This window comes from Ruminiclostridium sufflavum DSM 19573 (genome assembly GCF_003208175.1).
GTDB lineage: Bacteria > Bacillota > Clostridia > Acetivibrionales > DSM-1351 > Ruminiclostridium > Ruminiclostridium sufflavum.
Genome location: NZ_QKMR01000013.1, coordinates 57,672 through 115,342, shown reverse-complemented (window position 1 = coordinate 115,342; position 57,671 = coordinate 57,672). Strand labels below are relative to the sequence as shown.

General features: G+C 35.5%; 55 protein-coding genes and 2 tRNA genes (2 of these 57 cut by a window edge). 11 read left to right on the top strand and 46 right to left on the bottom strand.

What is annotated here, in order from left to right; translation table 11 throughout:
* Positions 1–12: the 5' portion of a hypothetical protein gene (locus tag LY28_RS11695; protein ID WP_133250194.1), read on the bottom strand. 216 nt of this gene lie to the left of the window's left edge; the window shows 12 of its 228 coding nt (coding positions 1–12); its start codon is at positions 10–12; its stop codon lies beyond the left edge, outside the window.
* 422 nt (positions 13–434) lie between these two features.
* On the opposite strand from LY28_RS11695, the gene LY28_RS11690 reads away from it, so the two are divergent.
* From LY28_RS11690 to LY28_RS19125, 4 genes are all read left to right on the top strand, one after another.
* Entirely contained in the window at positions 435–785 is a 351-nt protein-coding gene (locus tag LY28_RS11690) for a P-II family nitrogen regulator (RefSeq protein ID WP_110462376.1), read from the top strand.
* 248 nt (positions 786–1,033) lie between these two features.
* Positions 1,034–2,113 carry a DUF4474 domain-containing protein gene (locus LY28_RS11685; RefSeq protein ID WP_110462375.1) on the top strand — a complete coding sequence of 360 codons (1,080 nt, stop codon included), beginning with the start codon at positions 1,034–1,036 and terminating at the stop codon, positions 2,111–2,113.
* Position 2,114: 1 nt separating this feature from the next.
* Positions 2,115–3,026, top strand: a complete 912-nt coding sequence (locus tag LY28_RS11680; protein ID WP_110462374.1) for a metallophosphoesterase — start codon at positions 2,115–2,117, stop codon at positions 3,024–3,026.
* A 51-nt stretch (positions 3,027–3,077) separates the two neighbouring features.
* Positions 3,078–3,230, top strand: a complete 153-nt coding sequence (locus LY28_RS19125) for a hypothetical protein (RefSeq protein ID WP_165835554.1) — start codon at positions 3,078–3,080, stop codon at positions 3,228–3,230.
* A 190-nt stretch (positions 3,231–3,420) separates the two neighbouring features.
* Here LY28_RS19125 and LY28_RS11675 read toward each other — a convergent pair whose 3' ends face one another.
* The 3 genes from LY28_RS11675 to LY28_RS11665 all read right to left on the bottom strand — a co-directional run bounded on the left by LY28_RS11675 (position 3,421) and on the right by LY28_RS11665 (position 7,236).
* Positions 3,421–5,988, bottom strand: a complete 2,568-nt coding sequence (locus LY28_RS11675; RefSeq protein ID WP_110462373.1) for a phosphoenolpyruvate synthase — start codon at positions 5,986–5,988, stop codon at positions 3,421–3,423.
* A gap of 280 nt (positions 5,989–6,268) precedes the next feature.
* Entirely contained in the window at positions 6,269–6,463 is a 195-nt protein-coding gene (locus LY28_RS11670; RefSeq protein WP_133250193.1) for a hypothetical protein, read from the bottom strand.
* 419 nt (positions 6,464–6,882) lie between these two features.
* A complete protein-coding gene (locus LY28_RS11665) occupies positions 6,883–7,236 on the bottom strand; it encodes a putative phage tail protein (RefSeq protein ID WP_110462371.1) in 354 nt (117 codons plus the stop codon).
* 185 nt (positions 7,237–7,421) lie between these two features.
* Between LY28_RS11665 and LY28_RS11660 the strand changes: the two genes are divergently transcribed.
* Both LY28_RS11660 and LY28_RS11655 read left to right on the top strand, forming a co-directional pair.
* Positions 7,422–7,778 carry a helix-turn-helix domain-containing protein gene (locus LY28_RS11660; protein ID WP_110462370.1) on the top strand — a complete coding sequence of 119 codons (357 nt, stop codon included), beginning with the start codon at positions 7,422–7,424 and terminating at the stop codon, positions 7,776–7,778.
* Between the two features lie 152 nt (positions 7,779–7,930).
* Entirely contained in the window at positions 7,931–9,667 is a 1,737-nt protein-coding gene (locus tag LY28_RS11655; RefSeq protein WP_110462369.1) for an ABC transporter ATP-binding protein, read from the top strand.
* Positions 9,668–9,795: 128 nt separating this feature from the next.
* On the opposite strand, the gene LY28_RS11650 is transcribed toward LY28_RS11655, so the two are convergent.
* The 8 genes from LY28_RS11650 to yyaC form a co-directional block, all read right to left on the bottom strand.
* The gene (locus LY28_RS11650) at positions 9,796–10,089 is read right to left on the bottom strand and encodes a hypothetical protein (RefSeq protein WP_110462368.1); all 294 of its coding nucleotides are present in this window, start codon (positions 10,087–10,089) and stop codon (positions 9,796–9,798) included.
* 265 nt (positions 10,090–10,354) lie between these two features.
* Positions 10,355–10,558: a DUF951 domain-containing protein gene (locus LY28_RS11645; RefSeq protein WP_110462367.1), complete on the bottom strand. Its 204-nt coding sequence runs from the start codon at positions 10,556–10,558 to the stop codon at positions 10,355–10,357.
* Positions 10,559–10,611: 53 nt separating this feature from the next.
* Positions 10,612–11,448: a mechanosensitive ion channel family protein gene (locus LY28_RS11640; protein ID WP_110462366.1), complete on the bottom strand. Its 837-nt coding sequence runs from the start codon at positions 11,446–11,448 to the stop codon at positions 10,612–10,614.
* Between the two features lie 101 nt (positions 11,449–11,549).
* Entirely contained in the window at positions 11,550–12,266 is a 717-nt protein-coding gene (locus tag LY28_RS11635) for a gamma-glutamyl-gamma-aminobutyrate hydrolase family protein (protein ID WP_110462365.1), read from the bottom strand.
* Positions 12,267–12,404: 138 nt separating this feature from the next.
* Positions 12,405–12,563, bottom strand: coding sequence for a rubredoxin (rd, locus tag LY28_RS11630; RefSeq protein ID WP_110462364.1), 159 nt, complete (start codon positions 12,561–12,563; stop codon positions 12,405–12,407).
* A gap of 80 nt (positions 12,564–12,643) precedes the next feature.
* On the bottom strand, positions 12,644–12,859 hold the full coding sequence (locus tag LY28_RS11625; RefSeq protein WP_110462363.1) for a hypothetical protein: 216 nt from the start codon (positions 12,857–12,859) through the stop codon (positions 12,644–12,646).
* Positions 12,860–13,042: 183 nt separating this feature from the next.
* Complete coding sequence (locus tag LY28_RS11620) at positions 13,043–13,558, bottom strand: LiaF transmembrane domain-containing protein (RefSeq protein WP_110462362.1); 516 nt, start codon at positions 13,556–13,558, stop codon at positions 13,043–13,045.
* A gap of 261 nt (positions 13,559–13,819) precedes the next feature.
* A complete protein-coding gene (gene yyaC, locus LY28_RS11615) occupies positions 13,820–14,428 on the bottom strand; it encodes a spore protease YyaC (RefSeq protein WP_110462361.1) in 609 nt (202 codons plus the stop codon).
* Positions 14,429–14,638: 210 nt separating this feature from the next.
* Here yyaC and LY28_RS11610 point away from each other — a divergent pair, with 210 nt between their 5' ends.
* Entirely contained in the window at positions 14,639–15,763 is a 1,125-nt protein-coding gene (locus LY28_RS11610; RefSeq protein ID WP_242981248.1) for a SpoIIE family protein phosphatase, read from the top strand.
* A 203-nt stretch (positions 15,764–15,966) separates the two neighbouring features.
* On the top strand, positions 15,967–16,755 hold the full coding sequence (gene map, locus LY28_RS11605) for a type I methionyl aminopeptidase (protein ID WP_207658086.1): 789 nt from the start codon (positions 15,967–15,969) through the stop codon (positions 16,753–16,755).
* Here the strand turns inward: map and hypB are convergent.
* The 8 genes from hypB to LY28_RS11565 form a co-directional block, all read right to left on the bottom strand.
* Complete coding sequence (gene hypB, locus LY28_RS11600) at positions 16,721–17,383, bottom strand: hydrogenase nickel incorporation protein HypB (RefSeq protein WP_110462359.1); 663 nt, start codon at positions 17,381–17,383, stop codon at positions 16,721–16,723. The genes map and hypB overlap by 35 nt on opposite strands.
* Before the next feature lie 168 nt (positions 17,384–17,551).
* Positions 17,552–17,893: a hydrogenase maturation nickel metallochaperone HypA gene (gene hypA, locus LY28_RS11595; protein ID WP_110462358.1), complete on the bottom strand. Its 342-nt coding sequence runs from the start codon at positions 17,891–17,893 to the stop codon at positions 17,552–17,554.
* On the bottom strand, positions 17,886–18,254 hold the full coding sequence (locus tag LY28_RS11590; protein WP_110462357.1) for a 4Fe-4S binding protein: 369 nt from the start codon (positions 18,252–18,254) through the stop codon (positions 17,886–17,888). Before LY28_RS11590 ends, hypA begins: the two co-directional genes overlap by 8 nt.
* Positions 18,255–18,280: 26 nt before the next feature.
* Positions 18,281–19,360 carry a hydrogenase large subunit gene (locus LY28_RS11585; RefSeq protein ID WP_110462356.1) on the bottom strand — a complete coding sequence of 360 codons (1,080 nt, stop codon included), beginning with the start codon at positions 19,358–19,360 and terminating at the stop codon, positions 18,281–18,283.
* A complete protein-coding gene (locus LY28_RS11580; protein WP_110462355.1) occupies positions 19,357–19,740 on the bottom strand; it encodes an NADH-quinone oxidoreductase subunit C in 384 nt (127 codons plus the stop codon). The genes LY28_RS11585 and LY28_RS11580 overlap by 4 nt, the downstream gene beginning before the upstream one ends.
* Before the next feature lie 36 nt (positions 19,741–19,776).
* Positions 19,777–20,226, bottom strand: coding sequence for an NADH-quinone oxidoreductase subunit B family protein (locus LY28_RS11575; protein WP_110462354.1), 450 nt, complete (start codon positions 20,224–20,226; stop codon positions 19,777–19,779).
* A 70-nt stretch (positions 20,227–20,296) separates the two neighbouring features.
* Positions 20,297–21,154, bottom strand: coding sequence for a respiratory chain complex I subunit 1 family protein (locus tag LY28_RS11570; RefSeq protein ID WP_110462353.1), 858 nt, complete (start codon positions 21,152–21,154; stop codon positions 20,297–20,299).
* The gene (locus LY28_RS11565; RefSeq protein WP_110462352.1) at positions 21,151–23,136 is read right to left on the bottom strand and encodes an NADH-quinone oxidoreductase subunit 5 family protein; all 1,986 of its coding nucleotides are present in this window, start codon (positions 23,134–23,136) and stop codon (positions 21,151–21,153) included. Before LY28_RS11565 ends, LY28_RS11570 begins: the two co-directional genes overlap by 4 nt.
* A 594-nt stretch (positions 23,137–23,730) precedes the next feature.
* On the opposite strand from LY28_RS11565, the gene ytvI reads away from it, so the two are divergent.
* On the top strand, positions 23,731–24,792 hold the full coding sequence (gene ytvI / locus LY28_RS11560) for a sporulation integral membrane protein YtvI (protein WP_110462351.1): 1,062 nt from the start codon (positions 23,731–23,733) through the stop codon (positions 24,790–24,792).
* A gap of 17 nt (positions 24,793–24,809) precedes the next feature.
* Here the strand turns inward: ytvI and prmC are convergent, their stop codons facing one another.
* From prmC to LY28_RS11525, 7 genes are all read right to left on the bottom strand, one after another.
* The gene (gene prmC / locus LY28_RS11555) at positions 24,810–25,703 is read right to left on the bottom strand and encodes a peptide chain release factor N(5)-glutamine methyltransferase (RefSeq protein WP_110462350.1); all 894 of its coding nucleotides are present in this window, start codon (positions 25,701–25,703) and stop codon (positions 24,810–24,812) included.
* A gap of 43 nt (positions 25,704–25,746) precedes the next feature.
* Positions 25,747–26,685 carry a DUF1385 domain-containing protein gene (locus LY28_RS11550; RefSeq protein WP_110462349.1) on the bottom strand — a complete coding sequence of 313 codons (939 nt, stop codon included), beginning with the start codon at positions 26,683–26,685 and terminating at the stop codon, positions 25,747–25,749.
* A 186-nt stretch (positions 26,686–26,871) separates the two neighbouring features.
* Positions 26,872–27,081 (bottom strand): 50S ribosomal protein L31, encoded by a 210-nt coding sequence (rpmE, locus tag LY28_RS11545; protein WP_110462348.1) that lies wholly within the window; start codon positions 27,079–27,081, stop codon positions 26,872–26,874.
* A gap of 330 nt (positions 27,082–27,411) precedes the next feature.
* Positions 27,412–29,574: a transcription termination factor Rho gene (gene rho, locus LY28_RS11540; protein ID WP_110462347.1), complete on the bottom strand. Its 2,163-nt coding sequence runs from the start codon at positions 29,572–29,574 to the stop codon at positions 27,412–27,414.
* 249 nt (positions 29,575–29,823) lie between these two features.
* Positions 29,824–30,465 (bottom strand): hypothetical protein, encoded by a 642-nt coding sequence (locus tag LY28_RS11535; RefSeq protein WP_110462346.1) that lies wholly within the window; start codon positions 30,463–30,465, stop codon positions 29,824–29,826.
* 151 nt (positions 30,466–30,616) lie between these two features.
* Positions 30,617–30,692, bottom strand: a tRNA-Thr gene (locus LY28_RS11530).
* A 216-nt stretch (positions 30,693–30,908) separates the two neighbouring features.
* Positions 30,909–30,984, bottom strand: a tRNA-Val gene (locus tag LY28_RS11525).
* Between the two features lie 284 nt (positions 30,985–31,268).
* Here LY28_RS11525 and deoD point away from each other — a divergent pair.
* A complete protein-coding gene (gene deoD, locus LY28_RS11520) occupies positions 31,269–31,985 on the top strand; it encodes a purine-nucleoside phosphorylase (RefSeq protein WP_110462345.1) in 717 nt (238 codons plus the stop codon).
* 488 nt (positions 31,986–32,473) lie between these two features.
* Positions 32,474–34,981: an LTA synthase family protein gene (locus LY28_RS11515; protein ID WP_110462344.1), complete on the top strand. Its 2,508-nt coding sequence runs from the start codon at positions 32,474–32,476 to the stop codon at positions 34,979–34,981.
* Between the two features lie 74 nt (positions 34,982–35,055).
* Here LY28_RS11515 and rlmH read toward each other — a convergent pair whose 3' ends face one another.
* The 19 genes from rlmH to LY28_RS11420 form a co-directional block, all read right to left on the bottom strand.
* On the bottom strand, positions 35,056–35,535 hold the full coding sequence (rlmH, locus tag LY28_RS11510) for a 23S rRNA (pseudouridine(1915)-N(3))-methyltransferase RlmH (protein ID WP_110462343.1): 480 nt from the start codon (positions 35,533–35,535) through the stop codon (positions 35,056–35,058).
* 130 nt (positions 35,536–35,665) lie between these two features.
* Positions 35,666–36,457 carry an MBL fold metallo-hydrolase gene (locus LY28_RS11505; RefSeq protein ID WP_110462342.1) on the bottom strand — a complete coding sequence of 264 codons (792 nt, stop codon included), beginning with the start codon at positions 36,455–36,457 and terminating at the stop codon, positions 35,666–35,668.
* An 83-nt stretch (positions 36,458–36,540) separates the two neighbouring features.
* Complete coding sequence (locus LY28_RS11500) at positions 36,541–37,806, bottom strand: UDP-N-acetylglucosamine 1-carboxyvinyltransferase (RefSeq protein ID WP_110462341.1); 1,266 nt, start codon at positions 37,804–37,806, stop codon at positions 36,541–36,543.
* Between the two features lie 125 nt (positions 37,807–37,931).
* Positions 37,932–38,765, bottom strand: a complete 834-nt coding sequence (yycI, locus tag LY28_RS11495) for a two-component system regulatory protein YycI (RefSeq protein WP_110462340.1) — start codon at positions 38,763–38,765, stop codon at positions 37,932–37,934.
* Positions 38,766–38,787: 22 nt separating this feature from the next.
* The gene (locus tag LY28_RS11490) at positions 38,788–40,281 is read right to left on the bottom strand and encodes a hypothetical protein (RefSeq protein ID WP_110462339.1); all 1,494 of its coding nucleotides are present in this window, start codon (positions 40,279–40,281) and stop codon (positions 38,788–38,790) included.
* The gene (locus LY28_RS11485) at positions 40,281–40,727 is read right to left on the bottom strand and encodes a hypothetical protein (RefSeq protein ID WP_110462338.1); all 447 of its coding nucleotides are present in this window, start codon (positions 40,725–40,727) and stop codon (positions 40,281–40,283) included. Before LY28_RS11485 ends, LY28_RS11490 begins: the two co-directional genes overlap by 1 nt.
* Before the next feature lie 135 nt (positions 40,728–40,862).
* Entirely contained in the window at positions 40,863–42,740 is a 1,878-nt protein-coding gene (locus tag LY28_RS11480; RefSeq protein ID WP_110462337.1) for an ATP-binding protein, read from the bottom strand.
* A gap of 77 nt (positions 42,741–42,817) precedes the next feature.
* A complete protein-coding gene (locus tag LY28_RS11475; protein ID WP_110462336.1) occupies positions 42,818–43,513 on the bottom strand; it encodes a response regulator in 696 nt (231 codons plus the stop codon).
* A 288-nt stretch (positions 43,514–43,801) separates the two neighbouring features.
* Positions 43,802–45,640 (bottom strand): polysaccharide biosynthesis protein, encoded by a 1,839-nt coding sequence (locus tag LY28_RS11470; protein WP_110462335.1) that lies wholly within the window; start codon positions 45,638–45,640, stop codon positions 43,802–43,804.
* A 136-nt stretch (positions 45,641–45,776) separates the two neighbouring features.
* On the bottom strand, positions 45,777–46,793 hold the full coding sequence (locus LY28_RS11465) for a Wzz/FepE/Etk N-terminal domain-containing protein (RefSeq protein WP_110462334.1): 1,017 nt from the start codon (positions 46,791–46,793) through the stop codon (positions 45,777–45,779).
* A gap of 423 nt (positions 46,794–47,216) precedes the next feature.
* Positions 47,217–48,746 (bottom strand): murein biosynthesis integral membrane protein MurJ, encoded by a 1,530-nt coding sequence (murJ, locus tag LY28_RS11460; protein WP_110462333.1) that lies wholly within the window; start codon positions 48,744–48,746, stop codon positions 47,217–47,219.
* Positions 48,743–50,362 carry an asparagine synthase C-terminal domain-containing protein gene (locus tag LY28_RS11455; RefSeq protein WP_165835553.1) on the bottom strand — a complete coding sequence of 540 codons (1,620 nt, stop codon included), beginning with the start codon at positions 50,360–50,362 and terminating at the stop codon, positions 48,743–48,745. Before LY28_RS11455 ends, murJ begins: the two co-directional genes overlap by 4 nt.
* 192 nt (positions 50,363–50,554) lie before the next feature.
* Positions 50,555–51,655, bottom strand: a complete 1,101-nt coding sequence (locus LY28_RS11450) for a glycosyltransferase (RefSeq protein WP_110462331.1) — start codon at positions 51,653–51,655, stop codon at positions 50,555–50,557.
* A 26-nt stretch (positions 51,656–51,681) separates the two neighbouring features.
* Entirely contained in the window at positions 51,682–52,821 is a 1,140-nt protein-coding gene (locus LY28_RS11445; protein ID WP_110462330.1) for a DegT/DnrJ/EryC1/StrS family aminotransferase, read from the bottom strand.
* Positions 52,822–52,910: 89 nt separating this feature from the next.
* The gene (locus LY28_RS11440) at positions 52,911–53,549 is read right to left on the bottom strand and encodes an HAD family hydrolase (RefSeq protein ID WP_110462329.1); all 639 of its coding nucleotides are present in this window, start codon (positions 53,547–53,549) and stop codon (positions 52,911–52,913) included.
* Positions 53,546–54,502, bottom strand: coding sequence for an ATP-grasp domain-containing protein (locus LY28_RS11435; RefSeq protein WP_110462328.1), 957 nt, complete (start codon positions 54,500–54,502; stop codon positions 53,546–53,548). Before LY28_RS11435 ends, LY28_RS11440 begins: the two co-directional genes overlap by 4 nt.
* A 19-nt stretch (positions 54,503–54,521) precedes the next feature.
* Entirely contained in the window at positions 54,522–55,601 is a 1,080-nt protein-coding gene (locus LY28_RS11430; protein WP_110462327.1) for a Gfo/Idh/MocA family protein, read from the bottom strand.
* A gap of 12 nt (positions 55,602–55,613) precedes the next feature.
* Positions 55,614–56,921 (bottom strand): nucleotide sugar dehydrogenase, encoded by a 1,308-nt coding sequence (locus LY28_RS11425; RefSeq protein WP_110462326.1) that lies wholly within the window; start codon positions 56,919–56,921, stop codon positions 55,614–55,616.
* Positions 56,922–57,047: 126 nt separating this feature from the next.
* Positions 57,048–57,671, bottom strand: the final stretch of a protein-coding gene (locus LY28_RS11420) for an O-antigen polymerase (protein WP_133250190.1). Its footprint extends 672 nt past the window's final position; the window shows 624 of its 1,296 coding nt (coding positions 673–1,296); the start codon falls outside the window, past its right edge — the gene reads right to left on this strand; it ends in the stop codon at positions 57,048–57,050.

Genomic DNA, 57,671 nt, shown 5'->3' with positions numbered 1-57,671 from the left:
TAAAAAAAGCAATAAATAAAAACTCCCGAATGTTAAAATGTACCATAAAATATATATTAATATCCTTTTTTTCAATATAATTCTCTACCCTTCAAAAAATATAAATAACATCTTCTATAATGATGTTATCTATTAGCCTACTATAACTTGAAATGACTCGTTCCATGTAGTAGATGAACTTCCACCAAGTCTTACATTCATAGTGCATCCTATAACAGTACTTTTTTAGTTTCATTTAAAACCTGAATCAATTATTTTTACGTTTCTATAATAATACATTTTATTAATGAAGGCAATGCTTTCCCCTTATCTTAATAAAATTTTATTTAAAATAAAAAATTAATTCCATTAAATAGTCTCAAGCATATATATTATAAAAAATTGGCATAGTTTATGAGATGTGGTATAATTGTTAAAAAGCAAGGAGGATATATATGGCTGATAAAATAACAAAGGTTGACATTGTTACATCTCAAAGTAAGCTGGAAGAATTAATGGATGCCCTGAATAAAATCGACATTACAGGTATGACTGTTTCTAATGTCATGGGCTGCGGAGTACAAAAAGGTCATAAGGAATATTACAGGGGAACAGCTGTAGATATTAAGCTGCTGCCTAAAGTAAAAATTGAGATTGTAATTTGTAATGTTCCGCTTGAAACAGTTCTTGAAACCACAAAAAAAGTATTGCACACCGGTCAGATAGGTGACGGCAAGATATTTATTTATGACGTTGCCAATGTTATCAGAGTAAGTGATAATTCTGAAGGAAAAGCTGCCCTCTGATAACAGTATTAAATTAAATACTATTTATAACCAAAACTGCAATTGAGCTTATTGTTCATTTGCAGTTTTTTATCATCCGCCGGCTATATTTTTCTTCAGAAATTATTTAAAATTATTATGTGCAAGGTCTATCCGCCCTTCTCTCAACAAATTATATTTATTGTTTAAGCCTTTCTTCTTTAACATAATAACACCTCTGTGAATATCATAATATAGGTAATATGTTTTGGATGTTTAGGATGTGTATTATGCTGACAATAAATTCACTGACCTTTGGATGGATACATCTAAGTATTTTTATTTTTGCCGTGATTTTTTTTGCTGCTGTAGCTGCTGCTGTCATCTTCTCCCCAAAAATATACAGATTTGTTACCAATCACTTTTTATCTGATGAAAAATCTCGTACAACGATACTTCCGGGTGATAGAAAGCCTAAAAAAGCAAGTAAAGCAAAATTTGACGGTAAAATTAATTTTGATGCGCTGGAAGAAATAATTGATACTGCCGGTTACGCTTACAATCCAGAAAAAGATATATTTTTTTCTACAATGGAAGCATGGCAAAGGAAAATGGGGTACTGCCGGTTGTACGATGAAGCAGCGGCACCATTGGGTATGATTGTCGATTGCGAGCCTATATATTTCACATACAATGGCAAAAGGTGGCTGATAGAACTCTGGAAAGGTCAATACGGCATGACTACAGGCTGTGAAATAGGTATATATACCACAGCCTGGCCAGACTTAAATATTCCTGATGTATTTAACGGAACCTTTTACAGATGCGCAAGCGACAGCGAAAGATTGTATATGCAATTCTCTCTGAAAAAAAACGGTGAAAAGCTCCTTTCGAGAAAACATAAGCATTGGTGGCTGACAGGTTTTAAACTGGGGGAGTTTTCTTATCCTTCCGAGCTTGTATTAGATGTGTATATCACCTTTAAAGACAGAAAAATGCGTAATGCCTTTGTAACCTCGTTACGTGAAATAGGTTATACCGATGAAGAATATGAAATCAGCGGAAGAGATATAGCTATACGCTTTGATAAGCCTCATACCAAGCAGCCGTATTCACGTACACCCCAGACAGATGAGATTGTACTGAAAAGAAACAAAATGTTTTGCGATCAATATAACCTTATAACGAGCAGTTACTCAAATATTGCCGATAAAATCATCGCAGTCAAAGAGCAATCCCCAGAATTATATAAAGAAATCTTAAATATTGGAAAAACCTTATCTATTTTTGATACGTATGCCAAAATAAAACACTATCTTGAGAATAACAGTAATTACAATCTTCCCTCTAGTTTTAACAGCGAGGTCTGAGATGGATAAATTAGATGTAGTAACCAGCATTTTTAATTCTGCAAAACAATTGACCTTCAATAATTACTCAAGAATTATCTTGATGAGTGATTGTCATAGAGGAAACGGAAGCTGGACAGATAATTTTTTAAAAAACAGGAATATTTTTATTGGCGCACTGACCTATTATTATAAAAATAACTATACCTATATTGAACTGGGTGATGGAGATGAATTATGGGAAAATACCCAGCTTTCAGACATTATGAGCGTTCATAAGGATACCTTCAGTCTTTTGTCAAAATTTCATGACAAAGGCAGATTTTATATGCTATACGGTAACCATGATATAGAAAAGAAAGACTTTAACTTTGTTAAAAAAAATTTGGGCAGATTTTTTAATCAGCGGGAAGAAGAATTCTCTTCTATTTTTGAAAGCTTGGAGATTCATGAAGGCCTAGTCCTCAGACATGAAGTAACAAACGATAAAATTTTGTTAATTCACGGCCATCAGGTAAATACGCTTAACAGTGACTTATGGTGGCTGGGAAAATTATTGGTTAAGAATTTATGGAAACCGCTGGAGTCTCTGGGGGTGAATGACCCAACAAGTGCGGCAAAGAATTATCAGGTTAAAATATCTGTTGCAAAGCAGCTTACAGATTGGGTAATAAAAGAAAAGCACATACTTATCGCCGGACACAATCACAAGCCATCATTTCCAGAGGTAGGCCAACCTCCATATTTTAATGACGGAAGCTGTATCCATCCCCGTTGCATAACAGGCATTGAAATCTCAGACGGCAGCATCTGTCTTGTCAAGTGGAGTGTTAAAACCAGAGAAGATGGAACGTTGTATATTGACAGGGATATTCTCGGAGGCCCTAGAAAATTAAATGATTATTTTCTATCTTTAAAAAACATAAATAATTAATCATGCATACTCTTTATCTAAAAATGCAACAATATTGTTGAGGTGAAGAGAATGGCTAAGGCAGGAATGAGAAGACCCGATCCCAAGGATTCTCACGGAACCGAAAGTAACCACAAAAATCATTTTTCAAAAAATGATTTTAAACCTGTTCCTGAGATACAGGGCAAAGCTAAAACGGGTAAAGACAAAGCAAAACCTTCATAGTTAATTACTACCGGCTAAAAAACGATATAAATATCGTTTGGATATAAATATCGTTTGGATATAAATATCATTCCGATATTTTATCATTGCGAAGGGTTAACCCCTAATTGACTTCAATCAAGGCAACAAAAGGAGGCAATAAGCATCTTCTTGCCTCCTTTTGAATGCTTATTAATACAACTTAATTATGTCAATCTAAAATCCAGACATAGCCGCTTGAGCCGTCGACACGGATTCTCTGGCCTGTTTTAATTTTACTTGTTGCATCTACCACCCCTGTAACAGCAGGAATTCCATATTCTCGAGCTACAACCGAACCATGTGTGAGCTTACCGCCAACCTCCGTTACTAATCCAGCAGCATTTATAAAAAGCGGTGTCCAGCCGGGATCTGTGAATGGTGCTACCAATATTTCACCAACCTCCACTCTTGATTCCTTCGGATCAAGTACTACCTTGGCAATGCCCTCTACTGCTCCAAAAGAAACACCTGAGCCTATCATTGTGCCAACAAGCAAATTCTTAGCCTTATAACGTCCAATAATACACTCACCCTCGCTGGTCATCACACGGGGCGGTGTCAGCTTCTGCCAATGCCGCAGTTCTTGTCGCCGCTCATCAGCCAAACCTCTCAAATCACTGCCGTCTTCAATTGCTTCGTATAGTTCCTTGTACTGTAAAAGAAATATATCCTCTGCATTTTTCAGCTGCTCCTTTATTACCATTTCCGTACCCTGCTTGAGCAACGCAATACGGGCGGAATCCATTACACGGATTATAATATATTTCATATGCTCCCTAATCGGAAAAACTTCACGATAAATTTTTATATACCTTGCTATTTTTTTCGATTTGCGCTTGCCTGCCTTATGCTCCACCGCACGAATAAATTCCTGCGCCTTTGCTTTAGCTTTTTTTACAGTTGCCTCATATTCCGTACGGTGACTTCCATACTCCTTGCCTTCTGCCATAGCAACCAGCTGCTTTGCTATCAATGCAGGGTTCTCTCTCCAACGAGAGCATGAAATATCTAATTCACCTGCGCACCGGCATCCGTAAATATCCAGAAACTCAGCCCACTTACCGCTGAAATCATCATTCCGGGCATATATACGTTGGTGCAACGTAATATATTTTGTATTTCGAAATTCGTTTATAACTTCTGCATGCTGATTTGCCAAGTCAGCCAAATCACCTAGCATAAGTCCCATTTCAGTAGTAATATTGCCTTCAAGTCCCATCTCTACATAAGGTGTATAACGTGCCTCACCAAAGATTCTTTTTTCCATCCTTTTCATCTTCACCAGCGCAAGAATGCCCGGGCCAATTAATGGAACAAATGTGCGGATAATTGTATTAATTAAATTAATATTTTCATAGATTGCCTGAATACGCGGCTGTCCTGCAGGGGCTGTCAAAATTGCAAGAGAACGTTTATCAGATATTTCACCTGCCAGCTTATACATATATGAAATCGTACTTGATGTATCTCCCTTAAGAAAGCGGTAGAATATCTTTATTGGCAAGAAGCTTACATCCTTTGGAATATAAAGTTTTTTCTTGTGAAATTTTGTATATTGTGCGAAAACCTCCGAAAGTGCTTCCGCAGTCAGCGGCTCTATTTCAGGCAGAACTTTAAGCGCCAGCTTACGAAGGATACCGTAGTTATATAATGAACTGAGATCACTGAAAAGCCGTCCTCCCGGCAAAAAAATGCGCTCATTTTTATATTCAGTCAAAGGTATATCCTTCATTCGAAAAAGCAATGCGAATGTCTCTCCGCCCATCCGCGAAAAAGCAGCTGTATTCATTTGAATATGTCCTATACAAATTAGAATATGAAAGTCGTTATCCTTTATATCAGGCAATGGATAAAGAGATGTAATGGCCCGGGTCTGTAAAATATAAAGCTTATTATCCTGAATTGCCCATTCAACATCCTGTGGCATTCCGTAATGCTGTTCCAGCTTTTCACCAAATGAGGCTAATTCTTTAATCTGCTCGCCGCTCAATACCTGTTTTGCAGAATTAATTTCCTTTGTTATGGTGCCTCCGTTTATTAAAGGCAGTATGGCAATTTTTTTTAATGAAATTCTTCTTTCAGAAACAGCACCTTTCTTTTTATTATAATAATAATGGTCAGGTGTTACCAATCCTGATACCAGTGCCTCTCCCAGGCCAAACCCGGCATCAATAACTTCTATATGCCTGTTACCGCTTACCGGATCAGCTGTGAACAGGACACCTGCCGCTTCGGAAAAAACCATCTGCTGCACGATAACACACATCAAAGCCTTTTCAATGTTATTTTTTTTTCTGTATTCTACTGCGCGGTCTGTGTAAAGAGAAGCAAAACAATTACGTACAGCATTCTCTATTTCACTTACAGGAACATTGAGATAGGTATCCTGCTGTCCGGCAAAGGAAGCATAGGGCAAATCCTCCGCTGTTGCAGAAGAACGAACTGAAAACAAAGCATCAGGTTTAAACTTTTTCATTGCTTCTCTCAGCATTTCGGGCAAATAGTCCGGAAGGGGCAGAGATTGAAGCTTTTCTCTTATCTGTTCTGCATCAGGCTCAGGCTCTCCAAAAAGGTCAGCATCCTTTACAAAGTCACGGTAAACTTCAGTTGTAATACAAAACCCCTTTGGAACAGGAAATCCTGCCTGTGTCATTTCACCAAGATTTGCTCCTTTCCCTCCTGCTAAAGACCTCATATCTTTATTAATATCTTCGAAAAACAGTAATTTTTCGTTCACTTCAGCACTCTCCCTTAACTGAAAGTCTTAACGCCTCCATAGACCTCTTCAAGCACCGGCAAAATACCGGCAAGTAAATAACCCTTATTATATTCTATATTGTACAAGGTTTATTACTCTTATGCCATAGAGTAATGGTACCAATTTACAACATGCTGTAGGTTTCAGAGTTAAAGCTTGATTTCAGCAAACCCTTCCATCCCGATAGGATTCTCGCGAAGGCTTGGAACTGCAATTGACTTTAGCAAAGCGGAAAGTGCTCTTTTTCAAAGTACATAAATCACCCTTTTTCTGACTTTATTATCTCCATAATATTTATACAAATCCTGGTTAAATTTTTATTATTACTCTTTGTTTCAATTTCTCTGACTACCATATTCCTGAACTTTTCATCATAAATAGCGCAATTCTCTTTAAGAATTTTATATAATTCTGCAATTCCATTCCTAATATTATTATCAATACCACACATCATTACTTACCCCCAAAAGGTACTCTCATTGCTTCAAAGCCAAACTTTTTCAGAACATATGTTCTTTAAATTATTATATTATATTAGCACATTTTAAGCAATATAAATTACAAATTTTATAAAATTATAGGAAATTTAATTTTTTTCAGGCTATTATACTTATTTTTTACATAATTACTTAATTCAGCAACATTACCTACATACCAAGATAAAGCGGATAAAAAGCTGGTTCAACAATAAAAATAAGGTATGGGTTTTAAATAATTCTGTTAAGTAGCGTACATAACATTCTAAAACACAGTAATAGACAATGGATAAGGCTCTCTTCTATATGGGCTGAAAACCATTTTCCCGAATAATAATTTGGATTTTTGAGCTTCCTCTCAACCGTCTGTTTTATATAATCAGTATCCCTCTGAGAGTTAAGCAAGCCATCTTTCAGCTTCCCTATATTTATACGGCAGCTTTTCATTTAATCTGGTCAATATCCTAAATTTTCTATCGTTCAGCGTATCATATACCTTTGGAGTTATTCCCATAACTCTCTCCCAGCTTTCTACACCAATTTCGGTAGAATCATTTATAAAATTATCATTTAATTCACCTTCAATATTTTTAAATATTTTTAAAAGCTCAAATTTTTCTGATTCAGAAAGATTTCTAAGCTTTCTGAATTCCTTGAACTCTTTCAAAAAATCAGGTAAATAATAAAAACCATATTTATTAAAAAACATAATCCTTGAGCTTATAGCATTATCTATTCCTTCTGTTATCATACATACCTCCTCCTTTAGCCGGATATTACATTTTATATTCAAATTTTAGAACATATGTTCGAACAATAAAAATTATAATTCGTTTTATTCGAAATGTCAATAAATTTTTTTCGACCATTTCGGATTTTTTATTTACAAAATAAAAATTAACTGATAATATAGCTATTGTATAGGGGGTATTTAAAATGACTGCACTTGGTGACAGAATCCGGGAATTAAGGAGGACTAAGGGCCTTACACAAAAACAATTGGCAGACTTAATAGGTGCAAAGCATAATTCAATAAGTGACTGGGAAAAAAACAAAAATAAGCCTGATTCCAATACAATCACCCTGTTGATGAAAGCTTTAGATGTGGATGCAAACTCATTACTAGGGTGGGATAACATACAAAATATGAAATCGGATGCAAAAGAATTGGCAGCTGCAATTTTAAATAATCCGAAAATCAATAACATGCTTTCTTTGCTAATTGATATGACAGATGAAGACCTTAGCTTAGTTACTTCTTTTATTGAAAGGTTAAATAAAAATAAGTCTTAAACCAAATCAGCTTTTGCCGGAGACTCAATGTGAAGGTTAGCTTGAAAGAAACAAAATACGGTCGAAAAGTAAATAGCGTACCGCTGAGAAGCAGAGGTTTGCCACAGTTGCTTTCATAATATTTCGTGCCAAAACTTGGCGTGGGGGGTAATATGTCTACTTTAAAAAAATTTATTAAATACTATAAGCCATATAAAAATTTATTTTTTATTGATATGTTTTGTGCTCTTATTGTTTCTGCCATTGATCTTGCCTTTCCTCAAATTCTGAATTTTTTGACAAAGGGTGTTTTTACAGGCAGTTCATCTGAAATAATGAAGTCTCTCTGGATAGTTGGTGCGGGACTCCTTGTGATGTACCTGCTGAGATATGCAGGGCAATACTTCATTACCTCCTGGGGGCATATAATGGGCTCTCGTATGGAAAGTGACATGCGTCAGGATTTATTTGATCATTATCAGACACTTGACTTTTCTTACTATGACAGGAATAACACCGGAGAGATGATGTCAAAGCTCATTTCCGATTTATTTGATATATCTGAGCTGGCACATCACGGTCCGGAAAATATATTTATATCATCAATAAAAATTATAGGTTCCTTTATATTGTTAACAATGATTAACTCTCAAATGACCTTAATTCTTCTTGCAGTAACCGTTGCTATGTTTATTTTTTGCCTGAGAAAAAATATAAAAATGAAATCAGTTTTTATGGACAACCGCAAAAAAATTGCACTTGTTAATTCAAGTGTGCAGGACACTCTTTCCGGTATACGGGTAGTTAAATCCTTTGCAAATGAAGAAATTGAACATAATAAATTTAAGCTTTGCAATTTAAAATTTTTAGCTTCAAAAAACAGCAGTTATCTGATTATGGGAAGTTTCCATGCAGGAACCAGCATATTCCAAGGATTGCTTTATGCCGCAGTATTAATAAGCGGAGGCTACTTTATAGCAAAAGGCAGCTTGAAGCCCACCGATTTGGCAATTTACGCACTTTATATAGGAATTTTTCTTAACCCGATAGAAGTGCTCATTAACTTTACGGAAGCTTTTCAAAAGGGAATGTCGGGATTTAAGCGATTTTTAGAGATTATTGAGACAGAACCGGAAATTACAGACAGAGAGAATGGAAAACAGCTAATAAACCCTTGCGGTAAAATAAGCTATAACAATGTTTCCTTCCATTATGATGATACTTCTGAGGTACTTGACAATGTCAGTATTACAATTGATGCAGGAAAAACCGTAGCTTTTGTAGGTCCGTCAGGAGGAGGAAAAACAACCCTTTGCTCGCTTCTTCCCCGCTTCTATGAAGTAACCGACGGAGAAATTACGATTGATGGTATTGACATACGGGATATAACCCTGAAATCCTTGAGAAAATCCATAGGTATCGTTCAGCAGGATGTTTATATGTTTTCCGGCAGCATTCGTGAAAATATCGCTTACGGAAACCCTGATGCCGGCAAGGATGAAATCATAGAAGCCGCCAAAAATGCTAATATCCATGACTTTATAATGAGTCTGGACAATGGATATGATACCTATGTTGGTGAACGAGGCACACGCCTGTCAGGAGGCCAGAAGCAGCGGATAGCCATTGCCCGTGTATTTCTCAAGAATCCTCCTATTTTAATTCTTGATGAAGCCACCTCCGCATTGGACAATGAAAGTGAGCGCCATATTCAAGAATCTCTGGAACGCCTTTCAAAGAACCGTACCACTATAGTCATTGCCCACAGGCTAAGTACCATACGCAATGCCGATGAAATAATCGTTATAAGTGAAAATGGTATTCAGGAGCGCGGAACGCACAAGACACTTCTGACTAAAAACGGCCTGTATGCTAAATATTATAATATGCAGTTTGAAGGGCTGGATTAAAGGTTATAAAAAAATAAATCACCACTATCTCCTGCTTATATATGCAGGAGTATTAGTGGCGTCCCGTATAAAACCTTTTGTATTCAAGTCTTTTATAACAGATGTAGACGTGCATTATACATGCTTGCCTACAAACGGACTTTTTGCTTAGTTTCGCCTTCTATTTTCCCTATGCCGTAGCCATAGCAAAAGGATTGATACATACTTGTTATAATCAATTGATGCAAACAATTTCTCTCCTCTTCACTCAATCCAAAGTCCATGGTACGCATAAAATTCTTGGTTTTGTCCTTTGCAATAAGTTTGATTGCTTCTCTTGTTCCCACCAAATCATTTTCCAGTTTTTCTTTTCCCTGATGAAGATAATTCTTAATAAGATTTTCAAACTTTTGTGATGGTGATGTCTTTTTAAGCTCTTCCATTTAATCCTCCTAGTAATAATCGAAAATCAATTACTATCAGCTGATAGTCTGGGTTTTGAGGCTAACCTCCGCATCCGGCTTAGCATAATAGAATTATTCTTGCGGAGGTAACATATTTTTTCAGCTGTATCTCACCTTCCCGATATTTATCATATGAAAGCTTGAAGCGTAACTGGCTTTAGTTATATTACTAAGTGTTCCCAAAATAGTATCTATTATACACTTAACTGTAAAATTATACTATAATGAAAGTCATCTTAAAATTTCATTTTTCGTCTATCAAATTGGACTTAATAATTTTTTTAACACTCTTTTCAAATTTAGTTCTGGCAAGCATCACCTGATGCCCGCAGCCAACGCATTTTATTCTGAAATCAGCCCCTGTGCGAATTACTTCCCATTGCCTGCTGCCGCAAGGATGCTGCTTTTTCATCTCTACTATATCTCCCAAAGCATATCTATCAGGCATTTTTCCCTCCTCACCATCTGATGACGGCAATTATTATTAGTAATTTATAATACTCATTGCTGCTTTAATACAGCTGCTTTATCATAAAACTCCAATCTGTTTGTCTCAAACTCCTCTTTTATCTTAATTCTAATACGTCGTTCTACTGCCCATTGTTCGTTTGGAAGAGTTTTTGCTGTTATTCTCAAATTAAAATTATTATTGCCTAAATCCGTAATACCTAAAACTGCAGGCTCCTCAGTAAATACCGAGAATTCGCCTTTTATCTCCTCACATACTCCTTGTGCTATTTCACTTACCTTGGCAATATTACTTGAATAAGCCACCGGAATATCAACAATAACCATTTTGTTATCTCTTGTATGGTTTGTTACTTTTTTTATCTCACCATTAGGAATAATATATAAATCCCCTGTATAGTTTTTCAGTCTGGTGACTCTGAGCTCCATACGTTCAACTGTTCCTGTCATATCGTCAATAGTAATCAAGTCACCTACAGCAAATTGATCCTCAAGAAGTATAAAAAAACCGGATATGGTATCCTTTATAAGGCTTTGAGCCCCTAAGCCTATTGCAACACCTCCCACCCCTGCCGCTGCAAGAACTGCCTTTAAGTCCAGAATATCAGATAAGCTTACGATAACTGCACATATATATACAGCATATTTAAATACGCTAATTAACAAGGTGCACATGGTGTCAAGCCTCTTTTCATCCAGCTTGAATTTAAACTCCTTCTGTTTATCAAAGAACTTTTTAATTAGAAATTTACCGACTTTAATAATAATTCCGGCGATAATAAATGTTAACAAGATTTCAAAAATTCTCATTACCGGGCCGGAGAAAGCACCAAGCGAATCACTCAATACATTTTCAAGCTTATTAAGCATTGTTATACCTCCTGTTTTCGACTGTTACATTTTTAAGCTGCATAAAACATTAAAAAATTATATAAATTTAATTTTATTTTAAGCATGTATTTAAATGTATTTTAGCACACAGAAACGAGCCTTTCAAATAACTTTAAATGTATGCAATCTTTTCTCCACAAATTTTCCGGATGCCACTGAACTCCTAAAGCGAACTTTTTACCTTCATGGCTTATCGCTTCAATAATCCCATCATCTGCATATGCATTAATAGTGAATCCGGGTGCTATTTTGCTGACAGCCTGATGATGAAAGGAATTAACTCTCAAGGCATCTTCTCCAAATACATTGTGCAGGATAGTCCCTCCTAAAATATTAATATTATGTATTTGGAACCATCTCGGCGCCTGTTGACTGTGCTTCAAAAGCTGCTTATCAGCTGCATTTTCTGCGTAGATATCCTGAAAAATTCTGCCGCCTGCTGCAATATTTATTATCTGTATTCCCCTGCAAATGCCTAGAACCGGCTTATCTGCTGCTAAAGCCTGCTTAGCAATAAAAATTTCCATACTGTCACGAACCGGAGATATTTCATTTGCATATGGCATGTTGCCTTTACCGAAATAAACAGCATCAACATCCGGGCCTCCCGAAAATATAATTCCATCGCTTATGTGTAAATATTCAGCCCACACGGCTTTCTCTTCCGTAGCAGGAATCAGTACCGGCACTGCGCCGCATTGTGTTATGGCCTCATAATAATCACCCTTTAACGAGCTGGTATCCTTTTCAAAATCATGGGCTGCTGTAATTCCAATAACAGGCTTTTTTTTAATCATCAAAATTTCACCCCTTCAGCTTGCTGAACCAGCAAATAATATAATTTCCAGTGATATAAGCAATAAAAATTTCCCTCCAGTACCACAAAAAACGGCTTTCCTATAATCAGAAAAACCGTTTTCAGTCGTGTATCAAAACTATTCTTTTTCAAATGAAGATTTGTCAACTCCGCATACCGGACATACCCAATTATCAGGAATATCCTCGAATGCAGTACCCGGCGCTATTCCACTATCAGGATCTCCCTCTGCAGGATCATAAATATAACCGCAAACAGTGCAAACGTATTTATCCATTTTTATTTTCTCCTTGTAAGTTAGTTTATTATAGTGCCGAAATACTATCGACACTTATTTAATATATATATTCCCACTTTTTATCTCAGATAACATCTTCTTCTCAAATTCTTATCATTTTTTTTATATGCCGCTTTATGTTTTGATGGCTTAAATTTCTGAAGTCTGTCATCTAATTCCGTTTTTCTTATTGTGGCGTTAAGTTCCTGATTATCCTGCATCAACCGGTGAATTTCGTCATACATATAGCTTTTAATATCTTCCAGCCTTGTTTTTATATCCTCACTTTTATTCATATACATACACCTCTGCCAAGTCAATTACTGGCGATGAATACCATTATAATCCGGTTAAGGCAATAGCCTGTTGCTGAAGCATTTTATGAATAATACGGAAGGCATCAACCGCAATTGATTTATGAATACTATAATAATATATTCTATGCATCAGAGGCGCAAAAAGGTATTATTTTTTTCAGGCTAAATCCTCCGGTTCCTGACAACTATAAGCAGGCCTCCTAATATCAATATTAACGGAATAAAATATGTTTGTAAAAATGATGCCCTGCCTAACTGCATAAAAAAGAATATCAGAGATAACCCGCTCAAAATAAAAACAGGTATTAACAGACCCTTCTCCCTCGCCCCAAAAATGTACAGCTCAAACAATCCTACAGCCACCGCAAAAATAAACCCGGGCCATAAATATCCCCACAAACCGAATAAGGATGAAAGCTGACAGGTAAGACCACTAACCAAAAGTATTCCTCCCGGAACAAGTACTCCGGCATCATTGGTTTTAGCCGAAAAATATGAATACTGAAAGGTCAATCCCATAATAATAAGAATCATAGGCCAAAAATGAGAAAAAATGAATCCAATATCAAAGATATCAAAATAAATTTCAAAAATACCTGTACTGTCCAGGAAATAAAGAATGCCCAATAAAATAAGCACTAAACCTACAATCATAGTTCCTTTACGTTTAGTATACATAATAACCTCCACGCCAAATTTTTGGCAAATTAATATTAAAAGCATCCGTGGAGGTACGCAATTCTTCTCTCACACCCTCCACACTTTTTACAGCTAACCTCCACGCCAAATCTCAGGCAAAATTAATTAACATTGCAAATATCCCAGCACTTAATGCAGCTGCTTTCCGAGAGCTTGTATAATGCTTCAGAACAATTAGTATTATACTATATTATAAGGCTGATATTTTAAAAAGTCTGAATTTAAAATTAAAGTTTGAAACTAAATTGATTCTACCGAAGAAATACTTCTTTTAATATCATCTCGCTGTATTCTCCAGATGGTATATCTTATACCGCTAGAAATGATATCCGCTATTTTCATAACAGTGCCCAATCTCGTATTCTGGAGAGTTAAAAAGTCCATAAACCCGCTAAAATTAACTATTCCCGTTATATGCATATTGCCTATTGGCTGTAAGTCTTTATTAACTGCCGAACCGGGCTTCAGAGCACCTTTACCAACTGTAATATGACCTACATGCTCCATTTTCCCCAAGGATGCATCTATTGCAATAATAAATGGCATTTCAAACCTTTCCAGAATATAATTTGTCGTTTCGCACAAATTTTTTGCATGAACCGGATTTTCCAAATTCCCAAATACATGTACATTGCAATATTTCATTTCTCTAAGCTTATGTCCTATAATAGGTCCCAGACTGTCACCTGTTGAGCGGTCTGAGCCTATGCACACAAAAACTATGTCACTGTATTTTTCTGTTCTGCAGAAAGTAATAGTCTTATACAGAGCTTCAGAGAACAATGCAAAGGCATTTACGCTCATTGCATCAATATACGTTAAGTTAGAAGCCTTTTCTTCAAAACTCATTCCATTTCACCGCCAATACTTTATTTTTGCTATATTGCTTAAGTTTCACTTTTATAGTATTTACAATTTTTGTATATATTATAATTTTCATTGCAAGTCACTTTTAAATAAAAATAACTATGTTACAATATAGTTAGTCCAGTTATTTTAGTTCTCATTATTATGTATGTTGCAATTTAAAATATATTCATACTGGAAGGGTTGATAATTTTGCCATACAAGCTTAGAAAAAAGATTGGTCCGTCTGCTTGTACCTTTATAGAAGAAGTGATTGACGGAATGCCTGATTGGGTTCGTGTGATAGACAAGCATGATAATATAATTTTCGTAAACAAGTCAATGCGTGATTCGATTGGCATGGATATTGTCGGTCAAAAATGTTATGAGGTTTTAGGCAGAACAGCTCCTTGCTACAATTGTATTTCCAGGAGTAATCTTCCGAATCGGTCCAGACGCAAAGAGGAAGTGATAAACGGACATACCTTTTCTGTGACCAGCTCACCCTTTAAGGGCGTTGATAGTATATCAGAAGATGCTGTTATAGAAGTTCTGCATGATATAACCGAACTAAAAAAAATGAGCCAAAAGATAAAAAGTCAAAATGAAAAATTAAAAGAAGATTTATCAATGGCAAAGAGATTGCAGCTCAGCCTTCTTCCACAAAATACGATTGATTTTGATAATGTTCACTTTAATTACATTTACAGGCCCTGTGAAACACTGGGAGGAGACTTTTTGGATATCTTCAGAATAGATGACAAGCACCTTGGGCTGTACATAGCTGATGTTTCCGGACATGGCGTGGCTGCATCTATGTTAACTATGTTTTTAAACACTGCTCTTGACAGGTCACAATTATCACCTTCTAAAGCTTTAGAGCGGCTGTATGCCAGCTATAACAGCAACAAATTTTTTAGTGAGCTATACATAGCAATTTTTTATATAGTTATAAATACGGAAAAGAATACCATTACTTACTCTAATGCCGGATTGAATGTATGTCCTGTAATCTTTAGAAAATCTGACTTCCAGATACTCAGAGCCTCCGGTATTCCAATCAGTAATTGGGTGGAGAATCCGGATTATTGCGAGCATACTGTCAAGCTTGAGCCTAATGACAGTATATTCCTTTATACTGACGGTATAATAGAAATCAGAGATGCCTATAATCACCAATTTGGTGAAGAGCGATTAGTTAATCATATTATGGACTCAGAGCTTCCTCCGGCACAGAAACTTGCAAAATTAATCGACAGCGCAGTTTCTTTTTCAAACAGCAGTAATCCTAATGATATCAAGGATGATATAACAGTTGCTCTTGTAGAAATAAATTAATTATACATATTACCGGAGATATGCAGCGCATGTTGGCAAGCCGGTACTGCATATACATATATCAGCTATAGCTGATATTGCAATTACTAAGCCTGGGAAAAGTCAATTGCTATCAACTGGACAGAGAAGGCTTGAACCATATTGACTTTAGTAAAAATTTTAACAAGGAAGTGTTTATTGTGTCACAAAATGAAACGGAACAAATGTTACAAGAATTTAAATCCAATGGATATATCATTCCGCATCCATCCTTGCTTAAGACTCCCGAACAAATTGAAGGAATACGTGAGAGCGCAAAAATAACCACTCAAATATTGGATTTAGTTGAAAAGGAAATAAAAGAAGGTATGACAACGGCAGAGGTTGATAAAATTGTATATGATTATACGATTTCCCGCAATGCTATTCCTGCTCCGCTTAATTACATGGGCTTCCCAAAAAGTGTATGCCTCTCGATAAACGAGGTAGTGTGCCACGGCATACCTGATAACAAAACAGTATTAAAGTCCGGAGACATTGTCAATGTTGATGTTTCCACCATACTTAACGGATACTTTTCCGATGCCAGCAGAATGTGCATGATAGGCGATGTTACACCAGCCGCGAAAGCTTTAGTTGAAACAACAAAGGAATGTCTTGATATCGGAACTAAGCAAGTGAAGCCCTTTAAATCCATAAACGAAATCGGGCGTGCAATTGAACCGTTTGCAAACCAGAGAGGCTATACGGTAGTAAGGGATTTGGGAGGGCACGGAGTTGGGCTCAAATTCCATGAAGACCCCCATATAGACCACTTTGCCAAACGTAATAAGGGGGTCCTTATGCTTCCCGGTATGGTATTTACTATTGAGCCCATGATTAATGAAGGAGGGTACTCTGTAAAAGTAGCAAAAGACAATTGGACTGTAACTACAAGAGACGGTTCTCTGTCTGCCCAATGGGAATACACAATAGCCGTTACAAAAAGCGGTTATGAGATACTTGCGTGGTGAGCATCCACTGCGCAAGCCTTTCTATGCCTTCTCCTGTTTTACATGATACTTCAATAATTTCAGCCTTCTCATTTAATGCTTTAACACCCTTGTAAAAGCTGTCTCTGTCAAAATCTATATAAGGCATTAAGTCCATTTTGTTAAGAACCACAATGTCTGCTGCCTCAAACATTGAGGTATACTTGTAAGGTTTATCATGCCCCTCAGGAACACTGGCAATAACCATTTTTATTCCCTCACCCAGGTCAAAGGAGGAAGGGCATACAAGATTCCCCACATTCTCAATAAACAGTATAGCTCCGTCTTTCAGAGCAAGACTTTCGACAGCGCTTTTTATCATATTGGCATCCAGATGACAGCCTCCTCCTGTATTAATCTGAATTACAGGATTACCAAGCTTATCTATTTTTTCCGCATCAATGCTTGAAGCAATATCGCCTTCCACAACTGCCACATGAGCCTTATCGCCAAAAGCATCAATCAATTTCAGAATAGTGCTTGTTTTGCCCGAGCCAGGTGAAGCCATTATATTTACTGCTTTAATACCTTTTGAACGAAAATAGGCTCTGTTCTCTTGGGCAAGCTTTTGATTTGCATGCATTATGTTTTTCATAACTTTAATTTCCATTATTCTACCTCCTGCTTAATCTTATATTCAGCTCCCTGCCTTATGCGGCTTTTACCTAAAGCTAAAACACACTCCCTTCCATCTTAAATCTTGCAAAGCGGACCGGAGTGTGTTCAGAGAATTACAAAATAATACTTATTCTGAAAATCGCTCTGTCATTTTGTTATTCTATTCGATTTCTATGCTTTCAATATAAAATTCTTTTCCAACTCCTGTGGGCGTACCCAATCCACCGCATTTAGGGCAATCAAATCCGACAGGAGGTTTAATAAAGACTTCTCCGCAGCTCTTGCACCTAAATTCAGCCTTCACCCTTTTAAATATCAGCTTGGCACCTTGAGCAATAGTTCCCTCACTGATGATATCGAAATACATTTGTACCGAATCATCTATTATAGTCGATAAATCACCGATAACAAGCCGTATTTCTGATATTTTTGCTGCATTGGCTTTGTTAGCTTCATCCACGACCATCTTTACCATAGACTGAGTCACTGCATACTCATGCATTTTGCTCAGCGCCTTCCACAGGCTTCGAAGCCTGCACAAGTTTCAGCTTATCCTTGAAGGATTGTGCTGATTTATGCTCTGCACTGGAGAAAATACATTTCTTCGGACAAACCTCCACACATGCATTACAAATAACGCACTTGAATTGGTCTATCTCCCATGACTTTTCAGGCTTGCTTACAACAATAGCATTCGCGGGACATTTTCTCTGGCACATACCGCAAAATATGCACACATCTATATCACAACCGGAAATATGCCCCCTTGAGTCCTTAAACGGTTCTCTTTTATCAAAAGGATAGTTCCTTGTTGCAGGCTTTGATACCAAATTCTTTAGTACGTTTTCCACCATCTTAAACATACTTATGACCTCCTATCTACTTTCTTTTACCTCTCAGTACAGGATATACATGGGTCAATCGTTAATATAAGCATTCCTACATCAGAAAGCTCACTGCCGGGCAACATTTTTAATAATGAAGGTATATTGGCAAATGTCGGTGTCCTAAGCCTGAGCCTATCCAAAGTCTTAGTCCCGTTTCCTCTCATGAAGTACAATACTTCTCCCCTTGGCTGCTCAACTCTGGAAATAACATCACCCTTCGGAGGAACTCCCTTCACAGGAATAACATGTTCTCCCTCTGGTATCTTGGCTATTGCCTGCTTGACAAGATCCACCGATTGATAAATCTCATGAAGCCTGACATACGTCCTTGCATAGTTGTCACCGTCGCTATGAATAATCGGCTCAAAGTCCAGCTGTCCATAGGCAGAATACCCAGTGGTTCTTAAATCCATACTTATTCCGCTGGCCCTTGCCATCGGCCCCACTGTACAATATTCAACAGCATCCTCCTTAGTAAGGACTCCTCTTCCGACTAATCTGTGCTTAACAGTATAATTATTTAAAAATACTGATTCAAGCTGTTCCAAATCTTCTTTTATCTCATCAACAATCTGATTAATTTTTACCATTTGCTCCTTTGAGAGGTCACGCCTTGTTCCGCCTATGATATTAGCCGATATAACAACTCTGCTGCCACAGGTTTCTTCCATTATGTCCATAACCTTTTCTCTGTTTCTCCATGCCTGCATGAAAAGGCTCTCAAATCCGAAAGCATCGGCCAAAAGTCCCAGCCACAATAAATGACTGTGCATTCTGTGAAGCTCTGCCCAAATTACACGAAGAAACTTTGCCCTGTCAGGAATAGCTATGTTCATCAATTCCTCCATACCCTGACAATATGCCATAGCGTGCATAACGCTGCATATACCGCACACTCTCTCAACAACAAATGTATTCTGAGTAAATTCTTTTGTCTCAGTGAGCTTTTCAAGCCCTCTATGAACATATCCTATGGCAGGTATTGCTTCAACTATTCTTTCATCTTCCATAACAAGCTTAATATGGAGGGGTTCAGGAAGCACAGGATGCTGCGGTCCAAAAGGTATTACAGTTGAGCTCATACTTGTTTACCCCCTCTTTGTTCAATAGTTATCTGCTGTCTCAGCATCGGAGAGCTTAATTCCTCATCTGACAGCAGCATGTGTCCGCCATAGTCAACAGCGATATCGGTTATATTCAGTCCAAAAAGCTCTTTCATTTCATTCTCCACCAGTATGGCACTGAAAAATATCCTTGAAATACTTGGAATCTCTTCACCCTTTTTAACAGTGATTTTAACATTCCTCATTTCATAATCCTTGTCAAAATGATAATAAACATCTATCGTATCATCACCATTATCTATACAGGTAGAAGTAACAAATCTATAACTCTCATACTTGCTCTTTGAAGTCTCTGCAAGCAATTGGTCACTAGTAATCTCAACTAAATTTTCAATCATTTTACGTACCTCCATAATCCATATAAAACGGCTTTCCTACTTGCTTTCATTCTTCATTAACTCTGCCTTTTCATCCAGCTTGCCTATAGCCTGCACTATTCCATCAATAATAGCCTCTGGCTTTGCACAGCAGCCCGGAACATATACGTCAACAGGTATTACATTTTCTATTCCACCCAATACATTATAGCACTCTCTGAAAATCCCGCCTGTGCAGGCGCAAGCCCCAATTGCCACAACACACTTTGGATCAGGCATTTGATTATATATATTTTTTAAAACCTGTGAATTTCTTTTATTCGCAGACCCAGTAACAAGCAAAATATCTGCGTGCTTAGGATTACCAACATTGACAATACCTAATCTCTCAGCATCATACATTGGAGTCAGACATGCTAAAGTCTCAATATCACATCCATTGCAGCTTGTACAGTCATAATGCATAATCCAGGGTGATTTTTTCCTTGACTTGCTTATTATCCCCATACTAACCTCCACGCCCCATTAGGGCACAAAAATTTGGTTTAATATTTCATATAAATTATTCATCCCAATTTTAAGGAATTAGATACATCCAAACTATATTTACCAAGGCAACTCCTATTCCCGCGACCCATGTGGTTTTAACCATCCACTGCCAGGTCATTCTGGCACTTATGTTATCAATCAGTATCTCTATGAAGTAACAGACTAATGCTATTAAGATACCTACCCATATAGGCTGTGCGAAAAACAAAGAAATTAATCCCATAAACAGAACCAAATCAATCCAGTCTGTCAATTCGATTAAAGCAAGCTGAGTCCCTGAAAACTCAATGGTTAAACCTTTTATAAGCTCCTGATGCCCATGGTGTGACGTAGCGAAGTCAAAAGGAGACTTTCTCAGCTTGATTGTCAAAATAAACAAAAATGATAAAAACACCAATGGGAGACTATATAATAAAGGCTTCTCATGCTCAAATATCCCCGAAATCATAAAACTTCCCGTAGCCTTGTAAACACCTACCACCATAAGTAACAACACCGGCTCATATGCCATCATGGACATAATTTCTCTCTGTGCACCGATTTTACTGTATGGAGAACGGATACTGCTTGCTCCCATAATAAGCGAAATACCTGAGAAAGCAAGAATGAACATAATCATTAATAAGTCCTGTTGTAAAACAAGCATAACTAATGCACCAATTGCAAAAAGCAAATGTCCCAGCACATAAACCATCTGAGTCTGATTAACTGCGATATCCTGCTTACCAATCAGCTTAAAGAAATCATAAAAGGGCTGAAGTATCGGAGGGCCTTGCCTATTTTGCATTCTGGCAGTTATTTTTCTGTCAATGCCGGTCAATAAGCCGCCTAGAAGCGGGGAAACTATTACGGCAATAACAGCTATTAAAAAATTGTTTATGCTCATAATCCAATCACCACCCCTAAAATAATTAAAACTATTGCTCCGGCAATAATATTTGCTCCGGTTGTAAGCTTATCCTCTCCAAAAACATTTTGCATATAATAATTCCTTACCACAACATTCTCTATCTTATCCCCTGGGCTGATAAACTCAAGGCCTCTCATATCATCACTTGCATTGTCGCCGCATAAATATGGAGGTTTCAGTCTTGCCGGCTTGAGTCTGTGGGCAAAAAACGGAATAGCCACCATCAGCAGCAGCACAATAATAAAGAACACAATTGAGGCAAAACCGCCATAAACTGTTTTATCCATATTGCGAAGCCATATTCCCATACCTTCTCCAACAAGTGAGCCTTTATCCTGCATTACAAATGAAACCACCTGAGGCTTAACCAAAGTATTATACAAAGGAACGATACCTATACTTGCAGCCATAACAAATACTATCAGTGTAGTTAAAGCAGCTTCCATTGAAAAGGTCAGCTTTTCTATATGGAACTTAGGCTTATATGACATTGTTAAAATAATTCCAATCCACTTGCCCCAGAACACAACTGTCAATGCACTGCCAAGTATTATAAGCAATAATACCAAGGGCTGATCAACGGCTGTTTCTATAGCCATCCATTTTGTAATAAGCACTCCGAAAGGCGGAAGCATCATTGAAATCATACCTATTACTGTTATTACGGTAGTAAACGGCATTATCTTGAACAACCCTTGCATATCCTCAATATCACGGCTTCCGATTCCCTGTTCAATAGTTCCGACACAAAGAAAGAGTAAGCCCTTTGAAACAGCATGGAAAATCATCAGTAATATTGCCGCTGCTATCGAGGTTCTTGTTCCAATGCCCGCGCAGCAAATTACCAGTCCCAGATTGGCAATTGTAGAATATGCCAGAACCTTCTTTCCATTACTCTGGCTGATAGCTATTGCCGAAGCAATTGCAAAAGTAAAGCCTCCGCTGATAGCAACCAGCTGTCCCAAAATAGTTCCGGAGAACGCCGGTGATATTCTTACTACAAGATATACACCTGCCTTAACCATTGTACTTGAATGCAGCAATGCAGAAACCGGTGTCGGTGCGACCATGGCTCCCAATAGCCAGCTTTGGAACGGAAACTGCGCCGATTTTGTAAATCCGGCTATGCAAAGCAGTCCAAGAGCTATAGGCAATAATCCGGTAAATGCGCCTTCCATCCCTGATTCTGATATGGCCTGTATAGAAAGCGTGCCCAAGCTTGAATTCACCAATATAATTGCAAAAATAAATGCAACTCCTCCAACCGAGTTTATCCACAAAGCTCTTAATCCGTTTTTAATTGCTATTTCTGTTCCGTCATGTGAAATCAACAGGAATGAACATAAAGTTGTTATTTCCCAGAAAAAATACATCCATGACAAATTGTCTGTCATCACCAGCGCATTCATAGCGCCTAAAAACACAAACAGTATCATGAAAAATCTTGGCTGTCTGGACACTGTTAATTTTAAATGATGCTCATGCTCCTTCATATAACCCAGAGCAAAAAATGTGATGATCGGTCCGATTATTGATACAAGCATTATCATAATCAACGATAAATGATCAATTACAAATGCATCTTCCGGCTCAAAAACCTTACCGAAAACACCAAAGACCTCAAATAAAGCCCAGGGTATTACCTGCAAAATACATAGAACAACTACAATTGCCTTTTTATGCTTTATACCAACGTATGCGATATAACTAAATAATACCAGATCCAATCCTTTAATTATCCAGCTAACCACCTCAAGCGTACTTTCATTAAATTGATATACAAGCTTTCCTTCCGGAGCTCTTAATAAAAGCACAATAAACCCGTAAGCAACTGCAAATAGTATTAAGGTTGAAATACTCACTATTGCAATACGCACTTTCTGATTTTTAATTATAAAGCACAGCGCCGCACTAAGTGCAGGCAGCAGAATAGCTGCCAGTAATAAATACCAATCCACAGCTAATTCTCCTTTCAAAATATTATTTTAACCCTATATTTTTTCAGAATTATCATGTAATACTGACAAATCTAAAAATACAAAATGATAGATACGGATAATATTATTCAAGACTATATATCTTAAACAAATTTCCCTTGTCAATAATAATGTGAAAAAGCTCTTTAGTCAATCTCCTTTAACTGTAAAAAATACAATAAAATGCGACTATAATCGACTTCTCTCAATATTAATCACCCGCATATAATTTTACAACACTTTTTTAAAAAATACAATTAAAAAGGCATGATTTAAAGCGTTTGGTAAATTATTTCTGAATATTGTATACATTAACCACTATTTGTTTTCTATTTTTTACTATATTTTGATATATAAGTAATTAGGCCTCTTGCATTGAAGCCGATAAGGACATATAATATAATGAGTATTGAATTTTTCTTTCATTTAAAATTCTGTGCCGCAATTTCGGCGTGGAGGTTAGCTTGAAAGGAACAAAAGGCGGTCGCAAAATAAATAGCGTACCGCTGCTAAGCAGAGGTCTTGCCACAGTTGCTTTACCAAGTTTTTGTGCCCAACCCGGGCGTGGAGGTTAGCATGGAGCTATGGAACAAATATCAAGGTGCCGTTAAAAAACTTTTACTGATTATAGTTATATTTGCAATCATATATGTATCAATAACCTATCTATTTCCGTTTTTTGCCCCCTTCATAATTGCAATAATAGTATCCTACATAAATGAACCGGTAATTCGGCTATTGCAGAAATTTAAAATATCCAGAAAGGTTGCCGCAATCATCTCTTTACTGATCACTATGTCCCTTCTTGTGTCTGTGATAACCCTTGGAATCATTAAAATATATGATGAATTAATCATTCTGCGAAATAATTTAGAGATTTATTCAAATGATATCTCCGCACAAATTAACAGCCTTACAAATAAAATAACCAGCTTATATAATGCATTGCCTGCCGAAGCTACAGATGCAATTACAAAGAACCTCGCATCACTTTCCAACAAGCTTACAAGTATTATAACAGCCATAATTCAGTACACGATAAATACAGCATCCTCAATTCCCAAGCTGGCAGTATTTTTTATAGTAACCATATTATCTACATATTTTATCAGCAGTGATAAAAAAAAGATAACATTGTTTTTTTACAGACAGCTTCCTTTATCGTGGAGAAAGGAAATGCCCAATATAAAAAGAGATACTATTAATGCTCTTTTCGGATACTTCAAAGCGATACTTATTCTAATGGGGTTCACTTTTATTGAGGTCAGCGTAGGACTTTTTGTTCTGAATGTAAAATATGCCTTTGTAATAGCACTAATAGTGGGTATTTCCGAGGCTATACCAATCATTGGCACCGGTACGGTAATGATACCGTGGATTCTGTGGAATATAATTGCCGGTAATATGCCTCTGGCCTTTGGATTAGCAATTTTATATATTTTAGGAGTGCTGATCAGACAAATAATGGAGCCCAAGATAGTGGGAAGTCAAATCGGGCTTCATCCATTAGTAACATTGCTCGCCATGTATGTAGGTCTGGAGTTTTTCGGAGTTTTAGGCATGTTTATCGGCCCTATAAGCCTTATTATTGTAAAGAGCCTTCAGGATTCAGGCATTCTAAGCCTTTGGAACGACTAACCCTGCTTATATATTGCTTACGGTTTAATATATCTGCCGGTCAAAATTCTGTCATTTCCGCTTATATCCTTGCATATTTCTATATCATGAAAATTTTGATTCATGATATTTTTAACGCTTTGCCCTTGATTATAGCCTATCTCCAGTACAAGATATCCTCCGTTTTTTAAGTATGCCGGTGCATTAACTACAATTTGCCTGTAAAAATCAAGCCCATCCTGCCCTCCATCTAAAGCCAGATAAGGCTCATAATTTTTTACTTCCTTTTGAAGCTCCGGTATCACACCGGTTTCAATGTAAGGAGGATTGCTCACAATTATATCAAAAAGCTGTCCGTCATCAAGTGCATTAAATAGATTTCCGCAGCGAAGCCCAACCCTGTTTTCAACACAGTTACGCCTGCAATTCTTTTCAGCTATTTTAAGAGCTTCCTGTGAAATATCACAGGCAACAACCACACTCTCAGGACAATAATGAGCTATACTCACCGCAATGCATCCAGAGCCTGTACACATATCCAAAACCCTTATAGCTCTATTTGCATACTCCTTAGATTTATTTGTTTCAGCCTGCTCAGCAAACAGCTTAACAAGTCTAATACCTTCTTCAATGACACTTTCCGTATCCTGACGCGGTATAAGAACCTCCGGACTCACAGAAAAGGGCAGTCCCATAAATTCCGTTTCACCGATTATATACTGAAGAGGTACATTATTAATCCGCTGCCTGAGCATCTCATCAAGCGCTTCCAGCTCAAGACTGACTAGCACTCTATCATAATGCGTATACAAATATGCTCTGCCGCACTTTAATACACAGCAAAGCATAACCCCGGCATCAAACTCCGGGGTCTCAATATCTGCCTTTCTTAAACTTTCTGCTGCAAACCGAAAGTATTCTTTTATGTTCATATGCACACTCTTCCATCTTCAAAAGCCTATAATTTATAATACTCTAGTCTTTTCCCCATTCATCGCTTCCCTCATCAGAAGGCAAGACCTCCATGAATGCAGCTATTGCCACTTCGATCTGACTGTCATCAGGCTCTCTGGTGGTAAATGACTGGAACATCAGACCGGGTGCCGAAAGAACTTTAAATAACCAGTTCTCATGCTTCACAGCAAACTTTATAAGCTCAAGAGAAACACCTGCAACCAAAGGTACTAAAAGTATTCTTATAATTGCATTCAAAAATACATTATGCCAGCCTGTAAAAGCAAATATCAAAATACTAATAATCATTATTGTAAAAAAGAGCGAAGTTCCGCATCTGGGATGCTTTGTCGTATACTTCCTTACATTTTCAACTGTCATCTCTTCTCCATGCTCATAGCAATGAATTGTCTTATGCTCTGCTCCATGATATTCCCATACTCTTTTCATTTCCTTCATTAAAGAAACAAGTGCAAGATATCCTATGAAAATACCTACTCTGATAGCACCTTCTATAAGATTAAGAATAATAACATTATTCAATTGAACAAAATTTGAAAAAAAGTCGGTTATGAAATTCGGAAGAAGAATAAATAAACCTACGCTTAAACATAGCGACAACACTACTGAAAAATATATGGCAACATCCGCTATTTTGTCTCCAAACTTCCTGTCGAGAAATTGCTCAAATTTGGAGGGTTCATATGGCTTGTCCTCATCTTCTAAATCAACAAATTCCGCCGAATACATAAGTGCTTTTACACCGATAACCATCTGCGTAAATAAATTAACGGCACCTCTTATTATCGGAATCTTCGAAAGCTTTCCCTTAGGTTTCATGGGCTGCTTTTCAATTATTATTTCTCCGTCAGGCTTTCTTACAGCTGTAGCCCTAAATTGAGGTCCAATCATCAAAAGTCCCTCAAGCAACGCTTGCCCACCAATTGTAGTTTTTTTCATTTTCCCTCCCACATCCAAAAATACATCATATTATGTTTAATTATAAAAAATATTACTCTATATCAAATCATACGAAAACTAATTAAAATAGTCAATTATATTTACTGTAATTAATATTAATTTAAACAAAAGGCCGGGAAAAACTCCCCGACCTTTATAATGTCTTAATTCTTATATTGCGCTAAATTATTCATTGTCAACAATACCATATTTCTTCTTAAATCTATCAACACGTCCGCCAGTATCAATGAGTTTTTGCCTTCCAGTAAAGAAAGGATGACACTTTGAACAAATTTCAACGTGAAGATTCTTCTTAGTGGAACCAGTTGTAAAAGTCTCGCCGCATGCACACTTAACTACTGCTTCTGAATAATCTGGATGAATACCTTCTTTCACTGCTTTTCACCTTCTTTCAAACATAATGAGTTGCCCTCAAGTCAATTACTATCAGCCGAAAACGATAGTTTGGATTTGAGACTGAGCCCCCTAAAGTACAACTCTTTAAAATTCAAACTATTGAAACCTAAAACACGTGTCTGGTTATAGGGTCAAGGTTTCAACTATAATTGACTTTATAAACAGCATAATTATTATATATTCAACGTACTAAAAGTACCAAGTTGCTTATTAAAGAGGCAAGTGATATTTTAACACAAAAATGTACATACCGCAAGCCCTATTTTTTTATACAGTTCTTAACAATGCCTAACACAATATCTGAATTTATCAATTATTTTTATCAAGGAAGGATAATTTTATACTGTTGACAAAATCATCATTTGTTCGTGTCTGCATAAGCTTATTAATTAATACCTCTGTTACCTCGGCGGTACCCATATTGCTCATTGCTTTGCGAATCGCCCAAACACTTTCCAGCTCCTTCTGGCTCAGCAGAAGCTCTTCTCTTCGGGTTCCTGACTTATTAATATCAATTGCAGGGAAAATTCTCTTCTCGGAAAGCTTTCTGTCCAAGTGAAGCTCCATGTTACCCGTTCCCTTAAATTCTTCAAAAATGACATCATCCATTCTGCTGCCTGTCTCAATAAGTGCAGTTGCCATAATTGTCAGACTTCCGCCATTTTCTATATTCCTTGCCGCTCCAAAGAATTTTTTAGGCTTATGAAGTGCTCCAGGGTCTAAGCCTCCCGATAATGTCCTTCCGGTTGGAGGAATAGTAAGATTATACGCTCTGGCCAATCTGGTAATACTGTCAAGTAATATTACAACATCCTTTTTCTGCTCAACGAGCCTCTGAGCTCTCTCCAATACCATCTCTGCAACCTTAATATGATGCTCCGGCACCTCATCAAAGGTAGAATATATTACTTCTCCTTTAATAGAACGCTGCATATCTGTAACCTCTTCCGGTCTCTCATCAATAAGTAAGACAATAAGCTCTATTTCCGGGTAATTAACAGTAATAGAATTGGCAATTTTCTTCAGAAGTATCGTTTTACCTGCCTTCGGCGGTGAAACTATCATTCCTCTTTGACCTTTTCCTATAGGAGCAATAAGGTCTATCAACCTTGTAGAAAACTCACGGGGAGTTGTCTCCAAGGTAATTCTGTTATCAGGATAAATAGGAGTCAAATATTCAAATGGTACTCTCTTAGAAGCAATATCCGGGGTATCTCCATTTATTGACTGAACATAGAGTAAGGCCTGAAATTTTTCGCCTTCTTTAGGGATTCTGCCCTTGCCACGAAGCTTATCCCCTGTTTTAAGTCCAAATCTTCTGATTTGAGAAGGAGATACATAAACATCCTTTGGTCCGGACAAATAATTTTCGCTTCTCAAAAATCCATACCCATCCGGCAAAACTTCAAGAACACCTTCCACAGGATCATCACTCTCAAATTTTTCATTGGATTGCTGACCATTCTGCTGAAATGACATTTGCGTTTGCTGTCCATTCTGTTGGGATGGCGTTTGTACCGGCTGTCCATTTTGCTGAGAGGGCGCTTGTGCCGGCTGTCCACTTTGCTGTGGTGGAATCTGTACCGGCTGTCCATTCTGCTGAGAAGGCGCTTGTACTGACTGTCCATTTTGTTGTGGCTGTATTTGCGTTTGCTGCCGCATTTGCTGTGTTCTTCTCATTGGAGGATAAGACTGTTGACCATTTTGCTGTATTTCTGTCTTTGACGGTGCAGAACTAATCTGAGGCTTATTTCCAGCTCTCTGAGGTCTTTCCGCAGAACCTGCCGACGACATCTGAGGCCTTGTAGTCCTTTGAGTATGTACTCTGCTTTGTACCTTAGTGTCCTCTTTTTCAGAAAGCTTTTCTTCTGCATTCTTTGCACCTATGTGCTTTAGTCTTTCAGGCAAACTGCCTGCTTTAGAATTTTGCTGTATATCTGATTTTTTATCTGCTTCTGTATCTGACTCCTTAGATGACTTTTCATCTGTTTCAACTGATATCTTTATATCTTTTTCAATGTCTGTTTTTATATCTGCTTTCTCATCCTTTATGCTACCTGTCTGTTCTGACATATCTTCAGAAGATTTTGTATCTTTAACATCAGAATTTTTTGAAATATCCTCTGCCTTCTTATCTAACTTGGAAGCATTACTAGGCCTTCCTCTTCGGGATTTTCTCAAAATCGGCTCTTTATCTGCCTGTGATTGATTTTCTTTATCACTTTTTGCATTATCCGCATTATTTGAAACCGGATCAGCCTCAATATCACTTTTGGATTCTGATTGTGAACTCTCGTCGGAAATAATCTTTTTACTCTCCTGACCGTCTTCTATCTTGATTTCACCAGAACTTTTGACCAATAAATCAAGAAGCTCATTCTTTTTATATTTAGATATATTCTTTATCCCCATCATCTTTGCAATATATCGCAAATCTTCAAGAGTTTTTGACTGTAAATTAATCTGGTCCATAGTTCACCACCTTATAAAAAATCTTCTGACGTCTTTAACTTAAATTTAGGAAAATTTTTCGAAAATTCATTTTTTTAGAAAAACTAATTAATCTTTTTCTAGAGGAGAGTTTCTGAACATTCCACAGACGCTATTATATCAAAAGAGTAAATACATGTCAATCTAAGTGTTATATTTCAATTTCCAATAAAATTGTTTCCTTAATTTTATTTCTTTATTCATGCTTACATCCATAGTTTTAACTTTAAATCAGACTTTTGACTGGCAATTAATTTTTGTCTTCCTATCTGCCAATATTATCCTGACCCTCTGAATTGTTTTCTTTAAATCACTATTTGATGCTGCAGGTATAAATTTATTTCCTGAACATTGATGGCATTTAAGGTAGATTCCCTTTCTCAGCAGAAACACACCAATGTCATTGCAGCCGCATTGGCAGCGAAGACCGTCTTGTTCTGCAATATCATGTATTTTGTTTAAGGTTTCTATCATAACCTGTGTGTTTATAAAATAATTTTCATACCCAAGCCCATCAATAATTATATCCAATTCCTTTTCAAAATTATCAACATGCTCCCTCACTGCTGAATCCCTGCCAATAAAGCATTGTTTGATATTCGTTATGGGACAGGTATATGTCATAATATCTTTGCCGGTAATATCTTCTCTGTTTATTGTAAGCTCATGCTCTTCACCGCAGCCTATACATGGTACAATAATCTTATAGGTATTCCTGCCTGCTTCAAATATCTCCAGCTTTGTACCTTCACATCTGCATTTTGGTATAATACTTTTATGCCGGTGGAACTTAAAAAGATTGATATTAGTAAAATCAAACGTTCCACAACAGAAACATTTATATGCTATTGTAAAGTCCATATCAATTAGCATTCTCTCACCTCATCAATACTGTATTATTCGCTGTTAAAACTAAAATTCCTTCTCGATTAATATTATGTAAATTAAAGATAACCCATATTAATATTATTAACATATATCCTTATAGATATAAAAAACCCTTTGAAAATATATTCAAAGGGTTTGGAGCTGGCGGACGGAATCGAACCCCCGACCTGCTGATTACAAGTCAGCTGCTCTACCTGCTGAGCTACACCAGCATACTTAAATTTTTCTCAGGTCTGCTAATCACTAAAGTCTACACATATTCACTACTAACGTTCCCTGCGTGAAAAAGTATAACAGAATACAATATTTGTGTCAACAGTTTTTTATAAATTATTAGTTTATTTTGCATTTTTTTAATTTTAAGTGCAGCTTATATAACCTTGCCAGTCCATATAAAAAAGCAATCAATTATATTGATTGCTTTTTTATGGTGGGAACTATAGGGCTCGAACCTATGACCCTCTGCTTGTAAGGCAGATGCTCTCCCAGCTGAGCTAAGCTCCCGAATTATTTGTTATTATAAGCTTTACCACTGCAATTGTCAATAGCTCCAATAAATATTTCTTAAGCTAGTAAAACCATCGGAATAACTATATCACCGCTTTACTAGCTTCATTTTATATACGAAAATTGAATTATTAGTGAAATTCTCTGTTCATTTATTTGAAATAATTGTATAATTTAATGTATAAATCGAATCTTACATGACGGATGTGCCATTTCAGCCATCCCATAACAGATTAAAAATATATCTATTAATATTACTATAAAAATCAGGAGGCAAAAAAATGATTCCAACACCGCATATTAACGTAAGTGAACAGGATATAATCGCAGAAACAGTATTAATGCCCGGAGATCCTCTTCGTGCTAAATTTATAGCAGAAACCTATCTGGAAAGCCCTATTCAATTTAACACAATTCGCAACATGTTCGGTTATAGCGGAACCTATAAAGGTAAAAAGCTATCAGTAATGGGGTCCGGTATGGGAATGCCCTCAATTGGTATTTATTCCTATGAGCTGATTCACTTTTATGGAGTTAAAAACATTATTAGAATTGGTTCTTGCGGTGCACTTCAAAAAAACATAAAAATAAGAGATATAATAATAGGAATGTCCGCTTCTACCACCTCTAATTTTGCTTCACAATATAATCTTCCAGGAACCTATGCTCCCACCGCATCCTGGTCTCTCATGAAAAAAGCTGTTGCCATAGCTGACAGCAAGGGGATCGAAACAAAAGTGGGAAATGTTTTATCGGCAGATGTTTTTTATGATGAAGATACTGATTCATGGAGAAAATGGGCCAATATGGGAGTTCTTGCAATAGAAATGGAAGCAGCGGCATTATATATGAATGCTTCTCGTGCAGGCGTAAATGCCCTTGGAATTTTTACCGTTTCCGACTCATTTACTTCTCATGAGGTGACTACCGCAGAGGAACGCCAGAACTCATTTACAAGCATGATGGAAATAGCATTGGAATGTGCATTGGATGCTTGACAAGGCTACATAAATATAGTCTTGATTGAAGAGCTGCGGAGCTTTAATCTCTTCGCAGCTTTTTTTAGTTAAAGCCAGCTTGAAAAACATAACTTGTTTAAAAAAGCGGTTATCCTCAGAAATATCATCCGCAAAAAGGTTTTTTTACTTTTGTGTTACATTTATCAATTTGTCCCAATATTGCTTTAATATTTTTCCCCACTCTGATATAATCAACATTACTGAATTACTGAAAATATTACAGTTATTTTATAAAGATACAGTAAACAAAGTCAGTTGCTATGGGCTGGAAGCTTACTGCTTCAGGTTTAAGCCGTAAATTTCCGATGATATTTATTCCATCCTTAGTAGAATTAAGCCTTTAAGCTAATTTTAAACGCGGTTTGGGTTTAAATTTGTTTTGAATTTATGGGCTTTAGCCGATAGTAATTGACTTTTGGTAAAATATTATTTAAGGTTCAAATTTTTATTGGAAGCTGGTAAGGAAAATGAAAAATTTTAAAAGCAAAGTAGTCATTATTTTATTATTCATAGCCGTCGGAGTGTTAGACATACTTAAAAATGGAAATGGATTTTTGCAGCTTTTTCTGGCTGCCTTATCTTCAATAGTAGTATTCTATATACCCTTGCTAGAATTTAAGCTTAAAAAAATCCCGTATATAGTTCTTCTTTTTACAAATATAGCCGTATTTGCAGTGACATATGCAAGCTACAGAGTGTTATTGATTAATATGTTATTTTTGTCGTACTTGATTTGGTATAAAATTACTCCAAGGCTTTTACACTATAAATCCTTTTTACCTATAACCTTTTTAATATCCTTCATATCTGTATATACAGCATCATTTTTGAATTTTAGCGTACCGCTCTTTCTTTTCGTTTTTTATCCCATATATGTGTCGGGGTTTATTACTCATCTTCATAATATGGTAAAAACAAAAAAGGTATGGGGGTTTGTCATTTTCAATGCATTGCTATCAGGCTTTGCACTTGTGGTTATAATATATAAGATTTTAGAAAAATCTATACTCGGAAATATATTATTTCTTAATTTTGAAAAGTTAGGCACAGTCACAGCTGTGTATTTGCCATTTATAGCCCTTCTTTTTGCATGGTTTGCCGTATCTGTTAATTTATTGTTATATCTGCCTGTACAAAAATTTGTGAAAAGCAAAGCTTCCTTTGAATTAACAGCTTACACCAAACCGGTTTATAATTTTATTATGTTTCTTTCCGTTGTTTCATTGTCCACCTTTATCTGCGAGCTTTCTATACGGCAAAACCTTTTGTCCACATTACATGACATCTTGGAACCGAATTTGCTATTTAATATTTTATTGTTAGCCAGCATTTATCTGTTTTTGATATCATTAATCGGAAAAGGCATATCTAATATAATCATTGCTCTGCTTACAATTTTTTTGGCCATAGCAAATTATATTAAATTCACATATTTTGAGGAACCCTTTTATCCTTGGGATATTTACTTGATAAAGAATCTCATTGGGATATCAAAAAATTATTTAAATATTCCTATACTTATATCGGTATTAATTTCTCTTGCAGTTATTATCTTTATGGTAATCCGTTTCAGAAAAGCTGTCGGTAGATATTTGAAGCCTCGGATATCACTAATTTTCATACCCTTTGCAGCCATATTATTCCTTCTTAATGTCAACGTTTTAACTCACAGCTCCTTATCAACTCAAATAGGTATTCAAAAATCATGGTATATCGGCAGAAGTGAAATTTTAGCAAATGGTATGCTTGCTCAGAATTATTTCTATCTGGATGATTTGGATAAATATCTGCATCCCAAGCCTAAAGACTACAGTCAGGATAAAATACTCGCTGTTGACAAAAAATATGAAATGCCTGAAAGTCAGGCTGTCTCCACAGGAACATCAAAAACTGTTGAAAAGCCAAATGTTGTTGTTATTATGAGCGAAAGCTATTGGGACTTAACTAAATTAAGCGGTATAAAATTCAGTAAAGATATTGCCGAAAATGTTCACAAATATCAGAAGGGAGAGCTGGCACCTCCTGCAATTGGCGGCGGTACAGCCAACACTGAATTTGAAGCACTTACCGGGATGTCAATGTATTTTATGAGCCCTGGAATAATTACCTACAACGCTTATTTAAGGACAGAAACCCCCAGTATAGCTACTGTTTTTAAAAACAACGGCTACAGCACCACCGCTATTCATCCTAACTCCGGATGGTTTTATAACAGAGATAAGGTCTATCCTTATTTTGGCTTTGACAAATTTATCGATGTTACCGGCTTCAATATGACAACTGAAACAAAGGGTCCTCATATTTCTGATGATGCCTTGGTAAATAAAATTTTAAATGTTCTGGATTCATCTGAGGAACCCTCCTTTATATTTGCCGTATCAATGGAAAATCATGATCCCTTTAATGACAAGTACAGTGATGGCGAATTCGATGTTAGTATTGAATCAGATCAGCTGGATGAATCTCAAAAAGAAATTGTAAAAGGCTATGCTCAAGGTATTTACGATGCGGATCAATCACTCGGAAAGCTTATTGATGCATTAGGAAAAAGTGATAAGCCTACTCTGCTTTATTTCTTTGGAGATCATGCTCCAAGACTGGGTACACTCGATGACTACTATAAGATTTATGATAAGCTGGCTGTGGAAAATAAATCCGAGACCGAACAAAAGCTTGGAGAGCTCAAATACTATACTACCCCTCTTGTGACATGGTCCAATTATACAGAAACTCGCTCTTTTTCTAAAATAATTTCTCCGTCTCACATTAGCTATGAGGTTTTAAAGGATGCAGGCGTAAAATATCCAAACTACTTTAATATTCTTACTCAGTTAGAGGCAGAATACCCTGTTATGCATCTTAAAGGTACTGATCTGGTTAATCCTGATGATGAATTAATACAAGACTATCAGTTGATTCAGTATGATCTTTTGTTCGGGAAAAAATATCTGAAGGATATTAAAGCAACAAATTAGAGGGATTCAAAACATGCACCGAATAATAATATTAAAGGCTGTATTTATGCATGTTTATTACCGTTAAGCAGGCCTTACTTATGGTATGTCTCATTTTTCATAATTTTAAAAGCGCGATATACCTGCTCAAGCAGTATGAGCCTTACCATTTGATGTGGAAAGGTCATTTTTGACAGGCAAATTCTATAGTCTGCCAGGTTAATAAGGCTCTGAGCAAGGCCTAATGACCCTCCTATTATAAATGTTATATGCGAATTCCCTGAAAGCATTATGTTTTCAAGCTTAGCCGAAAATTTCTGAGAATTCACCTGTTCACCGGCCAAATCCAGTAATATAATAAACGAGCCTTCCTTAATTTTTTTCAGCAACCGTTCCGACTCCTTCTGCTTTATCTGAATTTCCTGTGCAGCACTCAGCGATTCCGGTGCAGGCTCATCCTCTACTTCTATTTGTTCAATTTCAGCAAAACGAGAAAGTCTCTTAGCATATTCGGAGATTCCGTCTTTCAAATATCGCTCCTTTAGCTTTCCAACTGCAGCAATAGTTATTTTCATAGTATACCCCTATTCCAAGCTTAATTTACAAACTTTGCCCTTTTAAGATATTAAAATAGGGAATCAATATATAATTTGATTCCCTTATAAACTAAATGTGTTTGAAATAATACCAAACCTATATGTATGTCTATAATATATTTATGCTTCCCACTCTGTCACGCAAAGCAACTTCAACAAATACATCGCTTCCGACAGCAATTTTTTTCTCATTAAGGGCGTTTAGTGTTGTCTGATACGCTAATTCGGGGAAGTTGTTTTCATTGCTTAAATGCCCTAAAATAAACCTTCTCCCGCCTCTCTCAGCCAAACGTGCAATTACCTCCGCACAGCTTTCATTTGATAAATGTCCATTGTCGCCCATTATTCTCTTTTTTAAATGCCAGGGATAGGGCCCCACTTTCAGCATTTCTACGTCATGGTTTGACTCAATCAGCAGCAAATCATTTCCTTCAATATGTGCAAGTATCTCATCGTTCATATGTCCGATATCTGTGGCAGTAGTTATCCTTTTGCCTTGTGCAAAAAAACTGTAGCCTACCGGTTCAGCAGCATCATGAGGAATAGAAAATGGCTTTATGCATATGTCCCCTATTTCAAATTCATTTTCTGTGCAAAATGCAACTCTGTTCTCAAGTCTAACAGGTCCAAGACCTTTCTCCATAGCACACCAAGTAGACTCATTCGCATATATTGGAATATCCTGCTTTCTAGATAATATTCCCGCACCTCTTACATGATCTATATGCTCATGGGAAATTAATATTGCATTCAGTTCTGCCGGATTTTCTCCTATGGAACAAAGAGCTTCAAGTATTCTTTTTCCGCTCAATCCAGCATCTATCAGAAGTTTGGTTTTGTCTGTACCTATAAATAACGCATTACCACTACTCCCGCTAAACAAACTGCAAAATTTAACCATTTAACACAAACCTCATTTTAATAGTTGCCCCTATCAAGCTTTTTATATATTCAGACCTGATTTTCAAATCAAGTTCAAATAAGTTAATCATCCTTCAAAACCCTGCTAATATCTGCTCCAAGCATATTCAACTTGTTAACAAAATTCTCATAACCTCTGTCTATATATTTTATATTACTGACTTCAGTACGTCCTTTTGCAACCAGCCCTGCCATAACCATAGCAGCACCTGCCCTAAGATCCGTAGCCTTAACCGGTGCACCTGACAAAATATTTGCCCCGTCGATAACAGCTATTCTTCCCTCAACCTTTATTTTTGCACCCATCCTTTTCAATTCATCCGCATATTGAAATCTTGAGTCCCATACTCCTTCGGTAATCGTGCTTACACCCTCTGCCATATTAAGCAGCACAGTTATCTGTGGCTGAAGATCCGTTGGAAATCCCGGATAAGGCAAGGTCATTATATTAACATTTTTAACCTCATTTTTGCCGATTACCCTAATAAAATCTTCATCCTCAATCACATTAACACCCATCTCAATCAGCTTTGCAGTCAAGGATTCCATATGCTTAGGAATAATGTTTTTAACTACAACATCTCCTCCGGTTGCCGCAGCAGCTATCATAAATGTTCCTGCTTCAATCATATCAGGAATAATCGAATGTGTACCACCGCCATTTAAATGGTCAACACCCTTTATCTTAATTACATCAGTCCCCGCACCTCTGATATTTGCCCCCATTGCATTCAAAAAATTTGCCACATCAACCACATGGGGCTCTTTAGCTGAATTTTCAATTATAGTCTGCCCTTTTGCTTTTACAGCTGCAAGCATCAGATTAATTGTGGCACCAACACTTACCACATCTAAATATATTTGAGCACCTCTGATTTCTGACGCATTAATTTTAACAATGCCATGCTCTATTTCAACAACTGCCCCCATTGCCTCAAAGCCTTTAATGTGTTGGTCAATAGGTCTAAAGCCAAAATCACACCCGCCCGGCAATGAAACTTCTGCTCTTCCAAACCTTGCGATAAGTGCTCCCAACAAATAATATGAAGCTCTCATGCTTTTAACAAGCTCATATGGGGCTTTCCAGCAATCCACTTCACGTGTGTCACAAATAACGGTGTTATCATCTTCCTTTGTTATTTTGGCACCTAATTTGCCCAGTATATCTAATAATACTCTGACATCCTTAATATCTGGAACATTTTCTATTTTGCTGATACCATTTACAACAAGAGCTGCCGGTAAAACAGCCACCGCAGCATTTTTTGCTCCACTAATGTTAACTTCTCCGTTCAAGGAACATGGACCATTAATAACAAACCTCTCCAACCTCTTCCACACCAACCTTCAGACATCTTTTATGCGAAACATTATGCATTAGTCAACATTATATCATTTAGTTTAAAATTATTCTACTACAAATATAATTATTATAAAATTAAAAAGCTTTTATTTTACTCCATCAATGTACCATTTCTTGCATTAAAATAGTATTCCTCACCTTTATATGTCTTTATTCTCCACGCCAACCCCTCATAAGAGGTCTTAGTTTTCTTATCGTTCTTAGTATAACCTTTAAATCCGATATCAACCTGAGTTATACTTATTCCAGGATATTTAGTCATTTCAGTAATTAAAATCTCGTATGCCGGGATAACAAAAATATCTTTTTTTATCATTACACTGGTAGGTTTCTTATAGTGGTATTTAATACTTCTTATGCTTGAATCACTGATATCAACAATAATATAATTGTCAAATACGGCATAGTCCTTATATTGGCCTTTGTAAACCATACTGACTTCATTTTCATTTTCAACATCAGGGTAATAGCCATCTTGTTTGAACTCATCAAAAGGAAGCCCTATCTTATCAAATGTATCCTTTAAAAATTTATCAACACCACTTTTTATATCCCCGTTAATTTTAATGTTATGTTCAGTATCAAAATATTCAAAACCCTCTTCCTCATATATCGCAAGGCTCTTGGAATCTTTTTTATATAGATTGCCGGCTTCCTTTGCATAATTATCTCCAAGTAATTCATCCGCTATTTTCCCTTCGCTAAGAGCTTGCTCCTCATACTTAAGGGTATAGTCATTTCCTGTATACTTGGGTATCGGGCATTCAATATGTATATCATTTTGTCCTAAAATCTTCTGGGTGTTACTGATTGTCTGCTGGGGAATTTCATCCATTTTCATCTCATTATAAATGGTGACAGCCAAAACTATGTTCAATATTAAAAACCCTGATATTAAAATTGTCTTTGCATTCTTCCAATCCATAGGCTATCACCCGCTAAAAAGTTTATTTGTTAGCTTCCATCAATATATCGTACACTCCATCCTTCGTAAACAGGACAAAGCTCGGAGTAATAATATTTTCCTGCATTTGAGGATACTTAAGCACATAATATATTCCGAAGTCCTTTGCAGAAAATTCATTTTTCAGTTCAGAATATTTGTCATACATTTTACTGTACATATCTACGAAGCTCCATTCATAGTTCTCTATATTATTATCAACATAAAACTTTAAAGCTAGCCATTTAAAGCTGATAACTTTTTTTGAGGAAGCTTCTATGGAAATACCGTTGCTTAATAACTGGTTATCACTATTCGGAATTTTATAATCCTTAAGCAAAATCGGGACTTCTCCGTTTTCTTCTCCCAAGGAAATGCTATAGTCAAAGTTAAAAATATATGAACCCTGTTTTATATCTATGGAACTCAAATATACAGTTATGTTGGACATTATATCATTCTGGCTTCTGCTTTCTAAAAGGTAGGATAACGCCTTTTTATATGCTTCCAAAACATTTAATTCCTCGATATTCGTCTGATTTCCCGTATACTTGTACTCAAGAATTGAGTTCTTGTATAGTCTATATACACCATCCGCTTTCTTAAATACCACTGAGCCATTTACATCCACATCGAAATCATAATCAATTCTTGCATTTCCAAAAAGGTCCAATGCCATATCATAGAAATCATCATATGAGTATTCCTCTTTATCCAACCCGCTGATAGGCTCACATATAAAATCAGGATAGCTGTCTTGCCGCTTGCCGGAAAAAACACTCAATAAATCCTTAGATATTTCAAATTTCCTGTACTTTTCAATGGCCATTTGATAGCTTTTAGAATTAATATCTGATTTCTGCTTTGTATAAATTTCATTAAACACACTATAACTTAAGATGTCATTCTTAGCACTATTTATACTATATATGTATATATTTTTATCATCTCTGACATATAGAGTATCTGCATAGCTGTTATCAGAGTCATCAGGACATATCACAAGCTTATATATGCCAGACAGGCCTTCACCTTCTGAGTCCTCCATATTTAATGTCCATTTAATTATATCGATAGGAATTTGCGTTTTAAACTCAAAAGTATACGGCTTATTTGCCACCAAGGTACCCCAGTCATCTTCATTAAAAGGCTGTATTTTCTGAGGCTTTGTTTCCAGTGCCTGATCAATATACTGCCTGGCACCGTTCCAAAGCGTTGTATATTCTTTTGAACCATTTGGGATAACATAATGCTCACCATCAAATCCTGTAGAAATCGCTATGCGGTACGGCAGCAAATACTCCCCCTTCGTATCATCGATCGATACAGGAGAAGAGTTTTTTGAATTTGAATTAGAAAATAAAGAAATAGGAGAACTGTAGGATTGATTACTCCACAGAATTCCTATTTGTACAATACAAAGAATTATTAAACAAACTAAAAGAATAGCTTTAACTTTTTCATAGTAAAACTTGATATTTTTTGATTTACTATTCATTATTTTTTCTCATCGCCTGTGAACCAATTTAATGCTTTCTCAAGCCAATTTTCCTTCTTTTTCTCTTCAACAAGCGTAATTGTATAGTTCTCGATTTGAGGATCATTTTTCGTTGCAGTTGTATAAGCTTTAATTCTTATTTCGTTCTTACCCTTATATTTAAGCTCAATATCCTTGCCGAAAATTTTACCGACCTTGAAACAATATTTACCCTCTGTTGTCAGTAAAGGCTTATACTGATCGGCCTCTTTGTCCTTGTAATAAAACTCTATGTACGCTTCATCCTCTATAGTAACTCCACATATAGAAAAAACTTCTTTAGTAACAATCTCGTTCCCATCAGGCCTTGAAATATCGACTACATTTGAAGACGCCAGAGTCGGAACCATAAATAACGGTAACATAACTGCAATAATTATAATAAAAGTTATAAATTTAAATTTCATGATACTCACCTCAATCTCAGACATCCTGATTCTTTGTTTCCAAGACTTAACAGCTTTAAATCTTGCCTCTAACTCCCTACCTATAGTATAATATATATTCTATTACAATTCCATTACACCGTATTTAAAATAAATTTACAAGTTTAGCGGGAGCCTTACCGTTACTTCTGTTCCTTTTCCGACCTCACTGGCAATGGTTATAGTGCCTCCTTGCGCCTCAACGATCTCCTTGGCTATTGAAAGGCCCAGACCTGTGCCTCCAAGGTCTCTGGATCTGGCCTTATCTACTCTGTAAAATCTGTCAAATACCAGCTGCAAGGATTCCTTAGGTATGCCGATGCCGGTGTCGGCAACCTTTATATAAATGTCGTTAATGAGTTTCCCCACGTACACTGTAATTATACCATCGTCAGGAGTATATTTAAGAGCATTGCTGATAATATTGACAACTACCTGCTCAAGTCTGTCCTTGTCTGCATTTATACTTGGTATATCCCCAATTACATAGCTTTCCAGCTTTTGCTTCTTCTGAACAGCCTGAAGCTGCATTCTGCCTACGATATCCTTCACCATATCATTAATAGCGACTTTCTCTATTTTCCAGCTCATTTGCTGATTATCTAATCTTGATAACTGCAATAAGTCCTTAACTAATCTTGTCATCCTATCAGCCTCGGCATTTATTACATTTAAAAAGTGCTCTGTTGTTTCATGATCCTCAACAGCTCCGTCCAAAAGCGTCTCCGTATAGCTTTTTATAGATGTTATAGGTGTTCTTAATTCATGAGAAACATTAGCCACAAATTCACGCCTCATACAGTCAAGCTTCTGCTGCTCAGTTACATCATGCAGTACAACAATAACTCCCTCAGGCTTTTTATTAGTATCTGTAAAAACTGCAAAGTATACCTTAACATACATATCGTTTATAATAGTATCCGATTCCCTGACCGTTGATTCTTCAAAATAAACTATATTTTCAAGCTTAATATCCAAGCCTACATCCTCGGCAAATTCTCCAAAAGACTTGCCCTCTATATCTTCTCCCAATAATTTGCTCGCCGCAGGATTTACATGGATAGCAATGCCCTTAAGATTATATGCCAGTACACCGTCAGCCATATAATTTAAAATTGTAGTAACCTTATTCTTCTCACTTGATATCTCAGAAAGAGTATTTTTCAGCTCCTTTGCCATATAGTTAAAGGTTTTTGTAAGATTGCCTATCTCATCCTCCGATTTAACTGTCAGCTGTTGATCAAAATCACCTTCTGCTACTTTTTCAGCCTTATGCATAACACTTATTATCGGAGAAGTAATAGTCTTAGACAGCAAATATCCCAGAATCAGCGACAAAAGGACAGCCACAAGGGCACAATAGAAAATAAGTGTATTAAATTTTGCCAGAATTCCTTCCCATGCATCTTTTTGGTAGGTAAAATAGAACACAACATTTCCCTGCTGTCCTTTCGGAAAAAGTATATATTCAAAATACTGGTTTTCTGCATTTACTTTAATAAGCTCCTTATTCTGACCCAACTGTCCGGATTGATTCAACTCTCCATCAGCCCATATGGTTGATAGAATTACAGATTTTACTAAAAGCTGATTTCCATATTCCTCCGGATAATTAGGATATGTCTTTTCATCGGATGAATACAGTATAGCTTTGGAAAATGCAATATTCCTTTTGGATGTATTAATAATAGTTATATTAAGGTACTTGGGATTTACACCGAAAAATCTGTCATCACTGTTGCCGCTGAAGTAATCTAAAAGAATATCATTTGTTAACCGTTCTTTATTTGAATCTGTGATACCTCTGTATTCCTTCCAGTTTTCATAGCCCTTATCAATGTTCTCGGTAAAATTCTGAAAATATATTGTTTGAAGCCCGGAATTTATGCCTATATATACCACGCAAACCAAAATTATACACATTGAGATAAAAATGTATACTAACTTCCACTGCAAACTCCGCAGCAATTTTAATAAATTCTTCCAAAACTTCATTTTATCTCCTCTTAATTTTCACATACGCAAAAAGCTCTATGCTTAGCAAAATGTAAGCATAGAACTGTCTGACTATGTTAAACATTAAAATAATATCCTACTCCGCGCTTTGTAATAATATATTGAGGATTTGCAGGATCAACCTCCAGCTTCTCTCGAACTCTTCTCACAGTAACATCTACAGTTCTGACATCTCCATAATACTCATAGCCCCATACCTTCTCAAGAAGTGTCTCCCTTGAAAAAATAGTTCCTTTCTGCGAAGCTAAAAACTTAACCAGCTCAAATTCACGAAGTGTCAGCTCAATAACCGTCTCGCCTCTTCTTACCTCATACCGGTCAATGTCTATAGACAAATCTCCGTATTTTGTTACATGCGGTCTATCTTCACCACTAATCTGTTCTCCTGATGCAGTCCTCCTGAGATTTGCTTTAACGCGAGCCATAAGTTCCCTTGGACTGAAAGGCTTTGTTATATAATCATCTGCACCCAGCTCAAGTCCAAGCACCTTGTCTACCTCCTCTTCCTTTGCCGTAAGCATCAGAATCGGAGTCGAAATTGTTTGCCTGAGCTTTCTGCATACAGTAAAACCATCTATTTTGGGTAACATTATATCTAGCAAAATAAGATCCGGGCTTTGTGACAATGCTAAGTTAATGGCTTCTTCTCCATCATAAGCTTCAATGGTATCATATCCCTCTTTTTTTAAATTGAACTTTAAAATGTCGGCAATATTTTTTTCATCATCCACAATTAATATCTTTTTATTCAATATAGCACCCCTAACAATAAAATTTGAAACCAAGGCAATAATACATAATTTTACAATACATTAGCATTATATCATAACCGGCAATAATAAAAAATTAATATTTTGTAACTAAAATGTAATTGATTTTAATAATTAGACGTTATTTTTTATAAAATGTTGCAAATAATATATTTAACTATTTAAAATAATAAAATCATTGTTAGCATATCAATTATTTATCATATTTATGCTAAATCCGATAATTTCCCTATATGGCTTTAAACCTTCTACCGCTTATGTAATGCATATCTAAGAGCTTTGCTTATAATTTGGCACTATAACCTTCATATAATCCATTACTTCATCAGAATTTGTCAGCAAAATATTCTTAAGACAATCAATTTCACGCATTAAAATAGCCATATCACTATGTAAAGGCTGTGCAACATATATTTTATTATTCTTGGTAGCCCGCACTCCTTCTTCGGCAAGCAGCAGCTCTTCATACAGCTTTTCCCCCGGTCTTAGCCCCGAAAATTCAATCTTGATGTCAACATCCGGTTCAAACCCGGACAGCTTTATTAAATTTCTTGCCAAATCGTATATTCTTACAGGCTCACCCATATCCAGCACAAATATTTCTCCGCCTTCAGCCATAGCACCTGCCTGTAAAACTAATTGTACTGCTTCAGGTATTGTCATAAAATATCTGATAATTTCAGGATGGGTCACCGTAACCGGCCCCCCCTGCTCTATCTGCTTTTTAAAAAGCGGTATTACACTTCCGTTGCTGCCTAACACATTTCCAAACCTTACCGCTACAAATTCTGTTTTGCTTTGTTTTGCAAATGCCTGAATAACCATTTCAGCGACTCTCTTTGTAGCCCCCATAATATTTGTCGGGTTTACCGCCTTATCGGTTGATATCATAACAAAGCGTTTCGCACTGTATTTATCTGCACACTCAACAACATTCAGTGTTCCAAAAATATTATTCTTTATTGCCTCAGTAGGATTGGCCTCCATCAGAGGAACATGCTTGTGAGCTGCTGCATGAAATATTATATCCGGTCTGAAGGTCTTAAAAATATTGTCAAGCCTTCCTTTTTCTCTTATACTTGCAATAATTGTATTTAGTTGCAGCTTAGGATAATTGGCTAACAATTCATTTTGAATATCATAAGCGTTATTCTCATAGTTATCCAGTATTATAAGGCGCTTTGGAGAAAATGTGGCTATCTGCCGGCATAATTCAGAGCCTATGGAGCCTCCGCCCCCTGTAACCATAACTACATTGTTCTTAATTAAACTGCCAATCTCGTTATTATCAAGCTTTATTGCATCTCTTCCCAGCAAGTCCTCGATATTTACGTCACGTATCTTCTGCACAGAAACTGTTTCATCTATGAGCTGAGAAAGAGACGGCAATATTTTAACTCTGCACTTGGTATTCGAGCAAATAGTATATATCTCATTAATTGTTTTAGGAAGCGCTGACGGAATAGTAATTACAATCTCATCTATCATCTTGTCCTCTGCTACCTTAACTATATCCGCCCTTGTCCCCACAATAGGAACACCGCTTAATTTCCTGTTCTGCTTTCCCTGATTATCATCTATTATCGCTACAGGTGTGCTTTTAAGCTCAGGATGCATGTGATATTCATTGATCAGTGCAGCACCTGCATCACCCGCACCTATCAGCATTACCTTTTTCGTACTCTTAACAAGCAGCATATCCCCTCTCAGGAAATGCCTAAATAAGCGGTAGCCGAATCTTATTGCACTGATAAAGAAGCAATCTATAAAAAAAGTAATTATAAAAATACTTCTGGGTATCGGAGTTCTTGTGAGAAATACAAATCCCATCATAAAACTGTTGCTGACCAATGAAGCCAGAATAACTCTGGACAGCTCATAAGCACCCGCATATTTCCATAGGCTGTTATAAAGTCTGAAGGCTATAAATGTACCTATCTTTACAATAGATATTATAATAATTAATTTTGGAATTTCGTTTATAAAATTAGTGTAATCAGGATTGCTAAAAATATCATCCAGCCTTAAGAAATAAGCCAGTATAAGAGATGCATTCACAAAAAGGATATCTAAGACTAGTAAAGAAAGAGCTCTTATTTTGTATTTCATTTTGCAATCATTTCCTCCTTTAACTAAGCTTTAATCAACCCTCTTTATTATATCAGCAATCTGAACTTTAGTGAAGTCCAAAAAAGCTTGTATCATTTGACACAAACTCTTTGGCATAAATACTTTTCATAAGCTTTTATATGTTCTGTCCTTTTTTTAGCCAGTACTCTTTAACCAAAACCAGCACAACAGCCAGCATACCACCAATAACTAGCCCAATTACAGCGTTAAGTCCATTGCTCGGACTTGTCTTTGCAATCGGAGCTACCGGGGATGATAATAAATAAATATTTGTTTTAGCAATATTTACTATGCTCCCCTCCTGTTCCTCAGATATTCCTGTTTCATAATACTCTGCAATGGCCTTTTTTTCTATATCAAGCTCTTTCAAATTTTGTTTAAAAACTCTTATACTATCCTCCGTCGAAATTATCAACTGCTCATTTTCAACTATACCTTCTTGAAGCTTTACATATGCAGGATTAATGATATTTTCAATCACAATATTATTACCCTTAGCAACTAATGCACTTTGATTAATTGTCTCCGGCGTTTTTACAAGAACTGCCTTATTCTCCGCTAAAATCTTCTTAGTACTTTCCAGTATAACCTCCTGCCCCTTTAAACCGGCACTGAAACTGTCATAATAATAGCTTACAGCCCTGTCTCTGGTAAGCATATCAACATATTCAAAATAATTGTTATACAATGTTTTTGCAAATTTTAAAGATTCTTCGGCACTTTTTGCCGATACCTTTACGTCAAAAACATTTTGCGAAGAATTCTTTGTATCAATGTCCCCCATAGATATTTTTTCTTTCAACTCTTTTATAGTCATATCTTCTCCGCGCTTATACCCCATGTCATTCATAGTATTCAAAATAACATCGTTGCTCGTAATTAAGTTCATGTACTGTCCGTTAGTTGAAACAGGCAATTTGTATTCACCATACTTTGTAATATATGTTTCGGGTATATTAAGATCTATTTTTAAATCCGTATTATAAACGGGAGTTATCACAAATATACTTAGCAAGCCTGCTAGGATTGCACCTGCAAGCGAAAAGCTTACTATTATAAGCTTCTTCTTCCACAAAACCAGCAAGAGCTCCCTTAAATCTATTTCATAATCATAATTCTGACCTTCATTCATAATAATAATTCCATTCCCTTCTCTCGCTCAAGTACTAAGTATAATGTAAAGGCATACTGAGCATTAATCGGTTTATTATTTTTTATATAAAAATATAAATTCACATAGCATTTAATTAATAATACCTATTTTAAGCTAAAGATTTTTAAATACAACTATGGTATTATAACATTTACGCTATATTAATTCAAGCTGTATAGCATTCTTAATCACGGACCTAAACTTAAGTATAGATAAATTAATAAACATTCCTGAATATTGTAAATATATAGAACTGATTATGCCTAAGTCAATTAATCGTAATTGTCTTTAGTAATTGAATACACATTTAATAAACTAGGTAAAGACCTCTTCTTTTGTATGCCTTCCATGCAACCCCGTATTACTAATAGATGCTTTCTCCCGATTTTGTTTTTTAAATCTTTATTTACTTACTTTTTTTCTCAAACGTCTTATAACGTACAAAATTTCATTGCACTTTAAAAGGTACAAAGCACTAACATACACACTAAAGCTAATAAAAGTTGCAAATACAAACCTAGTTATTGAACCAGCACTCTTTAAAGCAGCTGATGCGATAAAAGCAATAAATATAGTAATAAGTGCTGATATAAATATCTTAGTAAGAGTTTCAAGATATTGGGATAGCCTTACTTGTTCAATTTTCCTCTGTAAGCTTTTGGATAAAATATAGGACGACAATGCAGCTGCTATTGATGACCCCAATGCAATACCACCTATTCCCATGTATCTTGTTAATATGATGCTAAAAATAATATTTAAGCCAACAGATATTACCCCATTTTTCATAGGTGTTTTTGTATCCCCAATAGCATAAAATCCTCGATTTATAACTTCACGTATCGCTATAAAAACAAAACTTATAGAATAATATGATAAAGCAGTACTTGTTAGGTGTACAGCCACTTTATCAAACTTGCCTCGAGAATATACTATTGAAATTATATCATTTGAGTAAATGTATGTTACAATTGAAATCGGAACTAGAACAACCACTAACAGAACTAAATTCTGCATAAGATTTTTTGAAAAATTATCATAATCATTTCTTGATGCATTCTCTGTCAATGCAGGATATAACACCGTTGACAGTGAAACAATAAAAACAGAAGTTACAATTGAACTTAATGAATTTGTATATGATAATGCGGATACCGCACCTACCATTAATCCTGAAGCTAAAATTTTATCAACTATTTGACTAAGTTGAACAATGCTATTTCCTAATAGTATTGGTCCAGATAGCTTTAACATCTTCTTAATATCTAATGTGAACAGGCTCCAGTCATCAATTACAAAGGAAAATGCCTTCTTTGTAAAAAACAATAAAATTATGACTTGAACAAATAAACCTCCTATAGTAGCCCATGTCAGAATTTGAACATCTCCATCTCTACCAAATGCCAAAATAATAATTATAATAAATATATTATTAAGTACTCCAGAAATCTGAGCACTATAAAACAGTTTTTTTGAATTTAAAATTGCAGTAAACATATATTGTGCCATAGTTAAAGTAAAAGCTGCCATTGTAATTTTTGTCAACAAAATTGCTATTCTTTCTGTTTCCGCATTAAAACCAGGTGCAAAAATCGGAACAATATATGGTGTTATTAAAAATGCAAATACACTCAATATAGTTGAAATTGTCAACGTAACAATTAATGCTTTTGTTGCAAATTTATTTCCTTCATGTTCTCCATCTCTAAATACCTTACTGATGAAAACAGACAAAAATGCTGTAGATATACTATTGCAAACTGCCGGAAATAGTAAAGCCGGCATATTGCGAGCTAAAAAATACGCATCCGTCAAATTATTCGCCCCAAAATATGCTGCAATTATTGCTTCTCTTATAAAACCAATTAATTTCCCTATCACTGAAATTCCAGCAACAAATATTGTTATTTTTATTAAACTTTTATTCTTCATTTCCCCAAATTCTTTCCTAATTTTTCTAGATATTCCTTCATGATTATATAGTTGATTTCAAAATATTCTCCCCCTTCTAGCAAATAAAATAAATACTTATTAAAAGTAACTATCTGTCCCCATTTGAAAGGATGTAAATAATAATCCTTTGCTCTAAAGATATACCTAGATATAATTCTTAGAAAAGGAATTCTATTGCGAATAAAAGCAGTAATATTTTTGTATGCTGTTTTATCATTAGTAGACTCAATCTTTTCATTACCAATTGCCTCAAAGTAAAATTTCCTTTGATATCTCATATCAATAGGAAGCCCAGACCAAAAATTTATCAAACGATTATCCCACAATGGCATCCGCCATTCATATCCAAAAAACTCATATACTCTAACAGAGTTACATATAAATTTAGCCTGTCTCTCAATAATGTCAAAAAATTCGTATTCATTTGTTGCCTCTTCTGAGCTATACTTTTCTTTTTTAATCAAATTCTTTAATATATCGTTTTTAATAGTATTTACTGGCAATTTTGTTTTATCAATATATGGATAGTGCTTTTTGATTATTAAATCTGCCAGCTTTGATTGATCTATATAATTAGATTCAATAAAATCTTTTGTAATATGACTGCCAGCTAACATATCACCAGAATGTCCCGGTATAAAGACACAATCTTTTGGAATTATTCCTTCCCTTTTAAGGTAATAAACAGCATAAAAATCTTGTATATGAGGACATGAAGTATAACTTCCGCCATAGTTCAAATAATTATTATATATATCTTGATCTTTAAGCCACTTCCATGTTTTTTTGCCATATTTAATAAAATGCCACTCAAAATTATATTCACTGGCAACTTTCTTTGAAATCATCGTTTCCGATGAGTCAATATCTCCATAAGTAAAACAAATCACATTATGATAATGAAATTTATTTAGCATTGATACTATCATTCTGGAATCAGCACCACCAGAAAGCGGGACTACAGCTGTCCTTCCATTAAGAGATTCTACGAGGTCTCTTCCTGTTTCTTCATAATAAACACTATTAAAATCTATTTTTAATTTATTTTTTATATACTTTTCAGATATATCTAACAAATTATCATGATTATACCTAAAATAAAAACGCTTTGTAATTGAATTTGTTTTTTTGACCAGAGTTATTATTTGACCAGCCTCAACTTGATATATTCCATTTATAAGAGTCTTTTCTCCAGATACAAATAAGGAGGTTATCTTAAATTCATTAATTGATTCATTATTATACCTTATACGATGATTGTCATTAGTTATTTGTATGATTTTATTAATATCACTTGAGATAATAACCATATTATTTATCTTGGAGTAAAATAAAGGAAAAGCCCTTAGCCTATCATTAGCAAAATAAGTAATCTCTCTGTCATTATAAACTATACTAAAAAAGCCATTTAACATAGCAAGGGTTCTATCAAATCCCATTGAATCAATCAATTCAAGAATCTTATTAACTGCATCATTCTTACTATAAAAAACCCCATTAATAAAAAAATATCCTCTAAAAGCAATTTTATCTATACAATACCAAGGATAAGTTTTATTATCCGCTTTAATAAACTTAAACTTTTCTTCATTCATATCCTTATTCACCCATTTCAATATCATCAAAGTAATATTTTTGTACCTATTTGTACCTATGTGGACAAAAAATCCATTAATTTTACCCTATTTTCAAAAATTATGTAATGTTAAATACCAATCTATACTACAAATATTTACTATATATGGCTTTATGCTCTGACCATTTATATAAAAAAAATTGTAATATACTCAACCTATATTGTATATCTTATCTAAATGGTTGATAACCTTATTCCAAGTATACCAAAATTGAATTTTAGATATATTTTTTGTTTGCAAATCTAGTATATCTCTATTTTTAACAATATTATTAATACATTTCAGAATATCCTCAGTATTATTTCCATCAACTGATAGCCCAATATTATGTTCCTTAACAAATTCTTCTATGACAGAACCCTTACTTACAATAACTGGAGTTTTAGTTAAGATAGCTTCATAAAATTTAACTGGAAACGCCAGCCTATTTTGGGCGGTATCCATCGGATATACCACATATAAAATATCTGTATTTCTATAAAGTTCTCCAATTTGAAATACACTATAAGTACCTGTTACTTTAACGTTATTATAGTTAGCTTCAATGCTACGTAAATATTTGTAAGCTACTCCCATTCCATGTATTATAACTTCTACATTTTTTAAATCTTTGCATGCATCCATAAGATTCTTTAGCTCAAAGGATTGCCTCACAGCTCCAATATATGCTATCCTAAGACTATCAGAATAGCTCTTTTTTATGTCTTTAAAATATTCCTCATCTGGATAATTAGGCAAATAAAACGATTTGAGTCTATACTTTTGTTTAGTCACCTTCATTTGCTCTTCATTAACATAAATAATTGCATCAGATTTATTTTGAAAAAATGAAACTATTGATCTTATAATATACCTCAGCTTCTGGTTTTTCCATAATACTTCATAAAACTCATGCATATCAAATATTAACTTTGCTTTTTCTTTGTTTAAAAAAAAGCCTGCAATGATTCCATCTAAATCGTGGCAGTGTAAATAACTATACTCAACTTTACTAAGATATTTTTTAATTTCTATTATAAATTTAATATATGCTATTAGTTGCTTTATTCCCGTTCCATACTTCGCGTATGGAAAAAATCTTCTTATGACAATACCGTCTATTTTTTCATTTGATTTATTAATATACTCCCCTTCTCTATCCCAACATAAAACTTCAACATCAAATCCTTTACTCCTTAAATACTTTGCCTCTTTATGAACCCTTACATCAGGATCATATCTATTAGTTACAATCATTATTGCTTTTTCCATTAAGTATCCTCCTATAAGCTCTACAATTACATAGTTGTCAATTTCAATATTTTTACAATTAGATTGCAGACTCTTTCCACATCATCTTTATTCAAATAAGGATGCATCGGTAAGGATAATACCGAATCACAAAGCTCATTTGTTACTTCAAAATAATCATCATTATATGCCAATTCACTAAATGCCTTTTGCTTATGCATTGGTTTTAAATAATATATCATACAAGGAATGCCCTCTTCCTTCAACTTAGCTTGCAGGAAATTTCTTTGTTCCCTATTTTTTAACTTAATCGTATACTGAGCAAAGCTAGATACATAACCTTCCGGGATTAATGGTATTTCAACAATACCTTTTAATCTTTCTGTATAAAGTCTGTATATGTTATTTACATCTTCGAGTTCATGATTAATAAAGGCTGTTAATTTTACCTTAAGGATCGCTGCTTGAATAGAATCAAGTCTAGAATTAACTCCAATTCTCACATTATCATATTTATTGACACCTTTACCATGAATCTTCAGTGAGTTTATAAGCTCTGCCAATTCATCATTATTTGTAAAAATTGCTCCGCCATCTCCATAACATCCCAATGGTTTCGCTGGAAAAAATGAAGTAGTTGCGGCATCTCCAAAGCTACAGGCTTTCTTACCGTTAATGCTTCCACCAAAGCCTTGTGCACCATCTTCTAATATTAACAAATTATATCGTTTAGCAATTCTTATAATATCAGTATAATTTGCAGGAAGGCCAAATAAATCAACAGGAATGATAACCTTCGGAGTTAATTTACCTTCTAAAACAGTCTGCTGAATTGCTTTTTCAAGCTTTTCAGTATCAATGTTAAAAGTCTCTCTGTCTACATCTATAAATATTGGAGTTGCACCCGCAAAAGAGACTATCTCTCCCGTTGAAAAAAAAGTAAAGTCCGGTACATAAACCGCATCTCCCTCTTTAATTCCCAATGCCATCATCACAATAGTCATTGCCTCGGTACCATTCGCACATGATATACAGTGCTTAACACCAACATATTCAGCTAATAGTGTTTCTAGTTCTAAAACCTCTTTACCTCCGATAAAGTTTGCATTTTCCAAGACCTCCTGCACTGCAAAATCTATTTCATTTTTATATTTTTTATATTGTGCCTTTAAATCTCTGAATTCCAAAATTTCCTCTCCCGCCTTTAACTATTAGTATAAACCAATTGTATATTTACAAGCTTATTATAGTTACTTTTTAATAACTTTATTGCGAATTAAATATTACTTGTTAAAAAATCTACGACTGCATTATAATTTTCAAAAACCTGTACTTTACAATTTGCAAATTGTTTACCCCATAATCCTGTCTCAACAAAAAATCCTGCTATATCAAACATATTAGCACATTCTATTTCAATGGGACTGTCACCTATAATAATATCTCCGGAATTAACCTTATTCTTTAAAAATTCCGCTTTTGCATTCTGTCCCAGTAAAGGCATCAAAACAATATATTCATCGAATGAATCCTCTAAATTAAGCAATTTGACTTGATTAATTAACCTTTCTTTATAGTTTCTCTGGGTAAGAAGGTAAATCTTAAATCCAGCCTCATTTAATTGTTTATAAGCCCTTTGCGGTGATCCGATTACAGTATCTACTTTCAACCATTTATTGCTTTCTAAATTTATTCGTTTATAGTCAACATAATGCTCAATATCAATTTTAAAACCTTCGAAAATTTTATCGACGATAATGTGATCTTTAAAGCCTTGCCGTTTATACAAACAATACTTTTCAAAACTCAGGTTTAAAAAAGCATTAACATGTAAATATTCTGCAAGAATACCATGGTAACGATGCATGACATCAACCACAGTCCCGTCAAAATCAATATATGCAGTCTTACTCATAGTGAATTAATGAAAAATTCTTCGTAGTATTTAATCATGGTATAACCGTTATACATTTTCTCCGGATACCATTTTTCTGTATATTCATTAAGAATAATTTGTATCAATTTATTAGGAATATCAAATCCGGACTCAACAGTTAATGGAAGACCTCCTGATGCAAATCTTGTATTAACATCAAATACGCAACACTCTCCATTTAATAACCTTTTAAATTGAAAATTAATAGGACCCCGAAGTTTTTCTATCCTCTCCATTATTTGAATTACACTTTCTATATTTTGTGAATAATCATTACATGTTACTATTGCACCGCCACCATTCATTTTAACCCTCTCACGAACATTTGCGCCTAAGCACTTTCCTTCTTTGTCAAACAAGCAATCCACCGTATATTCTTTGCCATCAATATATTCAATTAAAATATAGTTTTCCATTCTTAGAGACCAATACTCATAATCTATTTGGTCTTCAATCTTAATCACATTTCTGCTTCCAGAACCTATTATAGGCTTTAAAATACATGGGAACATCACTTCTTCAGGTGTTCTATAAATTCTTGGTGTTCTTATTCCTAAAGATGCTAAGTATTCATAGCAAAATTTTTTATTACTCAAAATATCATTAACCTGAAAATCCACCAACAGCATCTTTATGTTATAAAGCTCTTCCCGTATACTTATTTGACTATAAAAATCCACATCATATGAAGTAACAGGAATAATTATATCTACACCTTCATTTAAAATAATTTCTTTAACAACTGCTAAATAATTTCTGCTTTTTATAGCTGGAACAACATAAAAAGCATCTACCCACATTTTTAATGGTACAGCTTCTGACATATCAATTGCTATAATTCTATATGATGAACTTTTTTTAAAATGCTTGCACAAATATATCCCAGTTAGTCCACCTGCCGAAGTAAGCAAGATTGTATATACCCTACTCACATAAATCCCCCCACCTTATTTAATCAAATCTGCCCTTAAAGTCCATTGTACTGCATTTTTTAATAGGCAGTTTAACACTTATGCCTTCATTAGCTGATTTGTATACCGCAAGAACAAGTTCTAAAGCCCTTCTTCCGTCATATGCTGTAACATATGGTTGCCTGTCGTTTATGATAGCATCAATAACGTCCCCATAAAGAGGATTATGTCCAAACCCATATACATTAGGTGGGTTTTCGTGGAATCTGGCTTTCACTTCATCAGGATTGTCCTTTGCATCAGCAAAGCGCCACTCTTCAATCACATTTACAGATTTCCCTCCTGCTTTAACTGTTCCTCTTTCACCGAAAATATATAATGTTTCTTCAAGATTAGCAGGATATATGTTTGTTGTCCCTTCTATTATGCCATAACTGCCATTGGCAAACCTGATAAGGGCAATTCCTAAATCTTCTGCTTTAATAAAACTATGGTTAAGCCTATCTGTCATACCAACAACTTCTGTAATATCGTTACCCATCATCCAACGCAGAAGATCTATGTTATGTATACACTGATTCATTAATGCACCTCCATCCTGCTCCCATGTACCCCGCCAAGGAGCTTGCCGGTAATAGTCCTCTCCCCGATTCCATCTTATATGAGCAGTCCCATAAAATAGTCTGCCAAATCTATCTGCTTCCAATGCTTCCCTGATTTTTTGAACTGACTTATTAAAGCGGTTCTGATGGCAGGCGCAAACCTTTACGCCTTTTTCCTCTGCCTTTTTTATAATACTATCAGCATCTTCAAGAGATAGCGCAATGGGCTTTTCAATAATAATATTACAGCCTGCCTCTATACAGTCAAGAGCAATCTGTGCATGCCTACCACTTTCTGTAGCAATTGCTACAAGCTGCGGTTTCTCTTTCTGAAGCATTTCTCTGTAATCAGTATATCTACCGGTAGTTTTATTAAGATTAAATTTGCATATTTTCTCTTTCATATTTTCAGGTATAATATCACATAGAGCTGTAATTTCAAGATTATTTTCAGCAGCAGCCACTATATGATTAGGTGAGATACGTCCGCACCCAATTAATGCATATTTGATACTCATGACAGCTACCTCCTATAATAACTCTATATTTTCTCTGTTCTTAACCTTCTTCATTACATTTTTTGTGTCAAAAACTATTTTTGAATTATTTTGTACAAATTCATAGTCTACATTGGAATGCGCAGTAGTTATCATTACTAAATCAGCACTTTTAAGCAATTCAACCGTGAGATTTGTTTCACCTTTTTTCACATTGCCGTGATCTCTATATTCCGATATCCATGGATCAAAGAAAGCAACATCTGCGCCCTCTTTTTCAAGCTCCTCTATTACTCTAATTACAGGGCTTTCTCTATAATCATCAACATCCTGCTTATATGCAACACCCAGCACTAAAATTTTAGACCCATTCATTGCCTTTTTATATCTGTTTAATATTTTGCTTGCCCTCTCTGCGCAGTATTCTGGCATTCTATCATTAACCATCATTGAAGATTCAATCATCGACGTATGGAATCCATATTCCCTGGCCTTCCAAGATAAATAATATGGGTCTAATGGTATACAATGTCCTCCAAGACCCGGCCCAGGATAAAAAGCTTGAAATCCATATGGTTTAGACTTCGCAGCTTCAATTACTTCCCAAATATTAATTCTCATCTTGTTACATAATATAGCTAATTCATTTACTAAACCTATATTTACATTCCTATATGTATTCTCTAATATTTTTTCCATCTCTGCAACTGCAGGAGATGAAACTTTATAAATAGGCGCTTCTAAAATGTTCTCATACATTATAGCAGCAACTTCTGTACAATTTGAAGTTATCCCTCCCACTACTTTGGGCGTATTCTTTGTTTTATAAATTAGGTTTCCCGGATCAACTCTTTCAGGTGAAAAGGCCAGATAAAAATCCTCCCCGCACTTAAAACCAGACTTCTCAAGTATAGGCTTCAAAAGTTCTTCTGTTGTACCTGGATAAGTAGTAGATTCTAGTACAATTAGCATATCCTTGTGCATATATGGGACAATACTTTCTGCTGAAGCTCTGACATAACTAATATCCGGTTGTTGATGCTTATCAAGCGGTGTCGGAACAGCTATACATACACAATCAGCAGAAGCTACCTTAGAAAAATCTGTTGTAGCCGATAACAAACCAGACTCTACAAGTTTTTCCAAATCCTCGTTTACTACATCACCTATATAATTTTTGCCGCTATTCACCATTTTAACTTTAGCTTCTTGTATATCAAATCCTATAGTTTTATAGCCCGCCTTAGCCTTTTCAACAGCCAAGGGCAGTCCTACATATCCCAAGCCAATTACACCTAGTGTAGCTGTTTTATTTAATAGAATTTTTTTCAGATTATTCATAGCTATCAATTCTCCTTTATTAATTAGTCTTCCTAATGTTTAAGTCTATAAAAAATGTAAGCATTAAAATTCCTTAATTCACAGAGTTAAAGTGAATATTTCCCTTTTATATTTTCACTAACACATCTAAATATTATCAAATGTAGACTTTTTTATATCTGTTGTAGTATCAAACATCTTATTATCAATAAAATATATAAGAATAATAGAAATAAGCAGCCCATGCGTTAATAACGATGTTTGCAAAGCTCCATCTACTAATGAATAAATAGGAAAAATAAAGGTCGCTACAACAATGGTTTTATCAACTCTTTTTGATATTTGGTCTATCAAAATAAATATAATTCCAAGCAATATTGAAAAAAACAACATACCTAAAATACCAAAATTCATATATGCATCAGCTAAATAACCAGTATTAACCATCATCTTGGAAGAACCGTAATATAATTCACCTATCATATAAGTGATATTGGTATTATAAATTTCTTTAAGTCCAAATATATTTCCAATTATCGATTGAGTTAAGTATGCTTTTTGATTATCCGAGAAAAAATCATAATAGAAAAAATAGTTCTGAGCAGGTACAAATAGAACTCTGTTTGTTATAAACGACGTTGGGTAATCACTAATCTTGAAAATTCCTAAAACAAATGAGCTTAATACTATTAATACCATACCCCCTGCAAATATTGTGTAAAACTTCTTAATCTTTATCAAATAAACCGAACCAAGTACTAATACAAGTGA

Coding starts and splice junctions, on each gene's coding strand:
- LY28_RS11570 (WP_110462353.1), bottom strand. CDS start 21,154: ATGAGCATAAACAATTTTTTAATAGCTGTTATTGCCGTAATAGTTTCC.
- LY28_RS11620 (WP_110462362.1), bottom strand. CDS start 13,558: ATGTATACTAAACGTAAAGGAACTATGATTGTAGGTTTAGTGCTTATT.
- LY28_RS11625 (WP_110462363.1), bottom strand. CDS start 12,859: ATGAATAAAAGTGAGGATATAAAAACAAGGCTGGAAGATATTAAAAGC.
- LY28_RS11465 (WP_110462334.1), bottom strand. CDS start 46,793: ATGAATGAAGGTCAGAATTATGATTATGAAATAGATTTAAGGGAGCTC.
- LY28_RS11690 (WP_110462376.1), top strand. CDS start 435: ATGGCTGATAAAATAACAAAGGTTGACATTGTTACATCTCAAAGTAAG.
- hypA (WP_110462358.1), bottom strand. CDS start 17,893: ATGCATGAGTATGCAGTGACTCAGTCTATGGTAAAGATGGTCGTGGAT.
- prmC (WP_110462350.1), bottom strand. CDS start 25,703: ATGAACATAAAAGAATACTTTCGGTTTGCAGCAGAAAGTTTAAGAAAG.
- LY28_RS11505 (WP_110462342.1), bottom strand. CDS start 36,457: ATGGTTAAATTTTGCAGTTTGTTTAGCGGGAGTAGTGGTAATGCGTTA.
- LY28_RS11665 (WP_110462371.1), bottom strand. CDS start 7,236: ATGATAACAGAAGGAATAGATAATGCTATAAGCTCAAGGATTATGTTT.
- rho (WP_110462347.1), bottom strand. CDS start 29,574: ATGGACCAGATTAATTTACAGTCAAAAACTCTTGAAGATTTGCGATAT.
- LY28_RS11440 (WP_110462329.1), bottom strand. CDS start 53,549: ATGAGTAAGACTGCATATATTGATTTTGACGGGACTGTGGTTGATGTC.
- yycI (WP_110462340.1), bottom strand. CDS start 38,765: ATGGATTGGAAGAATGCAAAGACAATTTTAATATCAGGGTTTTTAATA.
- LY28_RS11640 (WP_110462366.1), bottom strand. CDS start 11,448: ATGCTTAATAAGCTTGAAAATGTATTGAGTGATTCGCTTGGTGCTTTC.
- rd (WP_110462364.1), bottom strand. CDS start 12,563: ATGGATAAATACGTTTGCACTGTTTGCGGTTATATTTATGATCCTGCA.
- yyaC (WP_110462361.1), bottom strand. CDS start 14,428: ATGAGTTTTGAAGAAAAGGCTTCTAACTTAACGTATATTGATGCAATG.
- LY28_RS11470 (WP_110462335.1), bottom strand. CDS start 45,640: ATGAAATACAAAATAAGAGCTCTTTCTTTACTAGTCTTAGATATCCTT.
- LY28_RS11655 (WP_110462369.1), top strand. CDS start 7,931: ATGTCTACTTTAAAAAAATTTATTAAATACTATAAGCCATATAAAAAT.
- LY28_RS11660 (WP_110462370.1), top strand. CDS start 7,422: ATGACTGCACTTGGTGACAGAATCCGGGAATTAAGGAGGACTAAGGGC.
- LY28_RS11490 (WP_110462339.1), bottom strand. CDS start 40,281: ATGAATAGTAAATCAAAAAATATCAAGTTTTACTATGAAAAAGTTAAA.
- LY28_RS11515 (WP_110462344.1), top strand. CDS start 32,474: ATGAAAAATTTTAAAAGCAAAGTAGTCATTATTTTATTATTCATAGCC.
- rlmH (WP_110462343.1), bottom strand. CDS start 35,535: ATGAAAATAACTATTGCTGCAGTTGGAAAGCTAAAGGAGCGATATTTG.
- LY28_RS11670 (WP_133250193.1), bottom strand. CDS start 6,463: ATGATGTGTGGTATTGATAATAATATTAGGAATGGAATTGCAGAATTA.
- LY28_RS11425 (WP_110462326.1), bottom strand. CDS start 56,921: ATGAATAATCTGAAAAAAATTCTATTAAATAAAACAGCTACACTAGGT.
- LY28_RS11680 (WP_110462374.1), top strand. CDS start 2,115: ATGGATAAATTAGATGTAGTAACCAGCATTTTTAATTCTGCAAAACAA.
- LY28_RS11590 (WP_110462357.1), bottom strand. CDS start 18,254: ATGTTTAAGATGGTGGAAAACGTACTAAAGAATTTGGTATCAAAGCCT.
- LY28_RS19125 (WP_165835554.1), top strand. CDS start 3,078: ATGGCTAAGGCAGGAATGAGAAGACCCGATCCCAAGGATTCTCACGGA.
- LY28_RS11550 (WP_110462349.1), bottom strand. CDS start 26,685: ATGAAAAAAACTACAATTGGTGGGCAAGCGTTGCTTGAGGGACTTTTG.
- LY28_RS11450 (WP_110462331.1), bottom strand. CDS start 51,655: ATGGAAAAAGCAATAATGATTGTAACTAATAGATATGATCCTGATGTA.
- LY28_RS11685 (WP_110462375.1), top strand. CDS start 1,034: ATGCTGACAATAAATTCACTGACCTTTGGATGGATACATCTAAGTATT.
- map (WP_207658086.1), top strand. CDS start 15,967: ATGTTACAAGAATTTAAATCCAATGGATATATCATTCCGCATCCATCC.
- ytvI (WP_110462351.1), top strand. CDS start 23,731: ATGGAGCTATGGAACAAATATCAAGGTGCCGTTAAAAAACTTTTACTG.
- LY28_RS11480 (WP_110462337.1), bottom strand. CDS start 42,740: ATGAAGTTTTGGAAGAATTTATTAAAATTGCTGCGGAGTTTGCAGTGG.
- LY28_RS11485 (WP_110462338.1), bottom strand. CDS start 40,727: ATGAAATTTAAATTTATAACTTTTATTATAATTATTGCAGTTATGTTA.
- LY28_RS11580 (WP_110462355.1), bottom strand. CDS start 19,740: ATGATTGAAAATTTAGTTGAGATTACTAGTGACCAATTGCTTGCAGAG.
- LY28_RS11585 (WP_110462356.1), bottom strand. CDS start 19,360: ATGAGCTCAACTGTAATACCTTTTGGACCGCAGCATCCTGTGCTTCCT.
- murJ (WP_110462333.1), bottom strand. CDS start 48,746: ATGAAGAATAAAAGTTTAATAAAAATAACAATATTTGTTGCTGGAATT.
- LY28_RS11635 (WP_110462365.1), bottom strand. CDS start 12,266: ATGATTAAAAAAAAGCCTGTTATTGGAATTACAGCAGCCCATGATTTT.
- LY28_RS11430 (WP_110462327.1), bottom strand. CDS start 55,601: ATGAGTATCAAATATGCATTAATTGGGTGCGGACGTATCTCACCTAAT.
- LY28_RS11455 (WP_165835553.1), bottom strand. CDS start 50,362: ATGAATGAAGAAAAGTTTAAGTTTATTAAAGCGGATAATAAAACTTAT.
- LY28_RS11535 (WP_110462346.1), bottom strand. CDS start 30,465: ATGCTAATTGATATGGACTTTACAATAGCATATAAATGTTTCTGTTGT.
- LY28_RS11650 (WP_110462368.1), bottom strand. CDS start 10,089: ATGGAAGAGCTTAAAAAGACATCACCATCACAAAAGTTTGAAAATCTT.
- LY28_RS11575 (WP_110462354.1), bottom strand. CDS start 20,226: ATGGGGATAATAAGCAAGTCAAGGAAAAAATCACCCTGGATTATGCAT.
- LY28_RS11645 (WP_110462367.1), bottom strand. CDS start 10,558: ATGCCTGATAGATATGCTTTGGGAGATATAGTAGAGATGAAAAAGCAG.
- deoD (WP_110462345.1), top strand. CDS start 31,269: ATGATTCCAACACCGCATATTAACGTAAGTGAACAGGATATAATCGCA.
- hypB (WP_110462359.1), bottom strand. CDS start 17,383: ATGGAAATTAAAGTTATGAAAAACATAATGCATGCAAATCAAAAGCTT.